The organism is Sphingomonas turrisvirgatae (assembly GCF_001721295.1).
Lineage (GTDB): Bacteria > Pseudomonadota > Alphaproteobacteria > Sphingomonadales > Sphingomonadaceae > Sphingomonas > Sphingomonas turrisvirgatae.
Map to the genome: position 1 here is coordinate 1 of NZ_MDDS01000028.1, position 43,838 is coordinate 43,838.

General features: G+C 63.6%; 34 protein-coding genes and 3 pseudogenes. 17 read left to right on the forward strand and 20 right to left on the reverse strand.

Translation table 11 applies throughout. The annotated features are described in order from the left end of the window. Nucleotides 1-193 precede the first annotated feature (193 nt). The 3 genes from BFL28_RS11615 (at nt 194) to BFL28_RS20740 (ending at nt 3,592) form a co-directional block, all read left to right on the forward strand. A protein-coding gene (locus BFL28_RS11615; RefSeq protein ID WP_119184591.1) for an IS3 family transposase occupies nt 194-1,275 on the forward strand; the annotation gives its coding sequence in 2 pieces (ribosomal slippage) (nt 194-446 and nt 446-1,275; 1,083 coding nt in all). Between the two features lie 926 nt (nt 1,276-2,201). Continuing rightward, nucleotides 2,202-3,047, forward strand: coding sequence for a hypothetical protein (locus tag BFL28_RS11620; protein ID WP_131818637.1), 846 nt, complete (start codon nt 2,202-2,204; stop codon nt 3,045-3,047). Nucleotides 3,048-3,049: 2 nt separating this feature from the next. Next, a complete protein-coding gene (locus BFL28_RS20740; RefSeq protein ID WP_131818638.1) occupies nt 3,050-3,592 on the forward strand; it encodes an LPS-assembly lipoprotein LptE in 543 nt (180 codons plus the stop codon). 69 nt (nt 3,593-3,661) lie between these two features. Here the strand turns inward: BFL28_RS20740 and BFL28_RS11625 are convergent, their stop codons facing one another. The 6 genes from BFL28_RS11625 to BFL28_RS11650 all read right to left on the reverse strand — a co-directional run bounded on the left by BFL28_RS11625 (nt 3,662) and on the right by BFL28_RS11650 (nt 8,979). After that, nucleotides 3,662-4,252, reverse strand: coding sequence for a PIN domain-containing protein (locus tag BFL28_RS11625; protein WP_069320742.1), 591 nt, complete (start codon nt 4,250-4,252; stop codon nt 3,662-3,664). After that, nucleotides 4,253-4,873 (reverse strand): helix-turn-helix domain-containing protein, encoded by a 621-nt coding sequence (locus BFL28_RS11630; RefSeq protein WP_241527302.1) that lies wholly within the window; start codon nt 4,871-4,873, stop codon nt 4,253-4,255. 260 nt (nt 4,874-5,133) lie between these two features. Next, nucleotides 5,134-6,765, reverse strand: coding sequence for a recombinase family protein (locus BFL28_RS11635; RefSeq protein WP_069320744.1), 1,632 nt, complete (start codon nt 6,763-6,765; stop codon nt 5,134-5,136). Nucleotides 6,766-6,855: 90 nt separating this feature from the next. After that, nucleotides 6,856-7,371, reverse strand: coding sequence for a hypothetical protein (locus BFL28_RS11640; RefSeq protein ID WP_131818639.1), 516 nt, complete (start codon nt 7,369-7,371; stop codon nt 6,856-6,858). Between the two features lie 18 nt (nt 7,372-7,389). Then, the gene (locus BFL28_RS11645) at nt 7,390-7,602 is read right to left on the reverse strand and encodes a hypothetical protein (protein WP_069320746.1); all 213 of its coding nucleotides are present in this window, start codon (nt 7,600-7,602) and stop codon (nt 7,390-7,392) included. Nucleotides 7,603-7,659: 57 nt separating this feature from the next. Beyond that, complete coding sequence (locus BFL28_RS11650; RefSeq protein WP_069320747.1) at nt 7,660-8,979, reverse strand: hypothetical protein; 1,320 nt, start codon at nt 8,977-8,979, stop codon at nt 7,660-7,662. A 322-nt stretch (nt 8,980-9,301) separates the two neighbouring features. Between BFL28_RS11650 and BFL28_RS11655 the strand changes: the two genes are divergently transcribed. Then, nucleotides 9,302-10,042 carry a ribonuclease H-like domain-containing protein gene (locus BFL28_RS11655; protein ID WP_069320748.1) on the forward strand — a complete coding sequence of 247 codons (741 nt, stop codon included), beginning with the start codon at nt 9,302-9,304 and terminating at the stop codon, nt 10,040-10,042. Nucleotides 10,043-10,074: 32 nt separating this feature from the next. On the opposite strand, the gene BFL28_RS11660 is transcribed toward BFL28_RS11655, so the two are convergent. From BFL28_RS11660 to BFL28_RS21250, 3 genes are read right to left on the reverse strand one after another with little or no spacing between them, the layout of a single operon-like run. Beyond that, nucleotides 10,075-12,267, reverse strand: coding sequence for a hybrid sensor histidine kinase/response regulator (locus BFL28_RS11660; RefSeq protein ID WP_420911765.1), 2,193 nt, complete (start codon nt 12,265-12,267; stop codon nt 10,075-10,077). A 31-nt stretch (nt 12,268-12,298) separates the two neighbouring features. After that, on the reverse strand, nt 12,299-12,670 hold the full coding sequence (locus BFL28_RS11665) for a response regulator (protein WP_206599109.1): 372 nt from the start codon (nt 12,668-12,670) through the stop codon (nt 12,299-12,301). A gap of 34 nt (nt 12,671-12,704) precedes the next feature. Then, on the reverse strand, nt 12,705-16,307 hold the full coding sequence (locus BFL28_RS21250) for a PAS domain S-box protein (RefSeq protein ID WP_079247095.1): 3,603 nt from the start codon (nt 16,305-16,307) through the stop codon (nt 12,705-12,707). 554 nt (nt 16,308-16,861) lie between these two features. On the opposite strand from BFL28_RS21250, the gene BFL28_RS11675 reads away from it, so the two are divergent. After that, a complete protein-coding gene (locus tag BFL28_RS11675; RefSeq protein ID WP_069320749.1) occupies nt 16,862-17,872 on the forward strand; it encodes a hypothetical protein in 1,011 nt (336 codons plus the stop codon). A 95-nt stretch (nt 17,873-17,967) separates the two neighbouring features. Here BFL28_RS11675 and BFL28_RS11680 read toward each other — a convergent pair whose 3' ends face one another. Further along, the gene (locus BFL28_RS11680; RefSeq protein WP_069320750.1) at nt 17,968-18,888 is read right to left on the reverse strand and encodes a hypothetical protein; all 921 of its coding nucleotides are present in this window, start codon (nt 18,886-18,888) and stop codon (nt 17,968-17,970) included. Nucleotides 18,889-19,334: 446 nt separating this feature from the next. On the opposite strand from BFL28_RS11680, the gene BFL28_RS11685 reads away from it, so the two are divergent. The 3 genes from BFL28_RS11685 (at nt 19,335) to BFL28_RS11695 (ending at nt 24,271) form a co-directional block, all read left to right on the forward strand. Further along, nucleotides 19,335-22,964, forward strand: a complete 3,630-nt coding sequence (locus BFL28_RS11685; RefSeq protein ID WP_069320751.1) for a MobA/MobL family protein — start codon at nt 19,335-19,337, stop codon at nt 22,962-22,964. Nucleotides 22,965-23,104: 140 nt separating this feature from the next. Beyond that, a complete protein-coding gene (locus BFL28_RS11690) occupies nt 23,105-23,635 on the forward strand; it encodes a hypothetical protein (protein ID WP_069320752.1) in 531 nt (176 codons plus the stop codon). Nucleotides 23,636-23,638: 3 nt separating this feature from the next. Next, a complete protein-coding gene (locus BFL28_RS11695; RefSeq protein ID WP_069320753.1) occupies nt 23,639-24,271 on the forward strand; it encodes a hypothetical protein in 633 nt (210 codons plus the stop codon). 49 nt (nt 24,272-24,320) lie between these two features. On the opposite strand, the pseudogene BFL28_RS20510 reads toward BFL28_RS11695, so the two are convergent. Next, nucleotides 24,321-24,872: pseudogene (locus tag BFL28_RS20510) on the reverse strand (integrase core domain-containing protein); the annotation flags it as partial. Between the two features lie 189 nt (nt 24,873-25,061). Continuing rightward, nucleotides 25,062-26,188 (reverse strand): IS3 family transposase gene (locus BFL28_RS11705; protein ID WP_119184592.1). Its coding sequence is split into 2 segments (ribosomal slippage): nt 25,062-25,936 and nt 25,936-26,188, totalling 1,128 coding nucleotides; the frame shifts between segments, so codons are not numbered across the junction. A 34-nt stretch (nt 26,189-26,222) separates the two neighbouring features. Here BFL28_RS11705 and BFL28_RS20190 point away from each other — a divergent pair. Continuing rightward, nucleotides 26,223-26,477, forward strand: coding sequence for a hotdog domain-containing protein (locus tag BFL28_RS20190; RefSeq protein WP_079247098.1), 255 nt, complete (start codon nt 26,223-26,225; stop codon nt 26,475-26,477). Here the strand turns inward: BFL28_RS20190 and BFL28_RS21790 are convergent. Further along, a pseudogene (locus BFL28_RS21790) lies at nt 26,373-27,263 on the reverse strand (Abi family protein); the annotation flags it as partial. The gene BFL28_RS20190 and the pseudogene BFL28_RS21790 sit on opposite strands and share 105 nt — an antisense overlap. Before the next feature lie 474 nt (nt 27,264-27,737). Here BFL28_RS21790 and BFL28_RS11720 point away from each other — a divergent pair. The 5 genes from BFL28_RS11720 to BFL28_RS11740 are packed head-to-tail and all read left to right on the forward strand — an operon-like array spanning nt 27,738 to nt 33,740. Then, on the forward strand, nt 27,738-28,844 hold the full coding sequence (locus tag BFL28_RS11720) for an L-dopachrome tautomerase-related protein (RefSeq protein WP_069320769.1): 1,107 nt from the start codon (nt 27,738-27,740) through the stop codon (nt 28,842-28,844). A gap of 8 nt (nt 28,845-28,852) precedes the next feature. Then, nucleotides 28,853-29,935 carry a catalase family protein gene (locus tag BFL28_RS11725; protein ID WP_069320755.1) on the forward strand — a complete coding sequence of 361 codons (1,083 nt, stop codon included), beginning with the start codon at nt 28,853-28,855 and terminating at the stop codon, nt 29,933-29,935. 23 nt (nt 29,936-29,958) lie between these two features. After that, the gene (locus BFL28_RS11730) at nt 29,959-30,471 is read left to right on the forward strand and encodes a (2Fe-2S)-binding protein (protein WP_069320756.1); all 513 of its coding nucleotides are present in this window, start codon (nt 29,959-29,961) and stop codon (nt 30,469-30,471) included. Beyond that, the gene (locus BFL28_RS11735) at nt 30,468-31,481 is read left to right on the forward strand and encodes an FAD binding domain-containing protein (protein WP_069320757.1); all 1,014 of its coding nucleotides are present in this window, start codon (nt 30,468-30,470) and stop codon (nt 31,479-31,481) included. Before BFL28_RS11730 ends, BFL28_RS11735 begins: the two co-directional genes overlap by 4 nt. A 12-nt stretch (nt 31,482-31,493) precedes the next feature. Next, on the forward strand, nt 31,494-33,740 hold the full coding sequence (locus BFL28_RS11740; RefSeq protein WP_069320758.1) for a xanthine dehydrogenase family protein molybdopterin-binding subunit: 2,247 nt from the start codon (nt 31,494-31,496) through the stop codon (nt 33,738-33,740). Nucleotides 33,741-33,783: 43 nt separating this feature from the next. Here BFL28_RS11740 and BFL28_RS11745 read toward each other — a convergent pair whose 3' ends face one another. From BFL28_RS11745 to BFL28_RS11755, 3 genes are all read right to left on the reverse strand, one after another. After that, nucleotides 33,784-34,431, reverse strand: coding sequence for a TMEM175 family protein (locus BFL28_RS11745; RefSeq protein ID WP_079247099.1), 648 nt, complete (start codon nt 34,429-34,431; stop codon nt 33,784-33,786). Nucleotides 34,432-34,437: 6 nt separating this feature from the next. Continuing rightward, nucleotides 34,438-35,268: an aldo/keto reductase gene (locus BFL28_RS11750; RefSeq protein ID WP_173655733.1), complete on the reverse strand. Its 831-nt coding sequence runs from the start codon at nt 35,266-35,268 to the stop codon at nt 34,438-34,440. 75 nt (nt 35,269-35,343) lie between these two features. Next, a complete protein-coding gene (locus tag BFL28_RS11755) occupies nt 35,344-35,922 on the reverse strand; it encodes a TetR/AcrR family transcriptional regulator (protein WP_241527305.1) in 579 nt (192 codons plus the stop codon). Nucleotides 35,923-36,060: 138 nt separating this feature from the next. Here BFL28_RS11755 and BFL28_RS11760 point away from each other — a divergent pair, with 138 nt between their 5' ends. The 3 genes from BFL28_RS11760 (at nt 36,061) to BFL28_RS21710 (ending at nt 41,311) form a co-directional block, all read left to right on the forward strand. Next, a complete protein-coding gene (locus BFL28_RS11760; RefSeq protein ID WP_069320761.1) occupies nt 36,061-37,050 on the forward strand; it encodes a zinc-dependent alcohol dehydrogenase family protein in 990 nt (329 codons plus the stop codon). Nucleotides 37,051-37,150: 100 nt separating this feature from the next. After that, nucleotides 37,151-38,260, forward strand: coding sequence for an S-(hydroxymethyl)glutathione dehydrogenase/class III alcohol dehydrogenase (locus BFL28_RS11765; protein WP_026109579.1), 1,110 nt, complete (start codon nt 37,151-37,153; stop codon nt 38,258-38,260). A gap of 393 nt (nt 38,261-38,653) precedes the next feature. Beyond that, a complete protein-coding gene (locus tag BFL28_RS21710; RefSeq protein ID WP_277621005.1) occupies nt 38,654-41,311 on the forward strand; it encodes an excinuclease ABC subunit UvrA in 2,658 nt (885 codons plus the stop codon). A 257-nt stretch (nt 41,312-41,568) separates the two neighbouring features. Here BFL28_RS21710 and BFL28_RS11775 read toward each other — a convergent pair whose 3' ends face one another. The 4 genes and pseudogenes from BFL28_RS11775 to BFL28_RS11785 all read right to left on the reverse strand — a co-directional run. Next, nucleotides 41,569-42,138, reverse strand: a complete 570-nt coding sequence (locus tag BFL28_RS11775; RefSeq protein ID WP_069320763.1) for a type 1 glutamine amidotransferase domain-containing protein — start codon at nt 42,136-42,138, stop codon at nt 41,569-41,571. Between the two features lie 31 nt (nt 42,139-42,169). Continuing rightward, on the reverse strand, nt 42,170-42,844 hold the full coding sequence (locus BFL28_RS21480) for a zinc-binding dehydrogenase (RefSeq protein ID WP_241527307.1): 675 nt from the start codon (nt 42,842-42,844) through the stop codon (nt 42,170-42,172). A gap of 93 nt (nt 42,845-42,937) precedes the next feature. Next, nucleotides 42,938-43,180 (reverse strand): annotated as a pseudogene (locus BFL28_RS21485) (alcohol dehydrogenase catalytic domain-containing protein); the annotation flags it as partial. A gap of 445 nt (nt 43,181-43,625) precedes the next feature. Then, a partial coding sequence (locus BFL28_RS11785) for a GlcG/HbpS family heme-binding protein (protein WP_131818640.1) occupies nt 43,626-43,838 on the reverse strand: 213 nt, incomplete at its 5' end.

The following is a 43,838-nucleotide window of genomic DNA, read 5'->3' on the forward strand; positions in this document are numbered from 1 at the left end:
GCACGATCTCAACTTCACGCAGCTTGCCGATAATCTCTTCCGGCTTGTGCTTCTTGCTCGGCATTCAATGTCCCTTTCGTGGTCCAGACTATCATAGTCTCCGGGCCACTCAGCGGGGGGCAGATCAAGCTTTGACCTGCTCCCCTGAAACTCCGCCAGTCTGAGCTAGAGTCCTTCATAAAGGAGGACGAAGATGAAGCGCAGCAGGTTTACCGAGGAGCAGATTATTGGGATCTTGCGGGAGCAGGAGGCCGGTTCGAAGACGGCGGACGTGTGCCGCAAGCACGGTGTGAGCAGTGCGACGTTCTACAAGTGGAAGGCGGCGTATGGCGGCATGGACGTGTCGCAGGCGCGTAAGCTGAAGGTGCTGGAGGACGAGAACGCACGGCTGAAGCGGCTGCTCGCTGATGCCTTGCTCGACAATGCGGTGCTGAAGGAGGTTGCCTCAAAAAACTGGTGAGGCCTGCCGCTCGTCGAAGGGCTGTCGAGGATGTCCGGCAGCTCTTCGAAATCAGCGAGCGTCGGGCCTGTGCCATCCTTGGCGTGGATCGATCGTCGATGCGCTATGCGCATCGGCGTGGTGATGATGGCGACCTGCGGTCGCGTCTTCGCGAGATCGCGCTTGAACGTCGCCGGTTCGGCTACCGGCGGCTGGGGATCATGCTGGCCCGCGAGGGCATCGTGATGAACCACAAGAAGCTGCTGCGGCTATATCGCGAGGAGAACCTGCGTGTGCGCCGCCGACGCGGCCGCAAGCGAGCGATGGGCACAAGGGCACCGATGACGTTGCCGCAAGGGCCGAACCAGCGCTGGAGCCTGGACTTCATGAGCGACACGCTGGTGTGCAGCAGGCGTATCCGCATCCTTGCCGTGGTGGACGACTTCACGCGGGAGAACCTCGCGCTGGTCGTCGATACGTCGCTGTCGGGTGCTCGTGTGGCGCGCGAGCTCGATGCGATTATCGCGGTCCGCGGCAAGCCGCTGATGATCGTCAGCGACAACGGGACCGAGCTGACCAGTCTGGCAATCCTGCGCTGGTCGCAGGACCGGCAGATCGAGTGGCATTACATCGCGCCGGGCAAACCGCAACAGAACGGCTACGTCGAGAGCTTTAATGGTCGCTTGCGCGACAAATGCCTGAACGAGACGCTGTTCGCGTCCCTGAGCCATGCGCGGTCGGTGCTGCGGGCATGGCGCGACGACTACAACCACGTGCGGCCGCATAGCGGGATAGGCGGGCTGACGCCCGCCGATGCTGCCAGGCGGGTTGCATAACCCCACCCGCCAGGGCACCCTGGCAACCCCGGACTCTACTTATGAGTGGAGGAGAAAAGGGGAGCAGGTCACTCGGTGAAAAAGTTTAGTCGCAGCGTTTGGTTCATTATCGCAGTGATCGTTTCACTGTTTGTCGCCGCGCGATACTGGTCACTGGATAGCTATCCTACAACTGTGACGAATTACTCGGCCGGTGATGAAAACCAAAAAACGCAAGCGGCTCCGCCGTTGACGCCCGCTCCGTTGCAAGCCTCGGCGGAAGGTGGTTTGTCCGAAGCAGCAGAGCCCGAAGTCTTATCACCGCCCGATCGCCCCTTGCAGCATTGCGTGCCGGGACTCAGCGGATCGCGCGAAACCAGTGAAGGTGGGGTCGAGTGCGGCTGCGACTACGATGGTACGAGAGCGAGCTTCAACGGCTACTGGGTCTGCGCCGGGGGTAAGTATAACGGTTCGATCTCAAGTTTCAAAGGCACTGACGTTGCGTGTGGCGGCGAGTACAACGGGACCGCGGCGAGTTTTGACGGGTACCGTGTTTGCGCTGGCGGCAGATACAACGGGTCTATTTCCAGCTTTAAAGGTACGCACGTTGCGTGTGGGGGTGAGTACGATGGGACCGCATCGAGTTTTGACGGAAAGAATGTCTGTGCTGGTGGCCGATACAACGGGTCCATCGAAAGCTTTCATGGCAATGATGTTGCCTGCGGCGGCGAGTACAACGGGTCTCGCACGAGTTTCGACGGTACAGACAGATGCTATGGAGGACGGTACCGTTAGGGCGAACAATCGACAGATTTCATCAGAAGAAGCCGTTGCCGACACCCTCTAGCTGTGCACGAGAGGATGGTGTCAGAATAACGTCCTTTGGGACAGTGATTGAAGTGGCGAAGTGACATCGCGAAGGGGCGCGTTGCGGAGGGGGAGTTTTTATGAAACGGATGCTGACGGTGGCAATGGCGCTTGCATTGGCGGGATGCGGCGGCTCGCCCGTAGAAACTAGGTCAGGCACTGACGGAGCGACGGCACCTGTCGCCGCCCGGAGCTCTGCGCCCCAAACTTCCGCGAACCCATCCCCTGCGCCCACACCTCGCAAATTACGACTGATGGGCGCATCTGGTCAGTCTGACTGGCGGGTAATTTACGTCGAAGGCGAAAAGCCAAGGCGGTCAGTCCAATTGATGGACTTTCGATGGATCGAAGCGTCAGACGGAAAGCGGCGCGCATGGAGGTCGCAAGTTCAGGAGGCACCGGGAGATATCTCGTATGACCTCATTCTTGAAGAGTATGACTGCAAGCGCCGCACCGCAGAAACAAAAAAGTACGTCTATCCCAAAGGGGCGAACGAGAACACCGTCGTGGAGGGAAATAAAAAGGCTCAGGACGTCATCCCGGGAACTAAGGGTGAGATTTTTCTTCTGAGAGCTTGCGGCGAACCACGCGACGAGATGAAGATTCCAGCGGCGATTGATCCAATTCTGTATATTCAACGATATTTCAAATCAGTAAGCAAGCAACAGCTATCTGCAATTCTAAGCAAGTTTCTTGCTAAAATAGAGCGTCCGTTGAAGCCAGCGCAGTCGGTAGCTGTTTACCGGGCTTTTGATGGAATAGCGAAAGCACGGAATTTGCCAAACCTGATTGACAGCCGGTTGGAGTTGATGGAGCTATTTGAATCTGTTGATAAGTACGTGAAGGATGAAGTTGTTGCTGATCAAATCAAGTCTGAGTTTCGTAACAGCTTTGACGTGGCCTACTTCATCCGAATGAAGGACTGAGTATGAAAAGGCAGAAAATGGGCGTTATGCCTTGGCGGCGTCTATTGATTCCCATAATGTCTGCTACATTGGCAATGCTTCTTGCGGGCTGTGGCAGCCATCTGGAAAAAGAAAACCAAGAGCTACGAGCACAACTTGAGGCGAGAAATGGCGAGCAAGTCACTGGTGGTGTCGCGCACGAGGCTGGCCAGAGCAGTTCGACGTTGTACTACGCCAACGGCAAAACAGCCTGGAGCGGTTCTCTTGGCGGCACGGTGTACCATTCCAACGGTAGAACAGCTTGGAGCGGCTTACCAGGCGGTACCGTTTATCACAACAATGGTACTACCGCCTACAGTGGCTCTCCGGGGGGTACGGTCTACTATTCGAACGGGCGGACCGCCTGGAGCGGATCGGCGGGAGGGACGGCATATCACTCCAACGGCGCGACAATGACGAGTACGGCTTATGGTGTTACCGTGCCCATCGGCGAAGGCGCGGTCCTAATTGTTCGCACGGATGGCGCAACGCTAAACGTGCTTGGCACGTCGTTTAAGGTCAACTAGGCGCCGCCATGCAAGCAATTTTACTTTGCGTTAGATGTCGAAACTGGGGCGGGTCAGCACTTCGGCCGTCTAGAATGACGCGACATAGGGTGCGAGGACATCACTAGTCGCAGTCAGGCCGCGCGCTTCCATGTCCAGCAGTAGTCGCTCCCCATCGATCGCCGGCCGCTTGAGCCGCAGTCGCATGGCCCGGATTGCCGGTACGGCGCGGCCAATGTCGAGCGCTACAGTGTCGGCGATGAAGTCGTCGGCGCTTCGGGCCTCAATGCCAAATGGCGTGAGCGTCTCGGCAGGAAAGTCGCGCAGGTTCTCGGTCACGATCGTTTGTGCCTGGGTCTTCAACGCGGCGGCCAGCACATGATGATCATTCGTGTCGCGTAAACCCGCTGCTGCGCTCATTAGCGGCGTGAAGTCCCCGACATCTGCTTCGGGAAAGGCGCGTTTCATTGCATCCCGCGCGCGCGACCCTCTCGATGCCGAATCGTCCAAGCCCTTGGCGGTCGCCATTCGGACAATCGCCCACTCAGTCTCATCGAGAATCTGGGCCGACCAGCGAACGCGGAAGAACTCTGCCTCGGCAAGCGTCAGCAACAGGTTGCGCTTTAGAGCGTCCGCTAACGAGCAGGCGTCGATCAGTGCGGTGTAGCGGTTCGCGAACATCTACAGCAGATCGGCGTCGCTTTCGGCCAAATCCGACAGCGCGGCAGAACGCTGCGCATCGCGCTGCGCTTTGTAAGCAAACACGTCTTCGGCGCGAATACGGCGATGTCGGCCGGTGAAGGTGTGCGGCAGAACTTTCTTGTCGAGTAGGCCGATCAGGTACGGGCGTGACACATTGAGCAAGTCAGCCGCCTGCTGCGTGGTCAGCATTTCGCGGATCGGAACGAGGGTCACCGCATGGCCGCTGCCGATCTGACGAAGCAGATCGAGCAGCAAGTCTGACATAGCCGGCGTGAGCGTGATCTCGACCGGCCGCTGAACATCGCGATCGATGACCTTCAGCGTCGCATCACCTGCGGCATGCTGGGCGATCAGCCGACGCAATTGATCCGCCGATCGCCGATCATCCGCACTGGGAAGGCGATCGCCAAATGGTTCGGCGAAGGCTGGCAGGGTCATGGAAGCGTCTCCGGTGGCGGATGAGATATAAGTGATATTCGAAATAAACGCAATGTGCGAGCGAAACGTTGCGTGCTGTTGCCTCCGACGATCCGGCGAGCAGGTCCAGTGCGAAACCCGGTCTGACCGTCTACGGCCAGTACAACCGTTGTCATCCGACATTCGTCACGCTGGTCAGCGCAAAGGGCGTTGAGCATCCCAATGCGGACGTGAAACGCCAGCGCCCGTTGAGGTATGGCGCAGGTCAAATTTAGCGCTGCTCCCATTGGAAATGGCTTTGGCAAGGGAACTGCCGAAACACCAACTCAGCTGTGTTTGGGTCTGGCGTGGGAGTGGGCGAACGCTGGTGCCTCGAACGGTACAAAAGCGGCGGAAAACCTCGACTTTTGCCGGTTGCGTCAGAGGCCTTCGTAATGCGGGGGTCACAGGTTCGAGTCCTGTAAGCGGCACCATTCCCGATCAAGCGAGGGCACCATAGGTGCTTGATGATCGGGACCGCCGTTGGCGGCGATTTCGAGCGACTTGATCGGCCCGGTGATGGTGATCAGCTGCGGCGCGACCACAACCTTGGCGATAAACCGGCGCGCATAGCCCTGGCGCAGGGTCGGGTCATCGGAGCGTAGCTTGGCCAGGATGACCTCGCCGAGCCGATCGATGGCTTCTGGTGTTACCCGCCGGTCGGCGGCGGAGAGCTGGCGTTCGACCAGAAGGATTTCCTGTTCGAGATCGGCGCGGCGGGTGCGCTGGGCGGCGAGCCGCGCCGCAAAGTCCATGTCGCGGGCAGAGACAACGCCCTGCTCGATAAAGTCGAACATGTTCTGGATCGCGCCGTCGACCCGCGTTCGCTCGGTGCGCAATGCCTTGAGATGCGCCTGCCGCTCGCGCACGGCGGCGGAGCTGTCGTCGAGTAGATTTGCAAGAAGCTGCTGCAGCCGCTCAGGACGGAGCAGCCGCTCGGCCATTGCGTCGATCACGATCGTCTCGAGCTTCTGGTCGCGGATGCTTGTGCCTTCACAGGCGGTCTCGCCGCGCCGCAGGTTGCGCGAACAGCGATAATAGCGGTAGCGACCGCCCTTGCCGGTCGCGATGGTCAGGGCGTTGCCACATTCGGAGTGACCGCACTTGGCGATACCGGCGAGCATGGTCGGTCCCGACACGAACGTCGGCGCGGTGATGTGGCGGGCATTGCGGACGATGCCGGCCTGGACCTCGAGCCATTCGGCCTCGGGGATGATGACCGGCGCCGCGATCTCCTGCCATTCCTCCTCGGGCCGCCTGACGCCGTTGCGCGTGTCGTGGACGCCGTACAGATGCTTGCCGCGATAAGTCGAGCGGGTGAGGATGTCGCGGACGTTGGAGACATGCCACTTGCGCCCCCGCAGGGTCGCGCCGGTCGCGTTCAGATGGCAGACGATTTTCTTGTATCCCATTGGGCCGCGCCCGATGCCCAGCCGCTTCATGCGGAAGATCTGCTGGACCATCAGCGCCTCGGAGGGTTCGATCGCCAGCCGCTTCCTGGCCTTGTGTCCGCGCATCTCGGCGATCTCGGTCGTGTAGCCGAACGGCGGGATCGCGCCGTTCCAATAGCCGTCGGCCGCGTTGCGCCGCATGGTGTCGCGGGTGAACTTGGCGGTCTGGCGCGACTGATATTCGTCGAAGTTGGAGAGGACCGAGCGGACGAGATCGCCTTCGGCATCCTGCCCGACATCCTGGGTGATGGCGACGATGCGCACCCCGGCGCGCTTCAGTCTCCGGCGGTAATGCTCGAGCAGATAATGATCGCGGAACAGCCGGGAGAAACTGTACACACCGATCTCGGTGACGCCGCTCCCTTGCCGCAACGCATGTTCGAACAACGCCTGGAGGCCGGGTCGGCTGTCGGTGGTGCCGCTGAGGCCGGCGTCGCGGTAGATATCGATCAATTCGACGCCGCGCTGCGCATAATGCGTGGTCAGCCGCTCCTGCTGGTTATCGAGGCTGATCCCGCCCTCGGCCTGGCGCTGGGTCGATACCCGGACATAGCCGAGCGCGCGTTCGATCTTCGGTGTCGGCATCGGCGAGACCTTTCAACATTATAGCGGAGCCGGTTTGTGCACGGGAACGGTAGCAACCCAGCGTCCGACACGTCAGTTTGCGAACGGGGATCACGCGTTCGATTGCGGTCCATTGATGCTGTCCGTCTCGCGCAGCCTCTGCCGCAACGCCGCGACGACCATCTCGTGGCGCCGCTGTCCGGCTGGCGAGCGCTTGTAGCCCCTGACGGTCCAATAGTCCGCAGGCACGTCGTAATCGTCGCGAAAATCCTCGCCGCCAGGCGGCGTGTTGAACCAGCCATAGCCCATCGAGCGATCGTCGTCCGCGATGCACTCGCAGTCGAAGGCCAGCGTCGGGAACAGCTTGGCCAGATCCTCGAACGTGCCTGTCGGGAAGATCGCGAGCGTATCGAACGCGAACGAATAATAGCCGGGCTCGGCCGGAAAAGTTTCACGGAAGTTCCAGGTGTCGTCACCGCCGATCCGGCAAAGCTCGATCGCGTGGGTGCTGCCTGCCCAGTTGTTGGCCGGCGCGGGGAAGATGAAGCGCCGCTTGAAGCGATCGATCCCGCTTTGCGGGCCGTAGATTTCGACGCTGTTCCACATCTCGTCGCACATGATATGCATGATTACTCCTTCACTTGGTCAGACTTGCGCGGTCGCGGCGACAGCGGGACTGGCCGGGGCGGGCGACGGCTGCACGCCAACGACGGGTTCTCCCTCGTCCGGTCCTTCGAAGATGTAGCGAAGCTCGTCCGCGCTCAGCAGGGTGAGGAGCCACTCCGATTCCGAGCGGTCGAGCGCGAACGCGTCCGGCAGCCGGTCGTCGACGAAAGGCAAGGGATCGAGGTTGCTCACGCATGGAGCATCGCCCGATTCGTGAACGTCGCAGGGGTAACCCGAACCGCATGACGATCACCGGCGGAATAGCGCGACGGGATCGATGCCGAACGTCCGCGACGCGCGCTCGGCGATCACGGGATCGCGCAGCTTGACCTGGAGCGACGCAAGCGGTCCGCGTGAACCCTTGTTGGCCGGATCGAGCCCACCATCGCCGCCACGCGCGGTGCCCAGCTGTGCCGCCTCGCGATCCGGCTGCCCCGCCGCCCTGAGTACGGTCGCGACGAAGATGGTTTTGGTCCTGGAGGGTTTGGTCGCGTGTGCCTCGTGCGCGCGCTGGTCCAGCACCGCCTCGACCAGCGCCTCGACCGCATTCAGCGCCTTGATCAGATCGATCGCCACGAACGTGGCGGCCTCGCTGGACTCGAGCCCGAACCAGAAGCCGCTCATGCTGGTCTGGGTCAGGTTCTGCTCGAAGATATCGCGGTTGGTAATCCCGGCGACAGCGGCGACCGCGTTGGCGATCGCGCCAAGCTTGGTGGTCACGCGCGCATCGGCACAAGCCGCCCGGCGCAGCATCGCGCGGACCTCGATCGCGACCGCCCACACGAAGTCACCGGCTGCGCCGCTGGCAAGCAATTTGTCGCCAAGCAGCTTCTTGCGGACTGCATCATCATCACCGCTCATCGTCGGTGCCCGCGCGATCAGCTCGCTGACCGCGATCGCCGGTTCGGCAACCGATGTCAGCAGGACGTGGCCGGCGGACTTCCAGACGGTGTAGCCCGCGAAATGCCGTCCGTGCGGGCTGATGGCGAGGCGACGGATGTGCGCGATATTATCGTGCGCCATGCCGATCAGCAGGATACGCGCATGATCGCATAGCAGGTGCTTCAGCCTGGACCGGTCGATCCCGGCTTGCGTGCCTAGCCGCGCTGCCAAGCGCAACTGACGTTCGAACAACGCCCGGAAGATGCGGGGATGCGTCTCGCGCAGTTCGTCCAGCGCCTCGGCATGGGCGTCGAGACGATCGCCCAGCCAGTCGCTGGTGATCCAGAAGAGTGCATCATCCTTGGCGAAGACCGAACTTGCCTCAGTTGAAATGATCGCGAGCAACTGCTCGCGGATCGCCTTGTAATCGCCAGGCAGCGTCCCGAAGTGCAGGCTGGACAAGGGGTGGCGCACTGCTGCGTTCCTGAGTTCGACAGCGGCGCGGATCGGGGCTGGCAACGATTTGGAACCCTGGCCCGTATCGAGAATGAAGGCGGCCACGATCTGGGCCAGCTCATGCCGGTCGAACAATGCAACGTTACGGGCGGCAGCGGTGGCGCGCTCGGCGCGTGTCAGGACGCGGCGGATCTGGGGCGCCTTCGGGGGCTTGCGAACTTTACGCGGCATGCGACCATAGCCCTGGCTATGGATCGCGGTCCGGGAGCGATCTCGTGAGGTTAGCCCTTTCTAGGGGCTGAGCCACACTCAGGGATGGCCCGCGACCGACTGGGGGTTGACTGCGCCCCGCTGCTTCTCCTTTGGCGCCCAGACCTGCGCCAACACTACCCGATCGAATGCACGCGTCGTCAAAGCATCCGACCAGCGAAAGATAGCATGAGAGACAGGCCGCGAAAAGCGCGGATTGAGCGCTATTGTCGTCGCGCGTGCTGCTTAGTGAAGGTGACGTGCAAAGGGGAAGGTTCCTGTGCCTCAACACAGGAGATGAAAAATGACTATTATCGTACTCGATATCGAAACGATCGCCGATCCCGCCGCCTGCGAACGCGCCGCCGTTGATCCGGCGGACGGGTTCCCGGCATGGCCGCTGCACCAATTGCTGTGTGTATCGCTGCTGACGGTTGATCGCGACCGCGACCAGCGGCACCGTCTCGAAGTCGAGACCTTCTCACGCTCGGCGATGTCGGAGCGCGCCATCGTCGCCGAGGTCGAGCGGCGGCTTGAGAAATGTCGTGGCGTGATCACGTACAACGGACGCGGGTTCGATATCCCGGTACTACTCGCCCGGGCCGCCTTGACCGGCGAATATGTGCCGAGCCTATTGCGCGCCGGTAATCGGGCGAACGCTGGGTTCCATACGGATCTCATGGATGAGATCACCAGCTACGGCGCTGCGGTCAGACCGCGGCTGGTCGATGTATGCGCAGGCTTTGGTATCCCGGCGAAACTCGACATCGCTGGCAGCAGTGTCGCCGCGCTCGCGGCGCAGGGCGATTACGGGCGCATCGAGCGCTACTGCGAATCCGACGTCGTATCGACATGGCTCGCCGCCCAGATGTGGCGGTCGACACAGGCACCGGGGTTGGGCATCGAGCACTGGCGCGAACTGGCCGGATGGATATTCAGCAACCAGCCGCGATTGGCTCATCTGCTGCCCTATGTCCCGGCGCCCACCGTGCCCGGCGGCGGTTCCGCGTTCGATCCATGTGCGGCCGGGCTGATCGATCTTTGAATGGACAACCAGTCCCAGCTTTGCTGCGGCAGCTAGGCGCCCACTATCGGACACTCAGCATCGATTATATTGATCCCGAAACCTGCCGTTCGCTTGGTCGCGAACGTCTCATGGCACGCCCACAGTCGCTTCGATCCGGTCACGAACCTCGCTGACGCGCGCGCAAAAAAACCGCCGTTAATGGTGGGGCCGCGAGGACGCATCGGCCAGATCCTGGGGGAGGACGCGATGTCGGTAAGCGTTCCCGCCGCAGTCAGGGCTCGATCAACTGCCGAATCCGCGCGGCTAGCGCGTCCATGGCGAAGGGCTTCGTCATCACATGCATGCCTGGATCGAGATGCCCGTGGCTCAGCACCGCGTTCTCGGCGTAGCCAGTGATGAAGAGTACCTTCAGGCCGGGCAAGGCGGGCGGCGTCGGCGACCTGACGGCCGTTGAGCCCGCCGGGAAGGCCGACGTCGGTAACGAGAAGATCGATGCGCGCCGTAGAGTTCAGTACCTTCAGCCCTGATGGGCCGTCCTCCGCCTCAATGGCATTGTAGCCAAGGTCTGACAGCACCTCTGCTACCAGCATGCGTACGGTCGGCTCGTCGTCCACGACCAGTACTGTCTCTCCGTCGCCGCGAGGCGCGACGGGGGCATCGGCAACTTCCTTGCCCCGCTCGGTTTCACCCCAGTGACGGGGCAGGTAAATGCACACCATCGTCCCCTGGTCCGGTTCGGAGTAGATCCTGACCGCCCCGCCCGACTGCTGCGCGAACCCGTAGATCATCGACAGTCCGAGGCCGGTCCCCACGCCGATCGGCTTGGTGGTAAAGAACGGATCGAAGGCCTTGGCGATAACCTCCGGCGCCATACCGGTGCCATTGTCGGAGACGCAGAGCGAGATGTACTGGCCGGCATCCAGTCCCCGTTCCTTCGCGGTGCGCTCGTCAAGCCAGCGATTTCCGGTCTCGATGGTGATCTTGCCTCCGTCCGGCATCGCATCACGTGCGTTGATGCACATGTTGAGAATCGCATTCTCCAGCTGACTGGGGTCGATCATGCTAGGCCACAATCCTGCGGCGTGCACGGTCTCCAGCTCAATGGTCGGTCCGATCGTCCGGCTGACCAGATCTTCCATGCCTAGCACCAGCGCTTTTACGTCTGTCGGCTTCGGGGCGAGTGTCTGCCGCCGGGAGAAGGCGAGGAGCCGATGGGTCAGCGCCGCTGCCCGACTGGCGGCGCCCTTCGCCGCCGTCGCGTACTTCTCGACGTCGGCGACCCGGCCCTGCGCCAGTCGCAAGCTGATCAGTTCCAGCGAGCCGGAGATACCGGCAAGCAGGTTGTTGAAGTCGTGGGCAAGGCCACCGGTCAACTGTCCGACCGCCTCCATCTTCTGGCTCTGGCGCAACATCTCCTCGCGGCGGAGATCCTCGGTGATGTCGCGTCCCACGGTGTAGAAGGTACCGTTAAAACGCGCGTCCGGCACCGCCGACCAGGCGAACGAGACGGCATCACCGTCCGCCTTCAGCAGGCGGACGTGAAACTGGTGAACAGGCTCGCCCCGGCTGAGCGCCGTGACGACATCCGCAGTCGTGGCGAGATCGTCCGGGTGGATGATCTCCGCAAAAAGTCGTGCGAGGAGTTCCTCGTCGGATCGGCCGAGGACGTTTGACCAAGCGGGGTTCACTGACCGCAGGTGACCATCGAAGGTCGCCACCGCGAACAGGTCGCGCGAGAGCCTGAACAGACCCTCCCGTTCGGCTGCTGACTGCCTGTCGGAAAGCACCTGCTCGGTGATCTCGGTGCAGGCGCAGAAGAAGCCCTCGACCGATCCCTGATCGCCACGGATGGGCGTGTAGGAGAACGCGAAGTGCGTCTCCTCCACAAAGCCCCGGCGCTCCATGATCAGCGTGATGTCGTCCATGTGAACCGCGCTGCCAGCGTAGGCCTGGTCAACGATCGGATGCAGATCGGCTCTGATCTCCGACCAGACATCCAGGAAGGGGCGACCCAGCGCCTCGGGGTGTTTGCCGGCCAGGACGTCGGCATATCCGTTGTTGTAGAGCAGCAGCTTGTCTGCGCCCCAGACCACGAACATGGGCTGCTTCGCATCCAGCAGGACACTCACCAGCGCCTTCAACGACGTCGGCCATTGCACTGGCGGCCCAAGAGGGGTTGCAGCCCAGTCATGGGCGCGGATCGCCGAGCCCATCTCACCACCACCCGCCAAGAAGCTCAGCATCTTCCGGCCAAGCTAATCACCCCCGTGCGCACTACAGCGTCAGCAACGTGTCTATCTCGCGGCGGAGAACCTCGGTGCTGTATGGCTTGGGAAGAAACCGGCCGTCATCGGCGATCGCGCTACGAGGTGGGAAGGTGTCGCCCGACGTGATCAGAATCTTCATCGCGGGCCATCGCTCGTGAACCACGCGCGCGAGTTCAAGCCCATCCATCGTGCCCGGCATCCGGATGTCGGTGAAGAGAACCTCTACGTCGCCGTGCCGCTCCAGTATCCGCAACGCCTCGTCCGCGCTGCCTGCCTCGACCACGTCGTAGCCAGCGTCGGTCAGCGTGTCGCTGCCGATCAGGCGCACAATCATCTCGTCCTCGACGATGAGGATTCTGTTTAGGCTTGGCTGGGTCACTGAAACACTCTTCGCACGGTCAATCAGAACGACTTTAGCTGTCCTGCGGTTCCGAAAGGGTGGCCTCCATTCGCAGCATCTGCTGTATCTTGGTGGCCAACGCGTCGATCGCGAACGGCTTCGTCATCATATCCATGCCATGATCGAGGAAGCCTCCCCGCACCGCGGCGTTCTGCGCATAGCCGGTGATGAACAGCACGCGCAGACCAGGCCGCGTCTCCCGCGCCACTTCCGCCAGCTGCCGCCCGTTCATGCCCGGCAATCCGACGTCGGACACTAGAAGATCGATGCGCCTGCCCGACTGAAGGATGGGGATGGCGTTACGCGCGTCGATCGCTTCGATTGCGGTATATCCAAGCTCCTCCAGCACCTCGAGCACGATCAATCGCACCGAGGGGTCGTCCTCGACGATCATGACGGTCTCGCCGGCACCCAGCGGGGTCTCGTTCGCTCCCTCGTTGCCGACTTCCACCTCGCCGCGGTATCGCGGTACGTACAGCTTGATGGTCGTTCCCTGACCGAGCTCGCTGTAGATGCGTACGTGCCCGCCGGATTGCCGCGCGAAGCCGTAGATCATGGAAAGGCCGAGGCCGGTGCCCTGACCAACCGGCTTGGTAGTGAAGAACGGCTCGAACACCTTCTCCAGCGTCGCTGCCGACATGCCGATGCCGGTGTCGGACACTGACAGCGCGAGGTAATCGCCCGGGTCCACCTCACTGTGATCTTTGGCGTAACGCTCATCGAGATGCTCGTTGCGGGTCTCGACGGTCAGCTTGCCCCCGTCAGGCATCGCGTCGCGCGCGTTGATGCATAGGTTCAGCAGGGCGCTCTCCAGCTGATTGGCGTCGGTGCATGCCGGCCAAGCGTTGGTCGAGAGGTGCACCTCGAGGGCAATCTGCTCGCCCAGTGTCCGCTGGAGCAAATCCTCCATGCCGCTGACGAGCGTGTTGACGTCGGTCGGCTGCAGATCGAGCGACTGGCGGCGCCCAAAGGCAAGCAGCCGGGCGGTCAGCGCGGCGGCGCGCTGCGCCGACGTGGTCGCCGCATCGATGTAGCGCTCGACCCGCTCTGGCCTGCCGTTGGCGAGATTGCGCTGGATTAGGTCGAGGCTACCAATGACGCCGGTCAGCATGTTGTTGAAGTCGTGTGCAATGCCGCCGGTCAGCTGGCCGACCGCCTCCATCTTCTGCGCCTGACGCAAAGCCTCCTCGGTCTTTGCGAGCGCCTCGGCCTGTTCCCGTTCAGCCGTGATATCGCGACCGACGGCGTGGATATGCGCTGCGTCGGGCACGGCGGTCCACGAAAGCCACAGATAGTGTCCGTCGCGGTGGCGGTAGCGGTTCACGAAGCGCAGCGTCGTTGCGCCATTCTCGAGATTGGCAACCTCGGCAAGGGTGCTCTCGACATCATCGGGATGTACGAGCTTGAGGAAGTCCATCCCGATCAGCTCGTCTGCGTCCCACCCCAGTAGCGTGGTCCATGCCGGGTTGACCGCCACCACGCGGGCGTCGAACCCCGCAACCAGCATGACGTCCGTCGAGAGGCGCCACATGCGATCGCGATCCTGCGTCCTGGTCTCGACCTGCTCCGCCAAGGTAGCGTTAAGGTGGTGGAGCCGCTCCTCCATCCGCTTGCGATCCGAGATGTCGCTGAAGAACACGGCGACCCGGCGATCGTCGGCATCGCCGATGCGCAAGGCACGCACATCGTACCAGCGGCCGAGAACGCTGGCCGAGTTCTCGAAGTGAGCCGGCTCGCCCGTGAGCGCGACCCTTCCGTACAGTTCGAACCAGTGCGCTTCCAAGCCCGGCGCAACGTCGCTCACCCATTTGCCGGTGGCGTCGGCGAGCCCGGTCTGCCGCTCGAAGGCGGGATTGCCCTCGACGATCCGGTAGTCGATCGCGCGCTTATCCTCGTCGAACTTCATCTCGATCACGCAGAAGCCGACGTCGATCGCCTCCATGACCGTGCGATAGCGCTCGTCCGCAGCGGCCGCGGCAGCGGCTGCACGCGTCCTGTCGGTCACGTCCGCGCCCTCGACGAAAATGCCCGTGATCTCTCCGGCTGCATCGCGGATTGGCTGATAGACGAAGTCGAGATAGCGGTTGTCGACCGGGCCGCCCGCCACCGGCTGGCTGGCGAAGAGCTGGCCATCCGCCGCATAGGGTCGCCCGGATCGGAAGACCTCGTCGAGCAGTTCGAGGAAGCCCTGGCCCGCCGCCTCGGGCAGGGCCTCCGCGACCGTCATGCCCAGTACCTCGCGGCCCCCAATCAGGCGCAGGTAGCCGGGGTTCACGCGCGCGAACCGGTGGTCGGGTCCTTCGAGTAGCGCCATGAACGTCGGCGCCTGCTCGAACATCTGCGCGAGCAACTCGCGTTCCGTCGCGAGGTCGTGCTGATCGCGCAACCGGTCCGTGATATCCAGCGCGACGCCGGCGAACCCGACCGGCTCGCCCGCGTCGTTCCGCTGTATCTCGCCGCGACGCGCTATCCACCGCAACTCGCCGTCGTCGGCTCGACGGATGCGGTACTGGACGTCCAGCGGGGCGGTGCCGGCGGCCCGTGACTGGCGGTCCGAGACCAATGCCCGGTCCTCGGGAATGATCAGCTGCTCGAAGTCGGCAGCCGGCGCTTCGTCGCATTCCTCCAGGCCGTAAAGGCGGCAGAACTCCGGCGTACCGCGCAGAGTGCCCTGGGCGTCGACCTCGAAGATGCCCACACCGCCGGCCTGCTGGGCCAGACGCAGTCGCCGCTGCGCGTCCCCCAATGCCTGCATCGTCACATGCTGCTCGGTCCGATCTCGCAGCACTTTCACGTAGCCAGTGTGGCTGCCCGCTTCATCGCGAAGCGGCGATAGTTCTCCACTCGCCCAGAAGCGTCCGCCGTCCATGCGCACATGCCAGCGCTCGTCGATGCCGCGCCCCTGCCGCACAGCGCTCCGCATTTCCTGCGCCGGTACTCCGGCCTCGACGTCTTCCGGCGTGAAGATGCGCGCAATGGGTTGGCCCAGCATCTCCCGCTCGGCCCAGCCGAAGATCAAGGTGGCGCCGGCGCTCCAGTCGGTGATGACGCCGTCCAGGTCGGTGACCACGATGGCGAAGTCCGTCGCGCTGTCGACAATGGCCCGGTGCCTAGAATTGTCGCGTTCCGCGTTGCGGGATGCTAGGCGGAGGTCGAACGCGGCCATCGCGTGACGCGCCAGCACCCGTAAAGCCTCGAGCTGTACCAGGGTCAGCTCTCGCGGCGCGAAGTCGAGCACGCACAGCGTGCCTATCGGAAAGCCGTCGTCTGTTTTGAGCAGCACGCCGGCGTAGAACGCGATGTGAGGCTCGCCGGTGACCAGCGGGTTGCAGGCGAAGCGCGAGTCGGCCGTCGCATCAGGAACAACGAGCATGTCCTGCTCTAGGAGGGCCTTCGCACAAAACGAACTCTCGAGGGGCGTTTCGCGGACGCCGAGGCCGACCTCGGCCTTGAAAAACTGGCGACCATCACCGACCAGATTCACGACGGCGATCGGCGCTTGGCAGATCGCCGATGCCAGTGCAGCGATATCGTCGAACTCCTTCTCGCGCGGCGTGTCGAGCATCTCGTAACGCGCGAGCGCGGCAAGTCGGAGGGTTTCGTTTTCGATGGTCATGCTACCGGAATCAAAAGGTTTACACCCCACAGTAGCGGTGCCCAAGGGCTAGTCCAAGCGCGCCGACGCGCAGACCCCCGTTACGCCATATATTTAGGAGCGGTCAGAATTGCCGGCTGGCCCGGCAATATCATCAGCAGCTGAAGGTCGCAGCGGTTTCGGGCTGCGCCTGAACGTTTCCGCGGGGGTCAAGCCTCAATCAATCAGCTACGCGAACCAACGGCGATGACCGGCCCAATTCCCGCGGCTCAGGCGACCGACATCGAGAACGTCCGCTTTCCGAAACTGACTGCTAAAAGCTGTCTGTCGGCTTCCGGCCCAGTAGCGGCCATAAATCCCGCCCGCTCGGCCATTCCCAGACCGACACGGCACTCTATGCGCTGATGGGCATAACCGTCTGCTGCAGACACATCGGTATTGCAACTTAGACTTTGTCGGTGTGCGACAACATCTGTTGGTGCCCCGTGTGACCGATCGGCGAAGAGCACGAGAAGTGGAGTGGATGATGGAGGTCGAACGCTGACGTTCGGATGAAATTCACAAGGACCAGGTAGATGACCGACCCCCCCGATGACCTGCAGGCCAAGCACCTCAAGCGCATCGCTCGGCGCGTGCGCGGGATCGCAACGAAGGCCGCCGCGGAGATCGGTGTCAAAGCCACCGTCACCATTAACCCGATGACCGATCGGCGGAGCGGCTATGATGGCTTCCGGGTGGTGTTGACCCTGGCTGACGTCGAGCTGGTGCTGTTGGTCGACGAGGTGACCGCCGGCAATGACAAGACGACGTTTCTGGCGGCCGCGATCCGCGCAAGGATCAGCGAGTTGCTGGCGCAACATGACCGCTTCGCCGAGCGCGTCGCGGCGCTCCGGGCACGGGTCGAGGCGTCGATCGATCGGGCCAACGCAGGCATGCGGCTCGCGGGGTTCAGCATGGCGCCCTTGCCGATACAGTGCCCGTTCGACTGGCGCCGTGAGGAGCTGGAAGCGGCGGTCGAGACGCTCGACCCGATGCTGCGACCGGAGGTGTCGGCGATCGGCGGTACGAACGGCCGTGATTTCGCGGGCAGCATGCGTCTTATCGCGCCGTCGCAACGACGCCGGCAGCGGCGCAAGGCCCGGCTTGACGCGCATCACGCGATGCTGGAAATCGACGCCCTGGCGGAGGCAGCGATCGCGCGCAGCGGGCGCGACCCCGCGGCAGTGATCGCCGACCTGCAGACAAAATATCGGCAGGCCGACCTTTACCGCGATGGCGATTCCGGCGTCGATGTCACTTCCGTGTCGGTCGTGTTGTGGGAAGGGCGCATTTCCTTGTGTGCCCGGCTGGCGACGACGTCGCCGACCGCGCTTATCCATGGGTCGGAGCTGCGGCTCGATCGGGCGCTGAACGACAGTGATCTGCAGCATGTGGTCGGCCTGTCAGCGGCCACTCTGCTGGACGGCGAGCCACTGCTCGGCGACGCGGTGATCACCTCGGCGCGGGCGCGCGGTGACCGTTATACCGACGTCCGGCTCGGTATGCGCCGACGGTTCATTCAGGTGGACGAGCTGCAAGCCGCCTGAGCGGTCGCGACGCCATTTCACTGCCCCCGTAAGACACAAGCCTGAGCGTCCGGGGCGACGCTCGGGCTTTTTATGTACGACCCTGTGATCTTCGATCACGATGCAGGATTGCCTGGCTCTTCATCTCCGTCGGCCGATGCGCCGACATCCAATCCGTCGAGCACTAACCCATAGTCGTTGCGCAGGCCTTCGCGCCGCACGCTGGTGCGGCGCTGGTCGTGATTGCGCATGGTGCGTTTTGCTCGGAGGCTGAGCGGCGTGCCATCCCGCTTCGCCTCGGTCCGCTCGGCTTCGACCGCGGCATAGGCCTCGGTCAGCACCTTGTGGATCGCGTGGTGCAGCTTGATCTCGACGCCAGCGTCGCCGGCAAGAAAGTCGAGCAGCTCCATGATCGTCCGCGCCGTGTCCTGGCGGTTGGTGATATGCTCGTCGATCCACGCGCGACCGTGCTCGTCGAGCGCGGCCTCGAACGCCGCGTCGCGCCGCTGATAGGTGCTGATCGCGCGCAATAGCGTGAACGCCGGCCCCATTGCGAAGGCACCCGCAAGCAGCTTCGCCTCATCGATCCGGAGGCGGTAGCAGACCGCCGCGCGCAGATGCGCGTCGGCGTGCCTGACCGCCAGCTCGCACTCCTCAAAATTGGCTTCGGCCTCGGCCAACTTCTCGCGCGCGATCGTAACCTGCTGCGCGGCCAGCTCGCGCCGGTCGACCGCCGACTGCCATGCGCCGCGCGCCGACTTTTTCTGCCCGCGCTCGGGGTCGGTCAGGCGGTCGGCTGACGCCGGTGCGCGACCGCCCTCGATCCAGTCGAGCCAATGCCGCGCATCGATTTCCGCGGGCAGGATTTCGAGCGCCCGCGCCATCAGCCACGCATCGCGTTCGCCGCCGTCGACAAGCTCGGCGACGCGCTCGATCGTCAAAGGATCTTCCTTGCCGAGCAGAACGAGTTCGGCCAGCACCTTGCCCAGTGCCTGCGCCACTTCGGGCGGCTGCTTGCCGATGTTGAATGCGTTCATGGTGCGACCTTTCCTGTCCGGTGCCCGACGAGGGGCGACCGGCGGAAATTACGGTCGATCGACACCCCCTTCAGGGTAACCTGAACCGCAGACACGGCCTCACGCACGCGAGGCGCGCAACGGGCGCGTGCGACACGCACAAGCGGATGTGCCACGCGCGTGCGCATGCGCCACACGCATGCGAGTGAGGGAGGAAAGGAGGAAGGTTTTGCGCAATACGGTAGTCGTTGCCGACTACGAGCGATGGGGGGTGGCGGGGCCGCCAACCACCCCAGATGTCGCCATCTGCCCGCATATCGGGCAACAGGCGAGGCGCGATGCTCGGACAATCGCGCGGGTCCGCCGCTGTCGCTCCGGAAGGCGAGGAGATTTTTTTCAAGAGGGGGCTGGCCGGCGTGGCAGAGCCGAGTCATCCTGGTGCCATGACGTAACTTTCGCGAGCCGCCGTGCAACTGACCGACCGCCTGTTCCATGCCAACGCCGCCGTCCGCGCGCTGATCTCGCGGCAGGCACTGGAGGAGCTTGGCGGGATGAGGCCGGCGCGTAGGGTCAAGCTCGACAAGCAGCAGACCAGCAAGCGCGCCTCGGCCTGGACCCGGTCGCGTCAGGCGATCGATCTCAGCTTCCCCGCGCCGCCATCGTGGCGGCCGGCAACGCGCGATGGCGCGACCAGTTTCCATTTCTCCTTCTCGGCGATCAGCAAGGTGCGGTCGGCGGCCGGACCGGGAACGGGAGGTACGGCCACCACCAACGCTGCGAGCGGCTTCGAACGTTATGTGACCGCGCACGATCCGGCGGCGAACCTCGCGGTGGGCGCCGAGCGCTACGTAGTCGATGAGCATGGTCACGCCGGCCAATCGCGCACGGCGTTCGTTGTCAGCAACATCTCGGACGATCCCCAGACGCGCGAAGCCTTCTGGGACGCGGCGCATGCCGCATCCGTCACGCCGTCGCATCCGCGGCTGGAGATCCGTCCGCAGCGCGGCGATCTGGCCGATCTGGCGCGCCTGGCGGACGAGGACGGCACACCGGTGGCGGTGCGAACAGCGCTGCGCGAACTTGCCGAGGAGCTCGCGCGGGACAACGCGGGACCACGCCAGCGCGTCCATTCGATCGACCTCGATGAAGCCGCGTTCGACTGGGCCGGCGCGCTGGACCAGGACCGCTACGGCACGCGCCGGGACGATCGGCTGATTCACGTCGTGCGCCCGCGCGGCGGCGTGCTACAGTGGCGGATCGAGACCGAGTTCGCCTATGAGCTTGACGGCGATGACGACTGTGCAGTCGCTGAGGACTTTGGCCGGATGCTCGACCGCCTCGGCCTTAAATACACCATCGCCGCGCATCATCCGACTCATCGCAATGACCTGCGCAACCGGCATCCGCACATCCTGATCTATCCGGGTGCGTGCCGCCGGTGCGACGATGGCAGCTGGGAGTTCGGCGGCAAGCTGCAGGCCGGCGATATCGCGCTCCGGCTGGGCGCCATAGACAGAGCTACTCTGGCCAAACTATGGTTCGAGCAGCGCTCGGCGGCGGATGTTGCGGCACTGAGGCGCGCCTTTGCCGACATGATCAATGCCCGTCTCGAACAGCGCGGCGTGCGCCGGCGTTACGACCCCAGGACCTTCGCCGAGATGGGCATCGTCCAGGCACCGGGCGAGCATCTCGGCAGCGCCGCGGCGGCACGGGTCGACGCGGGGGATGCGATCGATATCGACCGCAGCAACGCGATCAAGGGATGGGACGGCCGTCGTCGGCAGGCGGCGCGAGACATCGCCGTCGAACTGGCGGGACACCGAGCGGTGATCGCGCGCATTGACGACATTGACGTGCCCGGCGGCGATGTAGATCTGGTTGCGCTGCGCGATCAACATATCGCGCTGACTGATCGGCTGGCGGGCTTGCTGGAACTGCTCGCTGATCACGACCTCTCGACCGACATGGCGCGCTCAGCTGCCGACCGTCTGGCAGTCAAAAGCGGTGATGCGCTCGCCGCCATCAAGGCCGGCACGGCAAGCGCTGCGGAAGTCCGGGCGAGCGCAAGTTATCGCGCGCGCAACGAGCTCGCGCTGGCGCATCTCGACGCGGTCGATGATGCGCTCATGCCGCACGCGGACACGATCCGAGCCGCGCGGGCGGAGGTCTCCAAAATGGCGCGCGCGTTGCACGACATCGCCGACCGGATCACCGCACGCATCGCCCAGCTTGAGCACGCGCAGGATGCCGCCCGTCGCGCCGCAACCTGGTCCGGCGAGACCGTGCTGCTGCCCGCGCGTCACCCCGTGCCGCTCGACGACGATGCGCATTTTGAGGCGCTGGTCGAGCATATCCAGCGGCAGCGCTCGGTCGAATGGGCGACGCCAGCCGACCGGTTCGTCCAGCTTGTTCAGGCAGGCGGGATCGACGACCTTTTCATGCCAGTCGGCTTGCGTGCGGTGGACGAAACATTGATCGCCCGACAACCCTATGCCCGGCGGTTCGCGGGTGTGTTGCGCCAGGCCGGCAAGCGGCAGGAAGAAGAGATCGGCCGGGTGCTCGCCTATATCTCCGGGCATGGCGAAGACGGGCTGCTTGGCGATGATGCCGGCGCGGCTCCGCGCACGGTGCGGCGGCACTATCGTCTCTACCGCGATCATCCCACATTTTGCGCTCGGCTGCCGGATGCGAGAGCGCGGTTCGACGCCGCCAGCCGCGCGTCCAGCGCGGTGGTCGATGGTGTCGGGATGGCGGGAGCGGGGGTGACGATCGCATCGTTGCCGGACGCGGCGGGTGTCGGGGTTCCGACGTCTGCGGCCGACCTGCACGCGGACGTGACACAGGTGACGGAGGCGCCGACCGCGCCGTCACCGTCGGTGTCGGAAAGCGAGATGATGGCAGAGTCCGTCTCGCCGTCTCGCGGCGTGGGCCAACCGGTTGCCCGGTCGCCTTCGGCATCGGCATCGGCGACGGCGCCGCGGTCCAGCCGTACGGGCGGGGTCGTCGAGCAGTTGGTCAATGACGCGCGTGATATCGGAAAGGCGAGCTCGACTGACGCCACCGGCGCCCGCGACAACGGTCGATCGATCCGGGTCGCCGAAGTCGCCGCGACACCGGAGGCGCAAACGCAGACGGCGCTGGCGGCGTCGGCCAATGAGGTTGATCGGGCAGCGCCGATGAAGCAAGAGCGCACCGCGGTATCGACGCGCTTGGTCGATGCCGAAACGCGGACCAATCCCCCTTCGGTCGGGGCGGTGCAGACTGGGCCTCGGTCGCGTGTCGCAGATCTCGACGCCGAGCCTGGTACGCCTGTCGCAACACCCTCCGTCAGCGACGTGGGCAAAGAACCGGAGGCTGTCGTTGCCTCGCCAGACACGGGCGCCCAGACGGTACCGAGCACGCCCGTTGAACACGCGCGGCTGTCTGATACCGATGATCAGGTGAGGGTGGAGCAATCGGTTGTGCGGTCATTAGGTCGAGGCCTGCTGCAAGGTGGCGAGGCCGCCGACGATGTTGGACCGCCCGATCGCAAATCTGCCGCGCCGTCGCGTCATCCCGTCAATATCGGGCAGTCGCCCACGTCGCCGACAGAGCGTTTGCGCGATCTTGTCCGGCAGCGTCCGGTGCATGGTGGTACGTCGCCGCCCAACCCGTCGCCCAAACCAGCAACACAGCGTACGCCATTGCGGCCGCCGCGGAGCGCAACGCCGGAGCGAATGAACCACGACCGCCGACTGCATTCGGTGCATCAGGTCGTCGCGACGTTCCGCGCGCATACGCTGTACGCGCGGGCCGATAAGTCGGGCCAGCGAGCGTTCGACCAGAGCATGCAGGAACCGCTGAACGATATCGTCGCCGGGCGGGCATCGCTGCGCATCGACGGTGGCGTAATGCTGGCCGCGACCGAATCGGACGAGGTGATGGACCGTCTGCGCACGTTCACGGTGAGCGATGCCGGATATTGGCTGCTCGTGCGGATCGCCGAGGCAGTGCCGGGCGACGCTGAAAGGTTCGATAGCTGGCAGGTGCTCGACCAGCGCGGCAGTACGCGGTCGTCGCCATCGACCGGGCGGCATGGACCCGGCATCGGCGACTGAAAAAGACCGCCTGCGGGCCGGGATCGGCATCGCCGATCGAAATGGAATGGGGAAGGAGCCTGCGGCTGTACCGTCAGGTGAAAATATCCCTCGCGCGCTCGCGTCCGCAGCCGGCGACGCGCTGACACAAGAAGACCCAAGTGACCAACGACATTCACGCGCGCCGCATCGCGGAGGCGCAGGTAATCGGCGCGAGCCTCGCCCTGATGACCACCGCCGGCTGGACGATCCGCAAGGACGCCACCACCGAACTGCCCCGCGACTTCTGGAACTACCTTTATGTGAGCGAACCGGCGCTGCTGCTGGTGCCGACGATCGACGATCCGCGTGGCCTGCGCGCCGTGGTCGGCAGCGCCGTGCGCCAGGCGCGCAGCGACGCGCTCGTCGTCTCCATCGGCACGAGCGCGCGCGGCGAGCGCCAGGCTTCGGCACAGGTCTGTCTGTGGTCGTCGCTCGGCGTCCACTGGTATGGCCCGCACTTGCCGTGGCTATCGCAGACCGGCGATCTCTGGCTGGTGCCCGACCACCGTGCGCCAGTCGATGCCGAGCCGTCGTTCCGCCTGGCTGGCGGGCCGCTCGAGCCCAGGCCGGCGCCGTTCGCCAACACGATCGACCGCTATCGCGGGCTGGGCGCGGCCCGCGTGCTGGTCGACCAGGCACTGGAGGGCTGAACCATGAAGTGGATCAGCCCCGCCCAGACGATGGATATGCTGTATGACGACCCGGCGCGCACCGGGCCGGACAGCGATTACGGGTTCGCGTTGCTCTGGGCCGGCAACGACAAGGGCGGGACCCACCGGGTCGCCGACCTCGCCCGCGCCAAGCTCCAGCCGCGCAAACCGACCGCCGCCGAAATCGCTGCGGCCGGCGCGGACTGGGCGGTGACCGCCGCGAACTTCCGGCTTCTTCTAGCCGACGGGGTCGGCGACGTCGGCAGTCCGCGTGAACTGTTCGACTGTTACGACGCGCACATCCAGCCGGGGCAGAACCTGCTCGCGGTCGTCCAGACCTTGAGGTTCCCGCCTTCGCTGCCGCGTCATGGCATGATGCATGCCGCTTATATGTACACGGCGCTCTGCATGCAGCCCAGGCATCTCAGCAGCCTTATCGTCCAGCACATGCCGTCCGACGCGCGTTCCAGCCGTAGCCCCCATGTGCATATCGTCACACCCGTGCTGACGCACCACCTCTCCGGGTTCGCCGCCGTACACGCGGTGTTCGACGACCCGCCCGCCCAGATGCATCGCGCATTCGAAGACGACTGGCGCCGGATCTGCAGCGCTTTGGAGAAGAGGTATGCCATTTAGTTACTTTGGCAAACGTCGATCGTGTCTTTCGGTGACGTGACCCAATCTTTCATCCAGCGGTAACCAGAGACCGACCGGTGCTGTTGCGCATGAGCGCAGGTGAAGCAACGTGAGCGGTTAAACCCGCCCGTTGCTGTTCGAGCCCAGCGGCCAATGCCGCCGGGGTGGCGTGACCGAGCGAGGAGCGCGGCCGCTAGGTGTTGTAGTCGTCGACCCAGCACGCCAGGATTGAGCGGACTTGGCGAACCGTGAAGAACAGCGTCTTGTTGAGCAACTCGTCGCGCATACGACTATTGAAGCTCTCGACGAACCCGTTCTGGGTCGGCTTGCCCGGCGCAATGTAATGCCACTCGATGCCCACGTCGACGGATCAGGCGAGCACCGCGTTCGAGGTGAGTTCGGTGCCGTTGTCGTTGACGATCATCGTGGGTTTACCACGTTCGACAATCAGATCGGTCAACTCGCGTACGACCCGCCAGCTCGAGATCGGCGTATCCACCACCGCCCGGAGGCATTCGCGCGTGACATCGTCGACGATGTTGAGCACGCGGAACCGCCGGCCGGTCATGAGCTGGTCGTGGACGAAATCTAGCGTAAGCCGGACCACGCTTTATGCGCTGCACCACCGAGGCGAATTGATTATTCTCCGCAGCAAAGGTGGGTCGCGGGTCAGCGTCGAGGATGTGAGCCAGCTTCTAGTAAGCCGAGCGGAGCGCGGCTGAACGCAGCTAAGGTTCACACGTGCAAACAACGGCGAACAGATGTGACGTGCTCCCCTTTTCTCCTCCACTCATAAGTAGAGTCCGGGGTTGCCAGGGTGCCCTGGCGGGTGGGGTTGTGCAACCCGCCTGGCAGCATCGGCGGGCGTCAGCCCGCCTATTCCGCTATGCGGCCGCACGTGGTTGTAGTCGTCGCGCCATGCCCGCAGCACCGACCGCGCATGGCTCAGGGACGCGAACAGCGTCTCGTTCAGGCATTCGTCGCGCAAGCGACCATTAAAGCTCGCGACGTAGCCGTTCTGCTGCGGCTTGCCTGGCGCGATGTAGTGCCATTCGATCTGCCGGTCCTGCGCCCAGCGCAGGATCGCCAGGCTGGTCAGCTCCGTGCCATTGTCGCTCACGATCATCAGCGGCTTGCCGCGCACCGCGATGATCGCGTCGAGCTCGCGAGCAACACGCGCGCCCGATAGCGACGTATCGACCACCAGCGCGAGATTCTCGCGCGTGAAGTCGTCCACCACCGCAAGGATGCGGATGCGCCTGCTGCACACCAGCGTGTCGCTCACGAAGTCCAGGCTCCAGCGCTGGTTCGGACCTTGCGGCAACGTCATCGGTGCCCTTGTGCCCATCGCTCGCTTGCGGCCCCGCTGGCGCCGCACACGCAGGTTCTCCTCGCGATACAGCCGCAGCAGCTTCTTGTGGTTCATCACGATGCCCTCGCGGGCCAGCATGATCCCCAGCCGCCGATAACCGAACCGGCGACGTTCAAGCGCGATCTCGCGAAGACGCGACCGCAGGTCGCCATCATCACTACGCCGATGCGCATAGCGCATCGACGATCGATCCACGCTAAGGATGGAACAGGCCCGACGCTCGCTGATGTCGAAGAGCTGCCGAACATCCTCGACAGCCCTCCGCTGAACGGCAGGCCCTACCAGTTTTTTGAGGCAACCTCCTTCAGCACCGCATTGTCGAGCATCGCATCAGCCAGCAGCCGCTTCAGCCGCGCGTTCTCGTCCTCAAGCACCTTCAGCTTGCGCGCCTGCGACACGTCCATGCCGCCATAAGCCGCCTTCCACTTGTAGAACGTCGCACTGCTCACACCGTGCTTGCGGCACACGTCCGCCGTCTTCGAACCGGCCTCCTGCTCCCGCAAAATCCCGATAACCTGCTCCTCGGTGAACCTGCTGCGCTTCATCATCGTCCTCCTTCGTGAAGGACTCTAGCTCAGAATGGCGGAGTTTCAGGGGAGCACGTCAGACGTAGTCGCTTATGCAGTGGTGATCGCCCATGTCGGACCAGTCGCCATGGCTGTCACTAACACGCTTACGATGAATTTCCTGACGGCCTGCGAAATGCGCATGATCGTTGCCGAAGCGCGCTTACTGAAGCTTGGACGAAGACTGGCTGTCGTCGACGTGCGCATCTGGCAAGACAGTGAGGATCGCCCCGTAGCGCAGGCAACCGTCGGATACGCGTTGCCCTAGTTGTTGAATGGAATATCGGGAGAGTGCGGCTGTAGCGGGCCGGTCGGGGTGACGGTATCGCAGGCTGATCGGAAAGGGCGCCCGGCAAGCAGCGTCTTGGCGAACGGCGACCTGTCTCAGCAGGTAGTCGATGAGGACCACGGCGTTATAGAGCTGGGCTGGAGCACGGGCTGCGGGCGGTTCAAGTGTGCTGACGAGGGCGGCCGGTTTGAAGGGCACCCGCATGCGCAGCAAAAAGCCGCGGTTCCAAAGCCGGGGATGATGCGCGCAGCTGTTTCGGATCGTGGAGAGATGCTTCAGGAGCGGCACGAGCACCGCTTCAGGGAGCCCGAGGGGTGTGGCTATGGCGTTACGCAACCCCCGATCGTCGAGCAGCGCATACCATCGAGAGAGCTGCCCGAACGACATCATCTCCGCCACCATCCACACCGGCGGCATTGCCGGAGTGCTGTAGGTCCGACGATAATGATCGATGTACGTCTCGGGCGAGCTCGCCACGTCGTTGGTTAGGCGGGTCAGGTTGTCGTGGTACTTACCCGGATGATAATAGAGCGCTGCATCCAGGTAGCCGTGGGGTCCAAACCGCTGCGCCAGCTCGTACGCCCAGCTACCCCGTACAGCGACTTCGATCCGTTCGATCGCATCGAGCACTAGCAGCCGAAGGCGGCGGTCAAAATCGTACAGGGCGGTGACGGTATCGAAGCTGGTGCCGGGCAAGAAACGGGCGCCAGAAGCGCCCTTAGGATATTCGAAGGGCAGCCAGTAGGCGTTCAGGCGGTAGTAGCTGACATGGCGTAACTAGTGCTCGGCCCGCACCACGTCGGGGATTGCCATGCCTTCGGCCTGGAGGTGTTGGAGCTGCTGCGCGATCGTCGTCGCGGGTTTTGTGAAGGGGCGTGGCACCCATCCTGCTTAGCAGGGCAAAAAAAGACCCGCCAAGTGTGCATACCCTTGCGGGCAGAGGCCTGGCGGGTTCGATTAACCCCGAGATATGAGCGAAAACCCAACAAAGCAATAACGACTAGCCCGTTTTTGGGGCGGCCCCTTGCAGCAGCTACGATCTGGCCGTTCTTCACCGAAGCCGACGTCACAACCGTTCGGTTGTGACTTCAGCTGCGGCACGGGGCTTCTGAGGCTCCCGGTCGTGGAGACGCTGTCTAACCTGTTTTGTCTTGTTTGGTTTTCCTGGATCTAAGCATGGGCCACGGTCGTTGACGAGTGAACCGCCGCGTGTTGCGTCCGGTGAACGGGAGCGGACAGATGCGGAAAAGCGGTGTTCTGATCGGGCTAGGAGCCTTCACGATAGCGCTGGCGGGAGCAGCTTATGCCCAGACGGGACGCAGTGCCGCGCTAACGCAGGTGGCGAGCTTCGACCACCAGGTTACCGGCGTCGCCGTCTCGGCTGACGGGCGCCGCTTCGTCAACTTCCCGCGCTGGACCGACGACGCGCCGATCTCGGTTGCGGAGGTGATGCCGAATGGGTCGCTCCGGCCCTATCCCGATGCCAAGTGGAACAGCTGGCGCAATGCCAAGGCAAACGAAATGCCGGTTGGCGACTACTTTGTGTGCGTCCAGTCGATCGTGCCGGACGGCCACGGCAATTTGTGGGTGGTCGACCCCGGCGCACCGGGCAACGAGAAGATCCTGGAGGGCGCACCGAAGCTCGTCCGTATCGACCTCAAAACCAACAAGGTGACCAAGGTTATCGCGGTACCTGGCGACGTTGCGCTGCAGGGCACCTACCTCAACGACATCCGCTTCTCGCCCGACGGCCAGACCGGCTACATTACCGACAGTGGCACGCGCGGAGCGATCATCGTCGTCGATCTGGCCAGTGGGAAGAGCTTCCGGGCCCTCGACGGTCATCCGTCGACCCAGATCGACAAGAGCGTCACCGTCGCGATCGAGGGCAAGCCGCTGGTCCGTCCGGATGGGCGGCAGCCCGCGTTCGCCTCCGACGGCATTGCGATCTCGAATGACGGGAAGACGCTCTACTGGCAGGCGCTGACGGGAAAGACGCTCTATTCGATCGCCACCGACAAGCTGCGCCCCGACGTCAGCGAGCGCGACCGCGCCGCCGCGGTGAAGACAGTCGCTACCACTGCCGTCGCCGACGGCCTGTGGATGAGCAAGGCGGGCACCCTCTACATCACCTCGCCGACCGACTATTCGATCCGGCGGCTCGCCGGGACGTCCACCGAGATTGTCCTGACCGACAAACGGCTGCGCTGGCCCGATACGTTCGCCGAAGGTCCCGACGGGACGATCTACGTCACCGCGAGCCACATCCAGGACACGCAGTGGTTCACGCCGGGTGCCCCGCCGTCGATCCGCACCGAGCTGTTCTCGTTCGCTCCTACCCGTTGAGGTTCGCCATGACCTACCTGCGCTACCGCGACGACATCGAGACGCTCGAACCAGACGAGCAGGCGACGATCGACGGAATCATTCAGGGGATGACCCAGCAGAGCGAGGTGGTCGAGAAGCGTGAGCAGCATGCCGTGCGCGCCAGCCATGCCAAGAGCTCGGCCTGCGTTGTCGGCACGCTGACGATTGCCGACGACCTTCCGCCGGAGCTGGCGCAGGGGCTGTTCGCCGAGCCGGGCAGCTACGACGTCGCGATTCGCTTCGCACAGGGCCCAGGCGAGACGCTGGGCGATCGCGTGTCGACACACCGCGGCATGGCGATCAAGGTGTTCGGCGTCGAGGGCGAGAAGCTTCCCGGGCATGACGCGCCGACTCAGGATTTCGTCCTTGCCACGGGGCGCACGTTTTCGTCGGGCACGGCGAGCGGCTTCCTGAGCGACGCGAAGAAGATCGGTGCCGCCACGCCCATGCCGGAGGGCGTCAAGAGCGCTGTGTCGTCGATGGCGCGCAACTTCAACAAGGTGCTGGGCCTGTTCAACACCGCTTATGCCAAGGCGGACTTCTTCGGCCACCCGTTTAGCCACCCGATCGGCGACGACTACTTCAGTCAGGCACCGGTGCGTTATGGCGACTATGTCGCGAAGCTCGGTGCCGTGCCAGCGTCGCAGGCGCAGGACGCGCTCGGGGAGTGGCAGCTCGATCCGCATGAAGACGAGGACGGCTTCCGCCATGCCGCGACCGATTACTTCCGCGACCATGAGGCGGTGTTTGAGCTGAAGGTGCAGCTCTGGGCGAACGCGGAGACGCAGCCGATCGAGGACGCCTCGGTCGAGTGGCCGTCACATGACAGCCAGTACCGCACCGTCGCCACGGTCCGCATCCCTGCGCAGGGGGCGTACAGCCCGGCGCGCGTGCGCTACTTCGACGAGGTGATGACCTTTTGTCCCGCGCATAGCCTGGCCGCGCATCGGCCGCTCGGATCGGTGATGAGGGCGCGGCTGCAGGTGTATCGTGCGCTGTCCGCCTTTCGCCACCGCGAGAACGGGGTTGCCGAGGAAAACACCGCCGACATCACCGCCATCCCGGCCTGACCCGAAGCAAGAAGGCGCCGATCATGCCGACAGCCGTCAACTCCGCCACATACGCCGCCGTGCCGATCGGCACGGTGGAAACCACGCTGACGATTAACGGCGAGACGCGCACCCGCGCGATTGAGCCCTGGACGACGTTGCTCGACCTGCTGCGAGAAGGCGAAGACCTGATCGGCACAAAGAAGGGCTGCGACCACGGTCAGTGCGGAGCATGCACCGTGCTGGTCGACGGGCGCCGCATTAACTCGTGCCTCAAGTTGGCTGTGACGCTGGAGGGGGCGGACATCACGACGATCGAGGGGTTGGGCCAGCCTGGCGACCTCCATCCGCTGCAATCCGCCTTCTGCGACCACGACGCGTTCCAGTGCGGCTATTGCACCCCTGGCCAGATCTGCTCGGCGCAGGGCCTCATCAACGAAGGCAAGGCCAGGACACGCGACGAGGTCCGCGAGCTGATGAGCGGCAATCTGTGCCGGTGCGGCGCCTATTCGAACATCGTCGATGCGGTGCTCGAGGTGATCGGAGAAAAGGCATGAACCGCTTCGACTATGTCCGCCCGACCAGCGTCGCCGAAGCGGTGCAGGCGGGTGCCGGCGAGCAGGTCCGCTACCTCGCAGGTGGAACGAACCTGATCGATCTCATGAAGGAGAACGTCGATCAACCGACGACGGTAATCGACATCAACCACCTGCCGTTGGACGCGATTGAGGAGCTGGACGGTGGCGGGCTGCGGCTGGGCGCGCTTGTGCCGAACTCCAACACTGCGTGGGACGCGCGCGTCGAGCAACGCTATCCCTTGCTGTCCTCGGCGATCCTCGCCGGCGCCAGCCCCCAGCTGCGCAATGCCGCGACCAACGGCGGCAACCTCAACCAGCGCACGCGCTGCTATTATTTCTACGACGTCGCCACGCCCTGTAACAAGCGCGAGCCGGGCTCCGGCTGTGGCGCGATCGGTGGGGTCAATCGCATCCACGCCATCCTGGGCGCGAGCGACCAGTGCATCGCCACGCACCCGTCGGACATGTGCGTCGCGCTGGCGGTGCTCAACGCAACCGTCCAGGTGACCGGTCCGGAAGGCGACCGCGCGATCCCGATTGCCGATTATCATCGGCTACCCGGCGACGAGCCGTGGCGCGACAACACTCTGAAGCCAGGCGAATTGGTGACGGGCATCGACCTGCCGGCCGAGGATTTCACCCAGACCTACACCTACCTGAAGCTGCGCGATCGTCTGTCCTATGCCTTCGCGCTGGTGTCGATAGCCGTCGCGATGCGGGTCGAAGACGGCACGATCGCTGAAGCGCGGGTGGCGCTCGGCGGTGTCGCACACAAGCCATGGCGCAGCACGGAAGCCGAGAAGCTGCTGAAGGGCCAGCACCCGTCGCCGCAGGCGTTCGGCACCTTCGCCGACGCCCTCCTCGCCGGGGCGGTCGGTCAGGGCGAGAACGACTTCAAGATCCCGCTCGCGCGCAAGGGCATCGTCCGTGCGCTGAAGCAGGCCGCCGAGGCCACCCCGCAATCGCAGACCGACAAGCGCGTCGCTTAAGGAACAGACATCATGGCTACCGCAGCGAAAATCGGGATCGGAAGCGCGATCAACCGCGTCGACGGGGTTGAGAAAGTCACCGGCACGGCGCGCTACGCCGCCGAGCATCCGGTGGAGAACCTGCTGTACGGCTACATCGTCGAGGCCGCGATCGCCAAAGGGCGGATCGTCAGTATCGACGAAGAGGCGGCGCGCGCCGTACCCGGCGTCGTCGAAGTCATCACGCACCTGAACCGGCCGCATGTTGCCTGGACCGACCACAGCTACCAAGACGAGCTGAAGATTCCGGGCTCGCCGTTCCGGCCACTCTACGATGACCGCATCCAGTTCAGCCAGCAGCCGATCGCGCTGGTCATGGCCGAGACGTTCGAGGCAGCGCGCTTCGCCGCCAGCCTGATCGAGGTCGCCTACGAGGCGGAGGCGCACAACACCGACTTCGAGGTCGCGCTAGGCGAGAAGTATGTGCCGAAGAAGAAGCGCAGCGGCTACATGGCACCGAAAAACCGCGGGGACGCGGCGCAGGCGTTTGCGGACGCCCCGCTCAAGGTGGCCGGCGACTACCGGCTGGCGCCGGAACACCACAATCCCATGGAGATGTTCGGCTCCACCGTCGAATGGCACGGCGACGGCAGCATCACCGTGTGGGATAAGACCCAAGGTTCGCAGGGGGTGCATGCCTACCTTGCCAGCGTCTTCGGCTTTTCGAAAAAGAAGGTACGCGTGCTCAACCCCTATGTCGGCGGCGCCTTCGGCTCGGGCCTCCGGCCCCAGCATCAGGTGTTCCTGGCGGTCCTTGCGGCCAAGAAGCTGGAGCGCTCGGTGCGGGTCACGATGACCCGCAATCAGATGTTCAGCCACGCCTACCGCCCGCAGGCGATCCAGAGCATCGCGCTGGGCGCGGAGACGACCGGCAAGCTCACCGCGATCCGCAACGAGGCGACCACCTCCACCTCGCGCTACGAGGACAATATGGAGAACGTCGTCACTTGGGGGTTGATGAACTACGACTGCCCGAACGCCGACGCGGAATACACCGTCGCCCAGATCGATACGGCGACATCGGCGGACATGCGCGCGCCGGGGGCGGCAACCGGCATGACGCTGTTCGAGATCGCGATTGACGAGATGGCCTATGTCGCCAAGGTCGATCCGCTCGAGTTCCGGCTCGTCAACTACTCGCCCATCGATGCGATGAATGGCACGCCGTACACCAGCAAGGCACTACGCGAGGCGTTTCGCGAAGGGGCCGAGGCGTTTGGATGGAGCGAGCGCTCGGCCGAGCCTCGCTCGATGCGCGATGGCAAGGAGCTGGTCGGCTGGGGCTGCGCGACCGGCATGTGGGACGCGCAATTCTCCAAGACGTCTGCAAGTGCGAAGCTCACGGCCAACGGACACCTGGAAGTAGCGTGCGCGACTTCGGATATCGGCACCGGCAGCTATACGGTCATGACCCTGGTCGCGGCCGACACGCTCGGCCTGCCGCCCGAGCAGATCACCGCCAAGCTGGGCGACTCCGACCTGCCGACCGCTCCGGTCGAAGGCGGGTCGTGGGGGGCGGCATCGTCCGGCGCGGCGGTGCAGCTCGCATGCCAGGCGGTCGGCAAGAAGCTCCTGAAGGCGGCCGGCAAGATCGCCGGTGCACCGCTGGGCGACGCTAAGATGGATGACGTGCTGTTTGAGGACGGCTGCATCGTGCTGAAGGACACGCCGACCGTGAGGGTGCCGTTCGGCGACGCGATGCACGCCGCGGACCTGACGGAGATCGAGGAAGAGGAGACCGCGGCGCCCGGCTTCGGCGACATGTGGAAGGGTCTGCACAAGTCAAAGAACACCCACAGCGCGATCTTCGCAGAGGTGAAGGTGGACGAGGAACTGGGTGTGGTGCGCGTCACCCGCATCGTCGATGCGGTCGCCGCTGGCCGCATCATCAACCCGAAAACCGCGCGCAGCCAGATCCTCGGCGGCGTGGTGATGGGCATGGGCATGGCGCTCCACGAAGAGACCTTCCCCGACCACAGGCTGGGACGCTGGATGAACCACAACTTCGGCGAATACCATGTGCCCGTGCACGCCGACATTCACGATATCGAAGTGATCTTCGTCGATGAACCCGATTCCGAAGTGACCCCGCTCGGGGTCAAAGGCCTTGGCGAGATCGGCATCGTCGGCACCGCTGCCGCGATTGCTAACGCGATCTATCACGCGACCGGTAAGCGGGTGCGGTCCCTGCCGATCACGATCGATAAGATCCTAGATTGATTAGCCGATGTGAGCATCCGCCTTGCCGGGTCTATAGCCAGTCTCAGCCATTCTCCGGTTCTTGGCCTGGCTTGTAGCTGGGCTTTGCTGGCGGAACGATATAGCTCAACGTAACGATCCCCGCGACGATCAGTCCAGCACGCCAATTCCAGATTGCCAGGGCAAAGGCTGCCCAATAGGCTCCGGCGGTGACGGCGAATTTGAGGGTTGTTCGCCTGAGGTAGGCGTCTGTCAGGCGCCGGTCTGGAAGCCCCCTCGCGGTTGCATACACCCAACGCACGAACCACCACGTCGCCGGCGCCGCTGCCACGCCCAGATAGGCCAAAACGGCGGTCTTGCTTTCCGCGTCACCGCCGAGATGCTCGATGAGCGGCCGCGCAGGAAATGGCGTGATGCTGACAGCGGCAAGAAAGCCGATGCTGAGCAGATTGTAGCCATGATCGGTTTTTTGCAGAAGTTTGCCGGTGAAGTGGCTGGAAGCCCAGTAAAGACCGATCAGGATCACGCTAAGGGCGTAGGCGGCATATTCCGGTGCCAGCTTTAGGTATGCCGCTGCCAAGTCGCCGTCAGTCGGCTCTGTTGCGTGTAGTTCGGTCACCGGGAGGGTGATGGCAATTGCCAGCACCGCGTCCATGGATGCCTCAAAGCGGTCCGATTTGCGTTCGGTTGCTTTGAAAGACGATGTCGCCATCTGACGCTACAGCATTTCGAGTGGGCGACGGCCCGCTGGCCGGGGAAATGCCGCATCGAGTGTCGCAAGGTCGGCGTCGGAGAGGACGATATCTACGGCAGCGCGGTTCTCCCGCACATGTGCAATCGAACTTGCTTTCGGGATGGCGATAAGGCCATCGTGGCGCAACGTCCAGGCAAGTGCGACCTGCGCAGGGGTTCCGCCAACCTGGGCCGCTACTTTGTCGAGGGCGGGATGGCTTGTGAGGCTTCCCTGCTCGACGGGACTATACGCCATCACTGGCACTTTGTGCTGTGCGAGCCACGGCAAGAGGTCCAACTCAGGGCCTCGACGGACGAGATTGTATAGGATCTGATCGGTCACGCAGCCATCCCCGCCGGCAGCGACAAGCTCGTCCATATCGTCGGTATCGAGGTTGCTGACACCCCAATGCCGAATCTTTCCTGCCGATTTCAGCGCCTCCATTGCCTCTATCGTCTCAGCGAGCGGCACCGATCCACGCCAGTGGAGCAGGTAGAGGTCGAGCCGATCGGTGCCGAGCCGCTTCAGGCTCGCCTCGCACGCACCGGCAAGGCGAGAGCGCGATGCGTTCTGTGGATACGCCTTGCTGACGAGGAATAATTGGTCGCGACGGTCGCCGAGCGCTTCGCAGATCAGCGTTTCCGCCGCACCGTCGCCATACATTTCAGCGGTATCGACAAGCGTCATGCCCAACTCGACACCGGCGCGTAGCGCAGCGATCTCATCGGATCGCCGCTCGGCACGTTCGCCCATCTTCCAGGTGCCTTGACCCATTGAAGGAACCACTTCCCCGCCGAGCAATGTCACGTGTTTCATGTGCTTTCGTCCAATGAGATGAGTTCGACTGTTCGGTCGCGGGAGGCGGATTGGCAGATGACCACCATGTAACGATCATATCGCGGCCGGCCATCGATCGAGTGCCATTTTGGCGATGGAGAGCAGTTCGTTGATCGTAGCGCCGTCGCGCGCCTGAACGGACATGCCTTCCATGACCGTATTGATGAATTTGCCTAGCACGGCCGGATCGGTGTTGGCCGCAAGCTCGCCCTGCACGGCGCCGCGTTGCAGACGCTCGATCAGGAGGGTCTCCGCCGCGATACGCTTGTCGCGCAGCAGGCATTCGATGGCGGCGGACGCCGGCGAAACGGCTACCGCTGCCGAATACATGAAGCAGCCGGCCGGCGTTCCAGGTTCCGAGAATGATGACGCCGCTCGTTCCAGCAGGCCTTTGACGGCCTCGTAGGTGGACAACGCCGGATCGTTGATGGGTGCATAGAGGTGGACGCTGAACGTCGCGGCGTAGCGCTCGATTACCGCCGCAAACAGCCCCGCCTTGTTGTCAAACGCTGCATAGAGACTGGCGGCGGCGACGCCAGTCTCCGCCACCAGATCGGCCATCGATGTCGCCTCGTAGCCGCGCTGCCAGAACAGCCGCACCGCCTTGTCGAGCGCAGCGTCAGTGTCGAACACACGAGGGCGACCTGCGCGGCGACGGGCTCTCGTCTCTGTCATCTCTGGTGCACGATATGGAACGATCGATAAATAATATCTTGAAACTGGTGGTCCGCTCCCTTACAGAACGATCATTCAATAATCAAGGATTTTCCAATGAGCCGCATCGTCCGTATCCACGAATATGGCGACGCCAGCGTCCTCAGGATTGAAGATGTGGCAGTCCCCGCGCCCGCGGCGGACGAAGTGCAGATCGCGGTGAAGGCAATAGGCATAAACCGCGCCGAGGTGATGTTCCGCAACCATGCCTACCTTCAGGAAGCCGAGTTCCCGAGCCGCCTTGGCTACGAGGCTGCCGGCACTGTCGTTACGGTCGGCGCGGACGTGACCGGGTTTGCGGAAGGCGAAGTCGTCAGTGTCATCCCCCCGCTCGATATCGCGCGCTGGGGCACTTATGGCGAGGTCGCCAACGTGCCCGCCCGCCTCGTCGTCAAGCATCCGGCGGCGCTGACGTTCGAGGAAGCGGCGGCCGTGTGGATGCAGTATGTCACCGCTTGGGGTGCGCTGGTGGAGCAGGCGAAACTCGGCGAGGGCGATTTCGTCATCGTCACTGCTGCCTCCAGCAGCGTCGGCCTTGCTGCCTTCCAGATTGCGCGGATGGTCGGCGCGACGGTAATCGCGACGACGCGTACCGGCGCCAAGCGCCAGGCCCTGATCGATGCCGGTGCACATCATGTCGTCGCGACCGGGGAAGAGGATCTGGTAGCGAGGGTGATGGAGATAACCGATGGTCAGGGTGCGCGCGTGGTGCTCGATCCGGTCGGAGGCCCGTCGTTCGAGCCGCTGACCGAGAGCATGGCACGCGGAGGCATCCTGCTCGAATATGGCGCGCTCAGCGGCGAACCGACGCCGTTCCCGTTGTTCTCCGTGCTGGGCAAGAGCCTCACGCTCAAGGGGTATCTCTACAGCGAGATCGTCTCGGACGATGCCGCCCTCGATCGCGCCAAGGCGTTCATCGTGGCGGGTCTGGAATCGGGCGCGCTCAAGCCGCGGATCGCGCGCACTTTCCCGCTCGACGCCATCCAGGACGCTCACCGCTTCCTCGAATCGAACGACCAGATCGGCAAGGTCGTCGTTACGGTCTGACCGGCATACCGGGGGAGTGAGCGATCGCTCCCCCACGAATTTGCGCTGACGCAATGGTCTCGCGCCAGCAATCGGTTTAACTCAACGAGGGTATCCCAACATGAAATCTCGCGCCGCTGTAGCCTTCGAGGCGGGCAAGCCACTCGAAATCGTCGAGATCGATGTCGCCCCACCCCGGAAAGGCGAAGTCCTCATACGGGTGACGCACACCGGTGTGTGCCACACCGACGCGTACACGCTGGCGGGGAGTGATCCAGAGGGTGTTTTCCCGGTGGTTCTGGGCCACGAGGGCGCGGGCATCGTTGTCGAGGTCGGTGAAGGCGTCACCAGCGTCGGGCCGGGCGATCACGTGATTCCGCTCTACACCGCCGAGTGCGGCAAGTGCGACTTCTGCCTGTCGGGCAAGACCAACCTGTGCGTCGCTGTCCGCGAAACGCAGGGCAAGGGCTTGATGCCCGATGGGACGACTCGCTTTTCGTACAATGGTCAGCCCCTCTATCATTACATGGGCTGTTCAACCTTCAGTGAATATACTGTCGTCGCCGAAGTCTCGCTCGCCAAGATCAATCCCGAGGCAAACCCCGAACATGTCTGCCTGCTCGGCTGCGGCGTCACGACCGGCATCGGCGCAGTCCACAATACCGCCAAGGTCCAGCCCGGAGACTCGGTCGCCGTGTTCGGCCTCGGCGGCATCGGCCTCGCGGCGATTCAGGGTGCGCGCCAGGCGAAGGCGGGTCGCATTATCGCCATCGACACCAATCCATCCAAGTTCGAGCTGGCACGCCAGTTCGGTGCGACCGAGTGTATTAACCCCAAGGATCATGACAAGCCCATCCAGCAAGTGCTGATCGAGATGACGGGCTGGGGCATCGATCATACCTTCGAGTGCATCGGCAACGTCCACGTCATGCGCGCCGCGCTTGAATCAGCGCACCGTGGCTGGGGTCAGTCGATCGTGATTGGCGTTGCCGGCGCGGGCGAAGAAATCTCCACCCGCCCGTTCCAGCTCGTTACGGGCCGCGTCTGGAAGGGGTCCGCTTTCGGCGGCGTCAAGGGACGTACACAGCTCCCCGGCATGGTCGAGGACGCCATGAGAGGCGATATCGATCTGGCCCCATTCGTAACCCACACGATGGGTTTGGAGGAAATCAACGAGGCCTTCGCACTGATGCACGAAGGCAAGTCGATCCGCACGGTCATTCACTACTGACCCGCCGATCCGAAGCGGCGCGAGGCGCTCGGATCGACAACTCGGCCGTCATCATGGCCCGACCCCGGCCATGATGACGCGCGCTCTGGCAAATGGGCAACGCGTCGCGATGCGGTAACAAGCGCCGAAGTGCGGTCGTTACATGCCGATAGCGGCACGGACCAGGGCCGCCTGGCCCAGGCGCTTACCAGCGGAGTGTGTGTGGCCTTGTCGCGCGACCCAACGGGAAAAATGGTTTTGTCGGAACCTTTGTCTAATGCTGGAAAAATATTTCAAAGGTGCCGAACATCGGGCCAGCCTGGCCGTTGGATGTATTGAGTCGGAAATGCATTCATCTGTTACCCGACTGTGATGAACCACAGGCCGCACGGGCGTATAGGGCAGAAAACTGAATTGAAGAGCAAGGATATTCACGCGACGACGCCGGCCACCGATCATGGGCATACGGGGCCGCCCGCTTGCGTGCAGGTTCGCGGCGCGCGCCAGAATAACCTCAAGAATGTTGACGTCGATGTACCGCGCGACGCCTTCGTGGTGTTCACCGGCATATCGGGCTCGGGCAAGTCATCGCTCGCGTTCGGCACCCTTTATGCCGAAGCCCAGCGGCGTTATCTGGAATCGGTTGCGCCCTATGCCCGTCGCCTGATCGACCAGGCCGGCGTGCCGGAGGTCGATGCGATCGACGGTTTGCCGCCTGCGGTCGCGTTGCAGCAGCAGCGCGGCTCGGCCAACGCGCGATCCTCGGTCGGCAGCGTGACGACTCTCTCCAGCCTGGTGCGGATGCTCTATTCGCGCGTCGGCGAATATCCGCGCCGTCAACCCATGCTCTATGCGGAGGATTTCTCGCCCAACACGGTCGCGGGGGCCTGCCCGACCTGCCACGGTATCGGCCGCATATATGACGCGACCGAAGAGACGATGGTTCCTGACGACAGCCTCACCATTCGCGATCGAGCGATCGCCGCCTGGCCGGCCGCCTGGCATGGCCAGAACCTGCGCGATATCCTCGTTTCGCTCGGCTATGACGTCGATACGCCGTGGCGCGACCTGCGGAAAAAGGATCGCGACTGGATCCTCTTCACTGAAGAGGCGCCGACGGTGCCGGTCTATGCGGGCCTGACGCCCGAACAGACCCGGACGGCGCTCAAGCGCGGCATGGAGCCGAGCTACCAGGGCACCTTCACCAGCGCGCGCCGCTATGTGCTGGAAACCTTCGCCAACACTAAAAGCGCGCTGATGAAGAAGCGCGTCTCGCAATATATCATCGGCCGCGATTGCCCGACCTGCGACGGCAAGCGTCTGAAGCGCGAAGCCCTGTCGGTCAAATTCGCCGGCCTCGACATTGCCGAGTTCGGCGACCTGACGGTGCTCAAGCTGAAGGACTTGCTGATGCCCGTCGCGAATGGCGCGTATGGGGCGGTCTCCGCCCCCTCAAAGGGTCATGTTCTGGAAAAAGCGGCCCGCGATGCAGCGGTCGAACAACGGGTTGCGGCGGGCGGCTCTGCGCACAAGAGCGCGCCCGACGTACGCCGCACGCCCAATCTCTCCGACGAGAAGCGGATCGCCGCCCAACGCCTTGCCTGCGAATTGATCGAGCGGCTAGAGCCGCTGATCGATCTTGGCCTTGGCTACATTTCGCTCGACCGCAGCACGCCGACGCTCTCCTCCGGAGAGCTGCAGCGCTTGCGGCTTGCCACGCAATTGTCGTCACAGCTTTTCGGCGTGGTCTATGTGCTTGACGAGCCTTCGGCAGGGTTGCACCCGGCAGATGGCGAAGCCTTGCTCACCATCCTCGAGCGTCTCAAGGCGGCGGGCAACTCCCTGTTCGTCGTCGAACATGATCTCGACGTGATCCGCCGCGCGGAATGGCTCGTCGATGTCGGGCCAGGAGCCGGGGAAAAGGGCGGTGAAGTCCTCTACAGCGGGCCGATCGAGGGGCTTGCCGACGTCGAGACTTCGATCACCCGCCGCTACCTGTTCGCAGAGCCGCTCCGCAGTGAGCGCACACCGCGCGATCCCAAGGGATGGCTACGCCTGGAAGGGATCAGGCGGAACAATCTCCATGGTCTCGACGTCGAGTTTCCCATCGGCTGCTTCACCGCTGTCACCGGCGTTTCGGGATCGGGCAAATCCAGTCTTGTCAGTCAGGCGCTGCCCGAGCTCGTCACGGAACACCTCGGCGGGTCCCCCGTGGCCGAGGAGGATATCGATCCGCTGCTCGATGTTGCGCAGAACGACACTGAAGGGCGCATTGTCGCAGGCATGGAGCATGTTCGCAGGCTGGTGCGGGTCGATCAGAAACCGATCGGCCGCACGCCGCGCTCGAACCTATCCACCTACAGCGGCATGTTCGACCATGTGCGACGGCTCTTCGCTGATACGCCGCTCGCCCGCCGGCGGCACTACAGCCCGGGAAGGTTCTCGTTCAACGTCGCGCAAGGCCGCTGCCCTGTGTGCGAGGGCGAGGGATACGTCATGGTGGAGCTGCTGTTCCTGCCGAGCGTTTTTGCCCCGTGCTCGACCTGTCATGGCTCTCGCTACAACCCGCAAACGCTCGAAGTCGAATGGAACGGGCGCAATATCGCCCAGGTGCTCGAACTGACGGTCGACGATGCGTGCGATTTCTTCGCTGGCGAGGCATCTGTGATGCGCTCCCTCGACGTGTTGCGGGAGATCGGGCTTGGCTATCTGAGGCTCGGTCAACCGGCGACCGAGCTGTCTGGCGGGGAGGCGCAGCGCATCAAGCTGGCGACTGAACTGCAACGCGCTCAACGCGGCAACACGATCTACATCCTCGACGAGCCAACTTCGGGGCTTCACCCCTCCGATGGCGACCGGCTGATGCAACACCTGCAGGGCCTCGTAGACGCCGGCAATACCGTCGTAGTCGTCGAACATGACATGCGCGCTGTCACACAGGTGGACTGGATCATCGACCTGGGGCCGGGGGCCGGGGATGATGGGGGCCGTGTCGTTGCCAGCGGCGTCCCTGGCGTCGTTGCGGAAGCGGAAGGCAGTCTCACCGCCCGCTATCTCAAGGCGGCGCTGTAGGTCGTAAATCTGGCCGAACGCACGTTCGATCAGGTGCATCTCAACCACACGTTGGAATGGGTCGAATCTGGAAGCGAGAGCCGGCGATGTGTCACCGCGGTTGACGCGGCTTAGGGTTTGAATGCCCGCCAGGTGCGCCGTGTCCGTGTGATACGCGGCGTGGCGGACGGCCAATCGCTGGCCATCCGCCACGCTTGCTTCGTGCGGACCTTCCCCAGGGAGAGGGCCCTCACATCGTTTCGTCGAAACGCCCTGCCTTAATTCCCTGCTGCGGGCGCTGCGCCGACACCTTCTGCGATTTCCTCAACGAGTTTGGCACAGAAGGCGGGCAAATCATTGGGATCGCGGCTGGTAACAAGGCCGTTGTCGACCACGACTTCCTCATTGGTCCATGCACCGCCGGCGTTCTCGATATCGACCTTCAGCGTCGGGTAGGACGTCAAGGTGCGACCCTCAAGCACGCCCGCCTCGATCAATGTCCAGGGTGCGTGGCATATGGCCGCAACAGGTTTTTTCTGATCAAAGAAAGCCCGGATGAAACCAATTGCCTCGACGCTGCCGCGCAGCTTGTCGGCACCGACAGTCCCTCCGGGCACAACAAGTCCGTCGAAATCGTCGGCTTTCACCTCGGAAAACGTCTTGTCGATAGTATAGCTGCCGCCCTCGTCAAGATTGCTATTGACCGTGCGAGCCTTGCCCGGTTCAAAACTGATCACGGTCACTTTGCCACCAGCGTCCTCGACAGCTTGCTTGGGCTTCGAGAATTCTGGTTCTTCCGTCCCGCGGGGTGCGATCAGAATGGCAACCGACTTGCCTTCCAAAGTCATAATTTATTTTCTATTCCGTCGAAGACTTAGGTCAGATGCCCGGCTTGAGCACGACCTTCGTCCAGCCAGCATCGCGCTCGTCGAAATGCTTGTAGGCGTCTGGTGCCTGATCAAGCGGCAGTCGGTGGGAGATGATTTGGGCAGGATTTGCCCGGCCTTGCTCGATAAGCTTCATCAGTCGCCGGTTGTAGTGCTTTACATTGCACTGGCCGGTGCCGATCTTCTGGCCCTTGAACCAGAAGTTGCCGAAATCGAACGCCATCTTGCCTTCCTTCTGCAGATCGTCGGGCGCGTTCGGGTCTTCCGGAATGAACACGCCGACGACGCCGATTCCGCCGGTGGCCTTCGTGCTTTTGACGAGGCAGTTCATCGTGTAATTGCTGCGCTCCTTGCCGTGGCGATCGCAACACTGATACCCGACCGCCTCGACCCCCCGGTCGGTCCCGAGGCCGCCGGTCGCGTCAAGGATCTGCTGGGCGGGATCGCCCTTGCGCATGTCGATCGGAATAGCGCCCATCGCCTCGGCCAGTTTCAGGCGGTCATCGTGAGAATCGACCACGAAGATCTGAGAGGCACCGCGGATTTCGGCTGAGTGCGCGGCCATCAAACCGACCGGACCGGCGCCGTAGATCGCGATGCTTTCGCCAGGCAGGAAACCCGACAGTTCGACGCCATGCCAACCGGTGGGGAAGATGTCGGAGAGCATGACATAGTCATCCTCCTTCTCCTCAGCGTCCTCGGGCAGCTTCAGACAATTGAAGTCCGCATAAGGAACGCGCATCAACTCGGCCTGGCCACCCTGCCACGGACCCATCTCGGCAAAGCCATACGCTGCGCCGGCGGTTCCAGGGTTGGTCGTGAGGCAGAAACCCGTCAAACCGCGTTCGCAATTTTCGCAGAAACCGCAACCGACATTGAACGGCATGCACACGCGATCGCCCTTCTCGATACGATCTACGGCAGCGCCGACTTCGATGACCTCGCCAAGGTTTTCGTGGCCGAAGACCCTGCCCTTCTCGAAGCTGGTACGGCCCTCATACATGTGAAGGTCCGACCCGCAGATATTGGTCGTGGTCAGCCGGATGATAACATCGGTCTGCTTTTCTATCTTGGGATCATCGATAGTACTGACAGAAACATCTTTGGGCCCGTTGTACACGACAGCTTTCACGGATCTTTTCCTTTCGCAGCTCTTCTCAACGCGTCATCGAATCGAGACCTTGCTGATGATCCGGTCCATCGCAACGGCGGAGGACATCGCACCCTTCCAAGTGATCTCAGTTTTTTGAACCTTCTGCTACCTGAGAGGTTCCTTTTCGTAGGGCCATCTTGGATCGATCCACGGCGGTTCTGAATGATTGGGCCATAACGGCCGAATAACGCGCCAAACGGAGGCGACCCGCGCCACGCGGGAGGCGCGCCCGGCACCCGAGCCCGCCGCCGTCGACTGAGCCGGCGCCGCCGCGCCCGGCACCGCGCTCCAAGGCTCAGCTGCGCGCGAACGCCTGCGCCGCCGCCTCGGCCACGCACTGGTCCTGCTTGCCGGTGCCGCCCGACACGCCCACCGCGCCGATCACCGTCTCGCCCTCCTTGATCGGCACGCCCCCGGCGAAGATCATCACCTTGCCGTTGTTGGAGGCATGGATGCCGTAGAAGTCGGCGCCCGGCTGGGCGAGCTTCGCCAGCGCCTTGGTCTCGAC

Bases quoted from the DNA above. Each gene is read 5' to 3' on its own strand.
- BFL28_RS11620 (WP_131818637.1), top strand. From the start codon at position 2,202: ATGAAACGGATGCTGACGGTGGCAATGGCGCTTGCATTGGCGGGATGC.
- BFL28_RS20740 (WP_131818638.1), top strand. From the start codon at position 3,050: ATGAAAAGGCAGAAAATGGGCGTTATGCCTTGGCGGCGTCTATTGATT.
- BFL28_RS11625 (WP_069320742.1), bottom strand. From the start codon at position 4,252: ATGTTCGCGAACCGCTACACCGCACTGATCGACGCCTGCTCGTTAGCG.
- BFL28_RS11630 (WP_241527302.1), bottom strand. From the start codon at position 4,873: ATGTCGGATGACAACGGTTGTACTGGCCGTAGACGGTCAGACCGGGTT.
- BFL28_RS11635 (WP_069320744.1), bottom strand. From the start codon at position 6,765: ATGCCGACACCGAAGATCGAACGCGCGCTCGGCTATGTCCGGGTATCG.
- BFL28_RS11640 (WP_131818639.1), bottom strand. From the start codon at position 7,371: ATGCATATCATGTGCGACGAGATGTGGAACAGCGTCGAAATCTACGGC.
- BFL28_RS11650 (WP_069320747.1), bottom strand. From the start codon at position 8,979: ATGCCGCGTAAAGTTCGCAAGCCCCCGAAGGCGCCCCAGATCCGCCGC.
- BFL28_RS11655 (WP_069320748.1), top strand. From the start codon at position 9,302: ATGACTATTATCGTACTCGATATCGAAACGATCGCCGATCCCGCCGCC.
- BFL28_RS11660 (WP_420911765.1), bottom strand. From the start codon at position 12,267: ATGCTGAGCTTCTTGGCGGGTGGTGGTGAGATGGGCTCGGCGATCCGC.
- BFL28_RS21250 (WP_079247095.1), bottom strand. From the start codon at position 16,307: ATGACCATCGAAAACGAAACCCTCCGACTTGCCGCGCTCGCGCGTTAC.
- BFL28_RS11675 (WP_069320749.1), top strand. From the start codon at position 16,862: ATGACCGACCCCCCCGATGACCTGCAGGCCAAGCACCTCAAGCGCATC.
- BFL28_RS11680 (WP_069320750.1), bottom strand. From the start codon at position 18,888: ATGAACGCATTCAACATCGGCAAGCAGCCGCCCGAAGTGGCGCAGGCA.
- BFL28_RS11695 (WP_069320753.1), top strand. From the start codon at position 23,639: ATGAAGTGGATCAGCCCCGCCCAGACGATGGATATGCTGTATGACGAC.
- BFL28_RS20190 (WP_079247098.1), top strand. From the start codon at position 26,223: ATGGCGGAGTTTCAGGGGAGCACGTCAGACGTAGTCGCTTATGCAGTG.
- BFL28_RS11720 (WP_069320769.1), top strand. From the start codon at position 27,738: ATGCGGAAAAGCGGTGTTCTGATCGGGCTAGGAGCCTTCACGATAGCG.
- BFL28_RS11725 (WP_069320755.1), top strand. From the start codon at position 28,853: ATGACCTACCTGCGCTACCGCGACGACATCGAGACGCTCGAACCAGAC.
- BFL28_RS11730 (WP_069320756.1), top strand. From the start codon at position 29,959: ATGCCGACAGCCGTCAACTCCGCCACATACGCCGCCGTGCCGATCGGC.
- BFL28_RS11735 (WP_069320757.1), top strand. From the start codon at position 30,468: ATGAACCGCTTCGACTATGTCCGCCCGACCAGCGTCGCCGAAGCGGTG.
- BFL28_RS11740 (WP_069320758.1), top strand. From the start codon at position 31,494: ATGGCTACCGCAGCGAAAATCGGGATCGGAAGCGCGATCAACCGCGTC.
- BFL28_RS11745 (WP_079247099.1), bottom strand. From the start codon at position 34,431: ATGGCGACATCGTCTTTCAAAGCAACCGAACGCAAATCGGACCGCTTT.
- BFL28_RS11750 (WP_173655733.1), bottom strand. From the start codon at position 35,268: ATGAAACACGTGACATTGCTCGGCGGGGAAGTGGTTCCTTCAATGGGT.
- BFL28_RS11760 (WP_069320761.1), top strand. From the start codon at position 36,061: ATGAGCCGCATCGTCCGTATCCACGAATATGGCGACGCCAGCGTCCTC.
- BFL28_RS11765 (WP_026109579.1), top strand. From the start codon at position 37,151: ATGAAATCTCGCGCCGCTGTAGCCTTCGAGGCGGGCAAGCCACTCGAA.
- BFL28_RS11775 (WP_069320763.1), bottom strand. From the start codon at position 42,138: ATGACTTTGGAAGGCAAGTCGGTTGCCATTCTGATCGCACCCCGCGGG.
- BFL28_RS21480 (WP_241527307.1), bottom strand. From the start codon at position 42,844: ATGCTCTCCGACATCTTCCCCACCGGTTGGCATGGCGTCGAACTGTCG.